Source organism: Mycobacterium sp. KBS0706 (assembly GCF_005938675.2).
In the GTDB taxonomy this organism is placed as follows: Bacteria; Pseudomonadota; Alphaproteobacteria; order DSM-16000; family Inquilinaceae; genus Inquilinus.
Genome location: NZ_VCCH02000001.1, coordinates 1 through 55476, shown reverse-complemented (window position 1 = coordinate 55476; position 55476 = coordinate 1). Strand labels below are relative to the sequence as shown.

Genomic DNA, 55476 nt, shown 5'->3' with positions numbered 1-55476 from the left:
GCCGCGGCCGCCATCGCGTTGCCCCAGCCGGAATAGAAGGCGAGATGGGTGATGATCTCGGAGATCTCGCGGGGTTGCACGCCGCTGTCGAGCGCCAAGCCGAGATAGAACGGCAGCTCGATGGTCTGGTTGCGCGCGATCAGCGCGGCCAGGGTGACGATGCTGCGGTCCCGCGCCGACAGGCCCGGACGCTTCCAGACGCCGTCCAGAAGCGTGTCCTGCGTGTATCTCTCCAGGGCGGGGGCGACCATGCGCAGAGTCTCCTTCGAAGGGTCGGCCTGCACCGCCGGAGCGGCCATCAGGCCCAAGGCGGCAAAGGCGGTGGCGAGGGACTTCATCCGGAGATCCTGTCGTTGGTGGCCTGCGGGGCCGCGCGGGCCAGGCGCAGGGCGACGGCCGCGGCGCAGAGCACCGCCAGCGCGCCGGCGAGGAACACCGAGCCCAGCCCGGCCCAGCCGGCGACCAGCCCCAGCGCCGGGCTGCCGAAGCCGAGCGCCACGTCGAGGCAGGACGTGTAGGCCCCCATCGCCAGGCCGCGGCTCTGCGGCGGGGCGCGGCGGACGGCCTCGACGCCGAGCCCGGGATAGACCAGCGCATAGCCGAAGCCGGCCAGCGCGGCCCCAGCCGTCGCCGCCGCAAGGCCCGGCGCCAGCCAGATCAGCGCCAGCCCGGCCGCTTCGACCAGCACGCAGGCCAGCGCCACCCTGGCTCCGCCAAGCCGGTCGGGCAGGTGGCCGAACAACAGGCGGGCCGCGACCAGGGCGGCCGCGAAGGCGCTGAACATCAGCCAGACCGGGCTCCAGCCGCGGTCCGCGGACAGCAGCGCGCCGAAGGCGATGATGGCGCCGAAGCCGATGCTGCTGAGCGCCGAGCCGAGCCCCGGCATCCAGACGGCGCGGGCCACGGTGAGCAGGGAAGGGCGGGCGCCGCCCGGCGGCGGCACGGACGGCAGCGGGGCGGCAAGCAGGATCGTCCCCAGCGGCACCAGTACCGTCGCGGCCGCGACGGCGGCGAAGCCGCCGGCGGCGTAGAGGGCGGTGCCGAGCGGCGCCCCGACCGCGAGGGCGACGAACATCGCCATGCCGATCCAGGCGATGACCCGTCCCGCCCGCTCCGGGCCGGCGAGCGCCAGCCCCCAGCTGACCGCGCCGGTGATGATGAAGCTCTCGGCGGCGCCGAGCAGCCCCCGGCCGAGCAGCAGGATGGCGGCGGAGACCCAGGGCGCGCCGATGAAGCGCAGCGACAGCAGGTACAGCAGCCCCGCCGCCGCCGCGGCCAGCAGGCCGGCGACGACCGCGCGCTTGGCTCCCCGGCCATCGGCATAGCGGCCCGACCACACCCGCGACAGCAGCGCCGCCGCGAACTGGCTGCCGGCGACGAGGCCGACCACGAAGGTCCCGAGGCCGAGCCCCTGATGCACATGCAGCGGCAGCACGGGCAGCGCCAGACCGATGACCAGGAAGGCGATCAGGACGACGGCCATGATCGGCAACAGCGTCGTGATCGGGCGGTCGTGGGCCGCGCTGGCGGCGGGGCGAAGCCTCGCGCTCGTCGCGTCTGTGGTGGGGCTGGTGAGCATGCGCTGGTTATAGGCGCCGCCGCGGCATGTGATTAGCCGGCGCAATGCGCATGAACTTATCGGTTGGGCTTATGAATGTTGGACCGGAGCCTCGACCCGAGCCCGCCGGCAGCCCGTCGCGGCGGCAGGCTTGCTCACTCCGGCAGGCCGGCTGTCCGGAAGCCGTCGACGATCATGTCCCGGGACCGCGGATCCCTGACCGGCAGGTAGTTCCGGATGGCCGAGGCGGTGCTCCCGGGCGCCAGGGCGACGAACTTGCGAAGCGCCGCCTGCGCCTCCGGCACGCGGTCGAGCTGGACATAGGCGGGCACCAGGGCCCAGTAAGCCGTATCCCAGTCGGGATTGAGCGCTGCCGACCGCTCGGCCAGCTCCAGGGCCCTGGCGGGGCGGCCGCCGAACAGGTGGGCCAGCCCGGCCACCGTCAGAATCATGTAGTAGCCGGGATCCAGCGGGCCGAGCGCCATGGCCCGCTCCACCAGCGTCAGGCCGGCCTCGGGGTCGCCGCCGCAGACCAGCGCAGTGCCGGCCAGGAAGTTGACGTGCCCAGAACCCGGGTTCCGCTCGACCGCGCGACGCACGCCGTCGAGACCCGGGCCATACTCCCGCCCTGCCATCACCAGGACGAAACTGGCGGTGACCAGCGCTAGCGGATCGTCGCTGCCGGCGGCGGCGGCACGGCGGGCCAGCGCGACGGCGGTTCCCAGATCGTCGGTGCCGACGGCCGGCCACGCCCGCGAGAGCCGCTGCTCCAGGCACCACGCGGCAAAGGCCAGCGCCGGGGCGTAGGTCGGCTCGAGCTCGATCGCCTTGGTGAGCAGTCCGTAGCCCAGCAGATTCCCGTCCGGACGCATGGCGTATACATGTGGCAGCGCCCGGAGATAGAGATCGTAGGCGTCGAGATTCTCGGCCGGCTTGCGGCGTGCGCGTTCAATCTCCGCCTTCAGCACTGTCGGCTCGATCGCCCCGACGACGCTGGCGGTGATCTTGTCCTGCAGGTCGAACACATCCTGCAGGTCGCCGTCGAACCGCTCCGCCCACAGATGGGCGCCGGTCGCCGCGTCGATCAGCTGGCCGGTGATGCGCAGCCGGTTGCCGGCCTTACGGACCCCGCCTTCGAGCACGTAGCGGACGCCCAGCTCCGCCGCCACCTGGCGCACATCGACCGCCCGGCCCTTGTAGGTGAAGGTCGAATTGCGCGCGATCACCGCCAGCTGGTTGAAGCGCGACAGGGCGGTGATGATGTCCTCGACCATGCCGTCGACGAAATATTCCTGCTCCGGATCGCCCGACATGTTGGTGAAGGGCAGCACCGCGATCGACGGCTTCCCCGATGGCGTCACCGCCGCCGCAGCGGGCGCGGCCGGCTTGGGCTGCGGCCCGGGATCGCTGCCCGGGGCGGCGCCGACCTGCAGCGAATAGATCCGCATCGGATCGGCGATGTTCTTGAGCTGGGTGCTGCCGAGATCGCTGACCGAAAGGTCCAGCCTGGCCTTGACCTGGCGATAGGCGTCCTCGGACAGGCAGATGGCGCCGGGTGCCGCGACGGTCTGGAGACGCGCGGCGATGTTCACCCCGTCGCCCATCAAGTCGCCGTCGCTCTCCTCGACGACGTCGCCGAGATGGATGCCGATCCGGAACACGATCCGCCGGTCCTCCGGCACCCCGGCATTGCGCTCGACCATGGCGCGCTGCACCTCGATGGCGCAGCGCACGGCGTCGACGACGCTGCGGAACTCGACCAGCGACCCGTCGCCCGTCCGCTTCACCACGCGCCCCTGGTGCACGGCGATCGTCGGGTCGATCAGGTCGCTGCGCAAGGCACGCAACCGCGCCAAGGTGCGGTCCTCATCCGCGCCGGCGAGCCGGCTGAAACCGACCACATCGGCCGCCAGGATCGCCACCAGCTTGCGATGGTCGCTCATGGTCCCAGAGTCTCTCTCCCTGAGGGGCAGCCGGCGGACGGGCGCCGCCAGCATATGTCTGTATGCAGTATACGCCTCAAATCCGCTCGATCCTCGAATATTGTGTCGTCCAGGGCCCCGCGCAGAGGGCGGCCGCCGGCCCTTCATGTGCCCGCGATCTGGCACCATGACGCGAAGGCATTGGGCCCCGGGCCGGCGCCGTGCCCAGGATGCAGCCTCGGTGTCCGGTGGGAGCGAGCGCGGTGTCGGCAAGGGTGTGGGTGTTGGCGATCATGGCGGCGATGGCTCTGGCCCTTCCGGCCGCGGCCCAGGGGCCGCAGCGGGTGGTGCCCGTGGCTGTCCGCGTGATCCCGCCGCTGGTCGAGCAGACCAACGGGGAGCTGAGCGGCTTCAGCATCGATCTCTGGAACGCGATCGCCAGCCGCCGTCACTGGACCACCGAGTTCACCGTGGTGCCCAGCGTCCAGGCACAGCTCGCCGCCGTGTCCGGCAGGGCGGCCGATGTCGGCGTCGGCGCGATCTCGATCACCGCCGAGCGCATCACCGACTATGACTTCTCGCAGCCGATCCTGAATGCCGGCCTCGGCATCCTGACGCGCAGCGAGCGGCCGGGGCGCGAGGCCACCGCCTTCAGCAGCCTGCTGCATCTGCTGCTGTCGCCCGCGGTGCTGGTCTGGCTCGGCATCGCCGGGCTGCTGACGGTCATCCCGGCGCATATCGTCTGGTTCGTCGAGCGCGGCCAGCCCGACGGCCTGATCGGCACCAGGCGGTACTTCCCCGGGATCCTGCAGGCCTTCTTCTGGGGCCTCGGCACCCTGGCCACCCAGGCGGATGCGATGCCGCGCCACTGGATCTCGCGCGGGGTGGCGGTGCTGTGGATGTTCACCGGAGTGGTCTTCGTCGCCTTCTACACTGCGACGCTGACGGCGAGCCTGACGGTCCAGCAGATCCGGCAGGAGATCAACGGCCCCGGCGACCTGCCGGGCAAGGCGGTCGGCACCGTGGGCGGCACCACATCGGCCCGCTATCTCGGCGCCGCCAACATCCAGTCCGTGGCCTTCGCCAATGCGGCGGACGCCTATGCCGCCCTGATGGACGACCAGGTCGACGCCGTGGTCTACGACGCGCCGGTGCTGCAATACATTGCCGCGCATGAGGGGCTCGGGCATGCCGGCCTCGTCGGCCAGGTCTTCCAGCCCGAGGATTACGGCTTCGTCTTCCGCAACGACAGCGACCTGCGCCGCGACGTCGACGCCGCCCTGCTGTCGATGCGCCAGGACGGCAGCTACGAAGAGCTGCGCGAGCGCTGGTTCGGCAAGTCGTAGCGGCAGGGCCGGCGCAGTCGAAGCCTCATGGCTCCTGTGGGAATGCGCCGGTCTTTGCCATGCGGACGAGCAGCCGGTCCCGCGCCGCGCTGACATGGTCGAAGACGGCCTGTCCCGCCGCCGTCGGGTCGCGGGCCTCGAAGGCCTGGATCATCTTCTCGTGCTCGGCGACGACCGCGTCATAGACGTCTGGGGTGTAGCCGCCGAGGCTGTCCGCGACCGTCCGCACGACCCGGGTGCGCCCTTCGAGGATCAACTCGGCCTCCGGGTTCCGCGCGATGCCGTAGATGCGCTTGTGGAAGATGATGTTCTCCCGCGACGCCACCATCGGCTTTCCCGACCGGATCCGGACGCTCAGATCCTCATGCAGCCGCCGCAGCGTGGCGATGTCGGCATCGGTCGCGAACTCGACGGCCCGGTGGGCGAGCATCGATTCGATCCCGACCCGGATGTCGTAGATGTTGCGGATATATCCTTCGGTGATGGCCTCGATCCGGAAGCCGCGATGGGCCAGCGAGATCAGGATCCCTTCGCCCTCGAGCTGGCGCAGCGCCTCGCGGATCGGCATGTGGCTGACGGCGTAGCGCGACGTCAGCGCCTCGATCGTCAGATGAGTCCCAGGGACGAACTGCCCAGACACCAGGTCGCCGATGATGGCGCGCTTGACCCTGAGATAGGTCGGCTCGTTGAGCGGCGCTTCGGGAGCCGGGCTCACCCACGGGTCGACTGCCTTCTCCTGCGCCATCGTCTCGTCACGCGTCCTGATGCCTTGCCTCACGAGAGTATCGCGGCTGCGGCGTTGACGCGCAAATATATTTGCGCAAATGTATGGCCGCTCAATGAGAGCACGTGCCGCAGAGGCACCCAAGAATCCAGGGAGGAGCGTCATGGCCGGTTTCGACGATCGTTCGCGCTTCGGTTCGCATGGCGCCTGGTCGCGCCGCCGGGTCCTGCAGGGCGGCGCGCTGGCCGGGCTGGGAGCCCTTCTGAGCCGGACGGGGTTCGCACAGGGCGCGACCGAGCCGGATGCCGGGCTGGTCGCCGCGGCCAAGGGCGAGGGCACGCTGACCTACTATCACACCACCGCGATCGACCCGACCGCGGTCTGGACCAAGGCCTTCACCGACAAGTTCGGGATTACGACGCAGAACGTCCGCGGCCCCAGCTACCCGCTGTTCGAGCGCTGGCTGACGGAGGAGCGCGTCGGACAGCACATCGCCGACCTCGTCCAGATCACCGACACGGTGCTGATCGAATCCGCCCATGACGAGGGGCTGATCGCGGACTACGTCCCGGCCTCGGCGGCCGGCATCCGGCCGGAGATGAAGAAGGACGGCGTCTGGTACACGATCTTCGTGAACGCCATGGGGATTGCCTGGAACTCCAGCAAGGTCACGCCGGAGGAGGACAAGCTGATCCGCGAGGGCGGCTGGAACGTCCTGACCGATCCGCGCTGGGCGGGCCGCTTCGCCACCGGCACCCCGGCCTCCGGCGGCAGCAGCTATTCCTATGTCTACATGTTCCTCGGCGGCAAGCGCGACCAGTTCGGACCGGACTTCCTGGCGAAGATGGCGGCGCTGAAGCCGCAGGTCTATGAGAGCAAGTCGCCGATGTACGACCGTCTGGCGGCGGGCGAGCATGCGATCGTCGACCAGGCGTCGCAGAGCGACATGGGCGGCCTCTACCTCAAGGGCGCGCCGATCCGCTGGGTGTTCCCCGATCCGACCCCGGCCAACCTGACGGTTCAGGCGATCTCCGCCCAGGCGCCGCACCCGAACGCGGCGCGGCTGTTCCAGCACTGGGCGGCGAGCGCCGAAGGGCAGGCGGCCTGGTTCAAGGTCGCCGGCGTCGCCTCGGCCCGGGACGACACGGTCGATCCCCGCAAGGCGGCCAAGGCCGACTGGTACAAGGAAGACTGGTACGCCGATCCCAAGGATCTCTACATCGACTACCTGCACGATGCCGGCTATGTCGACCCGGCGAAGCCGATCATCGCCGAGTGGAACGGGATCTTCGGCCGCTGAGGCGCGCGATGACCGTCTCCACGACCGTGTCCGCGTCGAGGGCGGAGGATCGCCCGGCCGGCTATGCCGCGATGCGCCGGCGTCGGCGCGGCCTGGCGCTGCCGCTGGTCCTCGGCCTCCTGCTCGGCGTGCTGGTCCTGGTGCCGATCGTGCTGATGTTCGTCGGCGCGGTGCGGACCGGCACCTTCGTCGACCCGCGGGCCCAGTTCTCGCTGCGCAGCCTCGCCGCGGTCTACACGACGCTGCCCTACCTCAAGACCCTGGCGGTCACCGTCGGGGCATCGCTTCTGGTGTCCCTGGTCGCCTGCGTCATCGGCATCGCCCTGGCCTGGCTGCTGGCCCGGACCGACCTGCCGGCCAGGGGGCTCATGGAGAACGCGGTGATCGCGCCGCTGTACCTGTCGCCCTTCGTCGGGGCGCTGGCCTGGCTGGTCCTGGCGTCGCCGAATGCCGGCCTGCTGAACGTGCTGGCCCACGACCTGCTGGGCACCACCGGTCCGGTGATCAACGTGATGACGGCGGGCGGGGTGATCCTGGTCATGGCCCTGTACAACGTGCCCTACGCCTACATGACCGTCTCCGCCGCTCTGAAGGGCATGGACCCGTCGATGGAGGAGGCGTCCCGCCTCAACGGGGCGGGCACGCTGGCGACCGCGCTGAAGGTGACCTTCCCGGTGGTGCGCCCGTCGATCGTCTCGGCCTTCTTCTTCGTCTTCGTCCTGACCTGCGGCACCTTCTCGATCCCGGCCGCCCTCGGCGGCACGCAGGCGCTGCCGTTCCTGGCGGTCGATATCTACCGGGCGGTCGCGACCTTCCCGCTGGACTACGCCCGGGCGGCGGCGATCGGCACGCTCTTGTTCTGGATCTCGCTGATCGGCGTCTTCTTCTACCGCTTCGCGTCGAAGGCCGCGACGCGCTTCGTCACCGTGACCGCCCGCGGCTACCGCACCCGCCTGGTCAAGCTGCGCGGCTGGCGCCTGCCGGCGATGCTCGCGATCCTGGCCTATGTGATGCTCGCGATCGTGCTGCCCTATCTGGCGCTGCTCTATGTCGCCTTCACCAGCTTCACCTCGTCCTCGATCCTCGACGCCACCTTCACCCTGGATAATTTCCGGTCGGTGCTTGGCTCCGTGGCGGTGCAGCAGTCGATCGGCAACACCTTGCTGGTCGGGATCCTGTCGCCAACGCTGTGCGTGCTGCTCGGCACCGTCATCGCCTATGCGGTGCGGCGCCTGCATGTCCGCGGCGGCGGCATCCTCGACGCCATCGCCATGTTCCCGATCGCCGTCCCCGGCATCGTCTTCGGCACCGGCATCTTCTGGACCTATCTGATGACACCGGCCTACGGGACGATCTGGATCCTGGTGATCGCCTTCGTCGCTTCCTACATCCCCTTCGCCTACCGCATGATCGACACCTCGATCCTGCAGATCGACAAGGCGCTGGAGGAGGCGTCGTCGGTCTGCGGCGCATCGCATTGGCGGACGGCCCGACAGGTGACGCTGAAGCTGATCCGGCCCGGCGTCCTGGCCGCCTGGATCCTGGTCTTCATCTTCTCGGTCCGCGAGATCAGCGCGGCGATCCTGCTGGCGTCGCCCAGCAACAAGGTCCTGTCGGTGATGTCCTGGGACTATCTCGAATTCGGCAATGTGCAGAACGCCGCCATCATCGGCCTGCTGCAGACGGTCCTGCTGATCGCCGGGATCGCCGTCGGCCGATACGTCCTCAAGGTCAGGTTGTCCCAGGCGGTCTGAACGAGGGAGCCTCATGGCCAAGCTCAGCGTGGAAGACCTCGTCGTCGCCTATGGCAGCGTCACGGCGGTGCGCGACCTGTCCTTCACCGTGGAGGATGGCGAGTTCGTCTCGCTGCTCGGCCCCAGCGGCTGCGGCAAGACCACGACGCTGCGCTGCATCGCCGGCCTCGAAGGCTCCTCGGCCGGAACGATCCGGATCGGCGGCGAGATCGTGGCGGCGGACGGCCGCGACGTGCCGCCGGAGAAGCGCGGCATCAACATGGTGTTCCAGTCCTACGCGGTCTGGCCGCACATGACCGTGTTCGAGAATGTCGCCTACGGCCTGCGCACGCGCCGCGAGCCCGCCGCGACGGTCGACGCGAAGGTTGGCGAAGCGCTGAAGACCGTCGGCCTCGACGGCTTCGCCGCGCGCTACGGCACCGAGCTCAGCGGCGGGCAGCAGCAGCGGGTCGCCCTGGCGCGCGCCGTCGTCACCTCGCCGCGGCTGCTGCTGTTCGACGAGCCGCTCAGCAATCTCGACGCCGGGCTGCGCGACCGCATGCGCTTCGAGCTGGTCGAGCTGCAGCGGCGGCTCGGCCAGACCTCGCTCTACGTCACGCACGACCAGTCGGAAGCGATGCTGATGAGCGACCGGATCATCCTGATGAAGGATGGCGAGATGGTCCAGTCCGGCAGCCCGCGGGATCTCTACGACCGCCCGGCCAGCCGCTTCGCCGCCGAGTTCATCGGCAACGCCAACATCCTGGACGCCAGCATCGTCCGGTCCGCCGGGGATGGGCGGGCACTCGTCGCCCTGGATGGCGGGCCGGTGATCGAGGGCCAGTTCCCGCGGCCCGACGCTGCCAGGCCGTCCGGGCCGGTCCTGGCCTGCATCCGGGCCGAGAGCATCCAGCGGCTGCGCGACGGTGAGGACGGCGGCTTCGACGCCGAGGTCGCGTCGGTCGGCTTCCTCGGGCCGGTCGTCACCTGCCTGCTGCGCATCGGCAGCCTCACCGTCCGTGCCGAGCTGCCTGCCCGGGCGGCGCCGTCCGCCGGCGAGACCATCCGCGTCCGGGTCGAGCCGGACGCCGCCATCCTGATCCCGAACGGCCAGGCGCCGATCAACCTTTCCTGCCCAACCTCTTCCTGAAGGACAGAGACATGCGCATCGACAGCGTCGAGACCATCCTGGTGGACCGCTACCTGTTCGTCGAGATCCGGACGGATAACGGCCTGGTGGGGCTCGGCGAAGGCGGGGCCTGGGGCTTCCACGAGGCGACGGCCGGGGCCGTCCTCCGCTTCAAGGACTACCTGCTCGGGCAGGACCCGCTGCGGATCGAGCATCACTGGCAGTACATGTACCGCTGGGCCCATTTCCGCGGCTCGGCGGTGATGGCCGCGATCAGCGCCATCGACATCGCGCTGTGGGACATTACCGGCAAGCATTTCGAGGCGCCGGTGCACGCCCTGCTCGGCGGCAAGGTGCGGGACAAGGCGCGCGCCTACTACCATGTGTTCGGCGAGACCAAGGAGGAGCTGTTCTCCGGCATCGAAGCCGCCAAGACCATGGGCTTCACCGCCGTCGGCCATCTGACGCCGTTCCTCGACAGCCGGCGGGAGGTGCCGTATTTCCAGACCCATGCCGAGAAGATCGCCGACGCGGTCGACACCGTGCAGGAGTATCGGCGGATCGCGGGGCGGGGGATGGATCTCTGCATCGAGATCCACCGGCGGATGACCCCCTATGAGGCGGTCCAGCTCGGGCGGGCGATCGAGCCCTTCCACCCGCTGTTCATCGAGGATCCGATCACGCCGGACAACCTCGACGAGATGGCCTATGTCGCCGACAAGATCTCGATCCCGATCGCCACGGGCGAGCGCATGACCTCGCTGTGGGAGTTCCAGATGCTGCTGGCCCGCAACGCGGTGCAGATGGTGCGGCCGGATGTCTGTATCGTCGGCGGCATCTCGGGCGCCCGCAAGATCGCGGCGCTGGCCGAGGCGTCGCATGCCGGGGTCGTGCCGCACAACCCGCTCAGCGCCGTGTCGACGGCGGCGTGCCTGCAGATCGCGGCGACGGCGCCGACCTTCGTGCTGCAGGAATTCCCGAACGACACCTGGGACGTCACCGACAAGCGGCCGGAGTCCGACAGCTTCCTGGTCGGCGCTGCACGGCATGACGGCGAGGGCTTCCTGACGATCAGCGACGAGCCGGGGATCGGCATCTCGCTGCGCCCCGATGCGGCCGAGAGGTTCCCGTACCGGCCCCGCAAGATGCACACCCGCCTGCACAAGGACGGCTCGGTCGTTGACCAGTAGGCCTGGACCTGCCCGGGCCGCGACTGTTCAGAAGCTGACGCGCAACCCGCCGGTGGCGGCCTGGCTGCGATAGCTGTCGGCGAAGCTGCCATCATAGCGCAGGAACAGGTTCACCGCCTGCGCCGCGAGGGTGATGCCGACGCCGATCCTGGCCAGGTCGCGCGGCGCATGGGCGCCGTCCACGGTGAACTCCGCGTCCGAGCCCTCGAACCGCCCGTCGAAGGACCGGTCCGTATCGCCGACGTCGTGGCTCCACGCCGCGCGCAGCGACAGGCCGAGCGGCGCGCCCAGGCCGATGTCGAAGCGATGGGCCAGCTCCGCGCCCAGCATGCCCTGGGCCGAGGTGACGGTCTGGCCGCCGATCTCGAGATTGATCGCGCTGGCCCCGCTCTCCTTGATCTCGTCCTGGCCGACGACGATGGTCTGGAACGCCGCGAAGGGCGTCAGGTCGGTGCTGTCGCCCAGCGCCAGGCGATAGCCGGTCTCGATGCCGGACAGGAACAGGTTCGAATCCGTGTCGGCGGCGGCGAAGCGGTCGATGCCGGGGAAGGAGATCGTCCGGCTCACCGTGCCCCAGCCATGGGCGTAGCCCAGCGCGCCGTCGACATACCAGGCGGCGGGCGAATAGCTGGCATAGAGGCCGAGGGAGACGGTGGTCAGGTCGCCGTCGCCCGACAGCTTCCGGGTGTCGAGGCTGCTGCTCGACAGGGCCAGAGCGCCGCCGATGGCGAGGTCGTTGTCCAGGCGATGGTCGAAGCCGATGGCGACGCCGAGGATGTCGAAATCGACATCATGCGTGTCGTCGTCGCCCGACAAGCGGCCGAAGCTGCCCAGGCCGGTGACCCAGGCGCTCGTCGTGCCGGGCTCGCCGAGCCCTGCGGCGGCGAACCCGCCGGCCGTCGTGCCGCCGCCGGTCCGGGACCCGCCGGTCCGGGACTGGCGCATCTGCTGTTGCAGAGCGTTCAGGAAGGTCTGCGCGCCGGCGATCTCGACCGAGGGCAGATCCGCATAGACCTCGCCGCTCAGCTGCTGCAGCGCCGACCGCAACGGGTCGTCGTCGCCAAAGTTCAGCAGGTCCAGGCTGTTGTAGACATGGTCCATGTCGCTGAACAGCTGCGGCGGCGTGGCGCGGTCGAGCGCCTCGCCGATCGCGCCGGCATTGCCGCCGCCGGCCCGCGGCGCATAGGCCAGGGCCTTGTCGCCGATCAGCTGCCGGTTGGTGTAGGCGTCGGACGGCAGGAATTGCGGGTTGGCGCAGTTCGGATCGTCGGTGCGCCCGATCAGCAGGGATTGCGCCGTGCCACCGCTGCCCCAGGGGCCGCCGACCGGGATCGATGGGGGATTGGCGGGAAAGTTGCCCAGGATCGGCGCGCCGCTCCCGGTCAGGATGCAGGTCCCCGCCGGCACGCGGACGATGGTCAGCGAATCCGGCAGATAGGGCAGGGCGAGCCGGTCCTTGATCTCCGCGGCCGTCATCCCGCGCACGGTGTCGGAGCCGGCGATGAAGCCGCCGACCGGCCGGGTTGTGCCTTCGGTGTAGACGCGGACATACTGGGTGTCGGCCGTGGTCCGCACCACCGCCGCCGCGGCCGAGTTGACGAAGGATTCGGTCGGCGCGGTGCTGAAGATATAGGCGTTGGCGTCGGCGCCGGTCCTGACGAAGGGCACCGAGGTCCCGTCCCGGCGGTAGACGAGGCCGGACACCACATCGCCTGGGGGCAGGGGCAGCATCTGGGCCAGCGCCGGGGCGGCGCATCCGACCGCCAGCATGCCGGAAAGAACCGCGAGCGCGCGCCATCCGGTACGCCGTTTCCCCGCACCGTCCTGCATTGTCCTGGCCTCCCGCAGCTCTCCGAGTCCGTTGCCCCAATCCCTGCCCGGATGCTCAGGCCGGGCGCGAACCGCCGCCTCGCCGAAAAGCGTGGGGTTGCTATGGGATGTCGAGCCAAACATCTGATGAGAAATACTCTGATAGTCGATTCGTCTCAGAGATATATCGGAGGAATTGTCAGGTGTCGAAGTTCTATTGAGGGAATTACAATAAAGCAGTTGTTTCTAATTTGTCTGAAAATGTCGATTCCGCCGGTTGCTGGAGGTCGAACCTGCGGGGCGCCGGCCAATGGAGCGCGGGCGGCCGACCAAGCCGCCCGCGCCCGTCTTGGATCAGGTCGCCCTCCGCGTCTCCGCCATGGCCGACCCCGGTCACGAGGCTGGCGGAAACGCCGATGGCGCTGGCGGTATAGGTGAGCGTGTCGATGCCGTTCCCTCCGACCATGAGGTCGCCGCCCGCGCCGCCGAGGATGATGTCGTCGCCGTCGGCACCGTACAGAGAATCACTGCCGTCGCCGCCGTCGAGAACATCATTGCCCGCGCCACCGCCGAGGGTGTCATTGCTGCCGAAGCCGAAGAGGAAGTCGTCACCCTCGTCGCCATTCAGGGTGTTATCCCCGCTCGACCCGGTCAGGAAGTCATTCCGTCCGCTGCCGCGGATATCCTCGATATCGGCGCCGATACTGTCGCCCTGGGCGTCGCCGCCCGAGCCCGTTCCGCCGATCGTCACGGTCACGCCGTTCAGGCTGGCGGCATAGTCGAGCAGGTCCCGGCCGGCGCCGCCCTGGAGATTGTCCGTGCCGGCGTCCCCATGCAGATGGTCCGCACCGTCGCCGCCGTCTAGCGTATCATTGCCGTCCCCGCCGCTGAGAAAATCGTCGCCGGCGCCACCGCTGACGAGATCGTTGCCGGCCTGGCCATCGAGAGCGTCGTCGTCATTGCCGCCATCGAGGAGGTCGTTGCCGCCGGCGCCACGGAGAGTATCGTTGCCGCCATTGCCATATGCTTGGTCGTCGTCCGATGTCCCGAAGAACGCATTGTTGTCTTCGCCGCCATTGTAGACTGCCATGACCGCCTCCTGATTGAACGGCCGACCCGTGCGGTGGCCTGGGGAGAAGCTAGGTCCGGCTTGTATCCGGCGGATGTCGCGGCGGCGGGAGATGTGTATCGCCTGTATCGCCGTGGCTGGTGCGGGCGCGCGATCACCCCAGGAGCTGGAGCAGGATCGAGCCCGAAAGGGTGGTCCCGGCGACGACGGCCGAGAACGACAGGCCGCCGTGCCACAGCAGCCCGGCGATCAGAAGCGCCGTCAGGATGAGAACCAAGATCATACCCAGCTCTCCCTTCCTCGCCGGAATTGCAGAACGGCTTCGGCCGCCGGACGCCCAACCCGGCCGCCTGCGGAGAGCATAGTCGCCGGCTGTATCGGCAGGATGTCGCGGCACCGGGAGATGTGTATCGTCTGTATCGCGGCCCGCGACCTCCGCCTCGTTCCGCCGCGGCCCGGCCGGCGGCCCTCGCAGACGGAAGCGCCGCGGCCAATGCTCCGGTCGCGGCGATGGACTGGTTTGTTGGCGTCGATCGTCGACGATCCTGTGGCCCTGGGCGTGGCTGAAGCCGGGGCAGGAATGGCATCATAAGTACATTATTTGTTTGATATTTTTAATTGGTATGGCTGAGTGGATGTGAATTGGGTTGTGATACGCTGTTGTGATCTGTATGACGCCGGCCAGGGGCCTTGTCCGGCAAATCGGCCGGGGTGCCCTCGCGCATTCCCGTTCTGCCGAAAGTGCCATGGGCGACCCTTCGATCACCGCCGACCTCGTCAGGCTCATCCGCACCTCGGCCCCGGGCCCGGAGGCGATCGCTGCCGCACGGGACGGCGTGCTCGACTTCCTGGCCTCGGCTTTCGGCGGCGTCGGGGACCGCGCCGTCGCGCCGCTCGAAGCCGCTTTGGGCGGAGAGGGCGGGGCGGCGACGGCCTCCGTTATCGGCCGGCGTCACCGCGCGGCGCCGCTGACCGTCGCCCTGCTCAACGGCACCATCGGCCACGCCCTCGACTATGACGACGTCCAGCGCAGCATCGGCGGCCATCCCAGCACGGTGATCCTGCCGGCGCTGTTTGCCCTGGCGGAGGAGCAGGGCCACACCGCCGAGGCGCTGCTCGACGCCTATGTCGTCGGGATCGAGGCGATGGCCCGGATCGGCCTGGCCCTCGGCCGGCAGCATTACGAGGCCGGGTTCCACCCGACCGCGACGCTCGGCACCATCGGCGCCGCGGCGGCCACCGCCTTCCTCGCCGGGCTGGACGAGGCCGGCACCGCCCGGGCGCTCGGCCTCGCCGCCACCCAGTCGGCCGGGCTGCGGCTGCAATTCGGCAGCGACGCCAAGCCGCTGCATGCCGGGCTCGCGGCGCGGGCCGGGCTGTTCGCCACCAAGCTGGCGCTGGCGGGCTTCGGCGCGGCGGAGGACGCCTTCGACGGGCCGAACGGCTTCATCGCCGTCTATGGCGGCGAGGAGCCGAAGCGCGCTGTCGAGGGCTGGGGTGAGCCGTGGCAGATCGTCTCCCCCGGCCTGATCTTCAAGCGCTACGCCTGCTGCTCGGCCTCGCATTTCGCCGCCGACGCCGCTCTTGCGTTGAAGACTGAGCACGCGATCGACCCGGCCGCGGTGGTCGAGGCGACCGTGACCTTCGCCCGCGGCGGCGACGCGGCGCTGAGGGTGCGCCAGCCGCGCACCGGCCTCGAAGGGCGGTTCAGCGTCGAATATGTCGTCGCGGCGGCGCTGACCGACGGCCGGCTCGGCCTGGACCTGTTCGCCGACGGGCCGGTGCGGCCGGAGCTCGCGGCCCTGTCCGCCAAGGTCGAGCGCCGGATCGATCCGGCCGCCCCGCCGGTCTCGAACGACCCTGCCACCCGCTTCTCGACCGTCGAGATCCGCCTGGCCGACGGCCGGACCCTGTCGCGCCGGGTCGACCGGCCCCTGCCGGTGGACGACCTCGCCGCCAAGTTCCGCGACGCGGCCGGTCCGGCCCCGGCGGTCTCCGCGGTGCCGGAGATCGTCCGCACCATGCGCAGCCGCGACGACCTCGCCGCCCTGTTCGCCGCCTTCCGCGCCGCCTGACCCAGAGATTCCGATGATCCGCACCCTCGCTCTCGCCGCGCTGCTCGGCCTGATCCCCGCTCTGGCGCAGGCCGATTCCACCCTCGACCGGATCAAGGACCGCGGCACCGTCGCGATCGGCATCCGCATCAACAGCACCGCCTTCGGCTCGCTCGACCCCAAGACCAACAGCTACCAGGGCTTCAACATCGACCTGGCAGAGGAGATCGGCCGCCGCCTCGGCGCCAAGGTCGAGCTGGTCAGCGTCGAGCCGGCCAACCGCATCCAGTTCCTGCAGCAGGGCAAGGTCGACCTGCTGGTGGCGTCGCTGAACGACACGCCGGAACGGCGCGAGCAGGTGGCGATGGTGCCGACCAGCTACTACGCCAGCGGCGGCATCGCCCTGACCAGGCAGGACAGCGGCGTCACAGCCTGGGACGACGTCCGCGGCAAGCCGGTCTGCGCCTCGCAGGGCAGCATCTATGCCCGCTACCTGGCCGAGCATTACGGCGCCGAGATCAAGGCGTTCAAGACCTCGTCCGAGGCGCTGGAGACGTTCAAGGCCGGTGGCTGCGTCGCCTCGGCGCATGACGACGTGCTGCTCTACGCCCTGATCAAGGACCCGGCCTGGCAGGGCTACCGGCTGATCACGCCGGCGGTCGAGGTCAGCGACTGGAAGATCGCGGCGCGCAAGGGCCAGGACGACACCGTCGCGGCGCTCGATGCCATCATCCGCGACCTGCACAAGAGTGGCCGGCTGATCGAGATCGAGAAGGCCTGGGACATCACACCGTCGCCCGCCCTCAAGACTCTGCACGACCAGCTCGCCCAGGCCCAGCCGTGATCCGCATTCGGAAGGACAAGACCATGCGCCTCGCCGCAACCCTGCTCGCCGCCGCGGGCCTCCTCGCCGCCGCCACCCCGGCGCAGGCCGATGCCACGCTCGACCGGGTCAAGGATCGCGGCGTGCTGACCGCCGGCATCCTGGTCAACGGCACCGCCTTCGGTTTCCTCGACCCCGCCAGCAACACGGTGAAGGGCTTCAATGTCGACCTCGCCCAGGCGGTGGCCGACAAGCTCGGGGTCAAGCTCGACATCGTCACCGTCGATCCGCCGAACCGGGTGCAGTTCCTGCAGCAGGGCAAGGTCGACGTCCTCGTCGCCTCCTTCACCGACACGCGGGAGCGGCGCGAACAGACCAGCGTCATCCCGACTGCCTATTACGAGGTCGGCGGCGCCGCCATGACCCGCAAGGACAGCGGCATCGCCACCTGGGAAGACCTGCGCGGCAAGACCGCCTGCGCCTCGCAGGGCAGCCACTACGCCCGGCTGCTGGCCACCGAATACGGCGCCGAGGTGCGGGCGCTGAAGACCTCGGCCGAGGCGCTGTCGACCCTGCGCGCTGGCGGCTGCGTCGTCTCGGTGCATGACAACACCCTGATCTATTCCCTGCTGAAGCAGCCGGAATGGCAGGACTACAAGGCCGACCTGCCGCTGATCGGCCTCGGCACCTGGGTCGCCGCGGTGCGCAAGGGCCAGGACGACACCGCCGCCCTGGTCGACGGCGTCATCCGCGACCTGCACAAGAGCGGCGGCCTGATCGAGATCGAGAAGCGGTGGGAGATCGCCCCGCCGTCGCCGTTCCTGGCGCAGATGCATGAGAAGCTGCTGAACGGCGGGTCATGACCGACACCCTGATCGACCGGCTCGCGGCGCTCGGGCTCGACTTCAGCTTCATCCAGACCGCCTATGACCGCGGCCTGTTCCTCGACGGCGCGGTGACGACGGTCGAGATCGCGGTACTGTCGATCCTCGGCAGCCTCGTCCTCGGCCTCGTCCTCACCGCGCTGCAGCTGACCCGGCGCCCCTGGCTGGCATCGCTGATCCGCGGCCAGATCGAGCTGACCCGCAACACCCCGCCGCTGGTGCAGCTGTACTTCGCCTTCTTCGCGCTGAACGCCCTGATCGGCGCGGTCAGCGGCGAGGCCGCGGCGGTGGTGACGCCCTTCGCCTGGGTCGTGGTCGTGCTGTCGGTCTACAAGGCCGCCTTCAACGCCGAGGCGCTGCGCGCCGGCATCGAGGCGGTGCCGAAGGTGACGCTGGAGGCGGCGGCCGCGCTGGGCCTGACGCCGCGCCTGGCCTTCCTGCTGGTGCGGCTGCCGATCGGGCTGCGCTTCGCCCTGCCGTCGCTGGTCAACAACGCCATCGACCTGGTGAAGACCTCGGCCATTGCCTCGGCCATCGCGGTCGGCGACATCACCTACGCCTCGATCATGATCTGGTCGGACCGGGACAACGTCACCGAGCTGATGATCCTGCTGCTGGTGTTCTTCAACATCCTGACCTTCGGCGTCGACCGCATCGGGCGATGGCTGGAGCTGCGGCTGCGGATGCCCGGCTATGGTCAGTGACGCCGTCGCGGCGCCGCGCCGCCGCATCGCCGCCCTGCCGCTGCTGCTCGCGGCCGCCCTCCTCGGCGCGGCTGCCTGGGCGTACTGGCCGCAGGTCGCGGACAACGCCGCCCTGCTGGCGCTGTGGATGCCGGTGCTGCTGCTGGGCTTCCTGCAGAACATCCTGATCGGCGCGGTGGCGATCGCGGCGGGCACGGCGGCCGGCCTGCTGGTCGGGGCGCTGCAGGTCTCGCCGGTCGGGCCGCTGCGCTGGCCGGCCCGGGCCTTCGTGCTGTTCTTCCGCAACTCACCCTGGCTGGTCTTCATCTACTTCATGACCTACATCCTGCCGTTCGAGATCGTGATCGGGCGCAGCTACCTGCCGTTCCCGGACTGGCTGAAGGCCACGGTCGGCCTGGCCCTGCCGGCCTCGGCCAATGTCGCGGAGATCTTCCGCGGCGCCATCATGTCGATCCCCAGCGCGCAGTGGGACGCGGCCAGCTGCCTGTCCTTCAGCCGTGGCCAGATCTTCCGCCTGATCATCCTGCCGCAATGCCTGCGGCGGATGCTGCCGCCCTGGATGAACCTCTACGCCATCATCACCAAGGGCACGGTGCTGGCCTCGCTGGTGGGGGTGACCGAGGTGCTGACCACGGCCCAGCGCGCCGCCAATTCGGTGCACCGCACCGACTTCACCCTGCTGGTCTACCTGACCGTGTTCCTGCTGTTCTTCCTGTACTGCTACCCGATCGCCCGGCTGACCCGCCGGCTGGAGCGGCGCCATGCCGGGCGCTGAGGTCCTGGCCGAGCTCGCCGGGGTCGAGGTCACGCTCGGCGGCACCCGGGTGCTGCGCGGCATCGACCTGGCGGTGCGGCGCGGCCAGGCGGTGTCGGTGATCGGCCCCTCCGGTTCGGGCAAGTCGACCATCCTGCGCTGCATCGCCGGGCTGCAGCCGGTCGAGCGCGGCACCGTCACCGTCTGCGGCCTGCCGGTCCATGCGCTGCGCAAGCACGAGGCCAAGCGGCCGCTGTGGCGCCGGGTCGGTGTCGTGTTCCAGCAGTTCAACCTGTTCCCGCACCTGACCGCGCTGCAGAACCTGACCATCGCCCCGACCCGCGCCCTCGGCCGCGACGCGGGCGAGGTGGAGCGCGAGGCGCGCGTTCTGCTCGATCGGGTCGGCCTCGCCGATAAGGCGAATGCCTATCCGTCGGAGCTGTCCGGCGGCCAGCAGCAGCGTGTGGCGATCGCCCGGTCGCTGGCGATGAAGCCGGAGCTGATCCTGTTCGACGAGGTCACCTCGGCTCTCGACCCCGAGACGGTGGGCGAGGTGCTGGCGATCATCCGCGACCTGGTGCGCGACGGCATGACCTGCCTCCTGGTGACGCATGAGCTGCGCTTCGCCGAGGAGATCAGCGACGAGATCCATTTCACCGAGGGCGGCGTGGTGGTCGAGCACGGCCCGCCGGCCGCGCTGTTCCATGCGCCGCGCCACGACCGCACCCGGGCCTTCGTGAACCGGGCCCGGCCGGGCGCCCTTCCTTCCGACCGGATCTGAGCGAGAGAGAATGAGCGAGACCAAGCGCGAGATGAAGCTGGGCCTGTTCCTGCAGCCGCTGGGCCATCACGTGGCCGGCTGGCGCCATCCGGAGGCGCAGGCGGTGGAGCAGGACCTGGCCCTGATCCAGCGCATCGCCCGGACGGCGGAGGACGCGAAGTTCGACATGGTCTTCCTGGCCGACGGCCTGACCACCGGCCGCGACGCGCATCCCTCCTGGGTGGTGCGGTTCGAGCCGCTGACGCTCCTGGCCGCGCTGGCGATGACCACGACCAGGATCGGCCTCGCCGCCACCGCCTCGACCACCTATGGCGACCCGTTCACCACGGCCCGCGCCTTCGCCTCGCTCGACCATCTCAGCCGGGGCCGCGCCGCCTGGAACGTCGTCACCACCTCCTATGACCGCTCGGCCACCAATTTCAGCCGAGAGCAGCATCTCGAGCACGACCTGCGATACGAGGTGGCGGAGGAGTTCGTCGCGGTCGCCAAAGGGCTGTGGGACAGCTGGGACGCGGACGCCTTTCCGAAGGACAAGCAGGCGGGCGTGTTCTTCGACACCGCGAAGTTCCACGAGCTGAACCACAAGGGCCGGTTCTTCTCGGTCAAGGGGCCGCTCAACGTCGCCCGGGCGCCGCAGGGCCATCCGGTGCTGATCCAGGCCGGCTCCTCCGGCGTCGGCATGGATTTCGCCGCGAAGATTGCCGAGGTGGTGTTCACCGCCCAGTTCGGCATCGAGGACGCGCAGGCTTTCTACCAGGGCGTGAAGCAGCGAGTGGCAGCGCAGGGCCGGCGGCCGGACCAGGTCCACGTCATGCCCGGGGTGATGCCGGTGATCGGCCGCACCACGCAGGAGGCGAAGGAGAAATACGCCGAGCTGCAGCGCTGGTCGGATGATTCCGGCGCGCTGTTCCTGCTGTCGGAGCGGCTGGGCCACGACATCTCCGGCTATCCGCTGGACGGGCCGCTGCCGGAGCTGCCGCCCTCGAACCAGAACCGCAGCCGGGCCGAGCTGCTGACCCGCTTGGCGCGTGAGCAGAACCTGACCATCCGCGAGCTGTACCATCTGGTCGCCAGCGCCCGCGGCCACCGCATCGTCTGGGGCACGGCGGCGGAGGTGGCGGACGCGCTTGCCGACTGGTTCACTGGCGGCGCGGCGGACGGCTTCAACATCATGCCGGCCTATTTCCCCGGCGCCTTCGAGGAGTTCACCGGCCAGGTGGTGCCGATCCTGCAGGAGCGCGGCCTCTTCCGCCGCGACTACCAGGGCACGACCCTGCGGGATCATCTCGGGCTGCCGGTGCCGAAGAGCCGGTGGGCTTAGGTCGTCGGGCAAGGCTACTCGGGAGCTCGGATCCTATTGCCTCTCCCGTTTACGGGAGAGGTCGGAGACGCGAAGCGGCTCCGGGTGAGGGCCCTTTGTCGAGGCCTGGGCCAGCCCTCACCCGGTCGTCCTGCGGACGCCCGACCTCTCCCGCCAGGCGGGAGAGGCAACGCAAAGCGAACCGAACCGAACCGGCCAACATCCTGCAGGCCCTACCTGCCAGCCTCAGGTCACCGGCGCCGGGTTGAACAGCGTCAGCGCATTGAACAGGCCCCAGCGGTCGGACCAGGGCTTGGTGCGGCCGCTGGCGACGTCGAGGATCAGGCGGAACAGGTCCCAGCCGACCTCCTCGATCGTCGCCTCGCCGCTGGCGATGCGGCCGGCATCGAGGTCGATCAGGTCGGGCCAGCGCTGGGCCAGGTCGGTCCGGGTCGACATCTTGATCACCGGCGCCGCTGCCAGCCCGTAGGGCGTGCCGCGGCCGGTGGTGAAGACCTGCAGCGTCATGCCCGAGGCCAGCTGCAGCGTGCCGCAGACGAAGTCGCTGGCCGGGGTGGCGGCGAAGACCAGGCCCTTCCTGCGCACCCGCTCGCCGGGGGACAGCACGTCGACGATCGGGCTCGATCCCGACTTCACCACCGAGCCCAAAGCCTTCTCGACCACATTGGCCAGGCCGCCCTTCTTGTTGCCGGGCGAGGGGTTGGCGCTGCGGTCGGCTTGGCCGCGGGCAAGATAGGCGTCGTACCAGGCCATCTCGCGGATCAGGGCGCGGCCGACCTCCTCGGTCGCCGCGCGCGGGGTCAGAAGGTGGATGGCATCGCGCACCTCGGTGACCTCGGAGAACATCACCGTGGCGCCGGCGCGGACCAGCAGGTCGGCGGCGAATCCCACCGCCGGGTTGGCGGTGACGCCGGAGAAGGCGTCGCTGCCGCCGCATTGCACCCCGACCACCAGGTCCGAGGCTGGGCAGGTCTCGCGCCGGCGCCGATTCAGCACCTCCAGCCGCGCCTCGGCCATCGCCAGGATCGAAGAGACCATGGCGCCGAAGCCGGCCTCGTCCTGCAGCCGCACGATGCCGGGAGGCATGCCATCGGGCAGCAGCCGCTCGGGCTGCAGCTTCTCGCAGCCGAGGCCGACGATCATCACCTCGCCGCCGAAATTCGGGTTCAGCGCCAGATTTTGAAGGGTGCGGATCGGCACCACCGCCTCCGGCGCGTTGATCGCCACGCCGCAACCGTAACTATGGTTCAGCGCCACCACGTCGTCGACATGGGGGAAGCGGGGCAGCAGCTGTTCCTTGACCCGCTTCACCGCGAAATCCAGGGTGCCGGCCACGCATTGCACGCTGGTGCTGATCGCCAGCACATTCTTGGTGCCGACCGACCCGTCCGGGTTGCGGAAGCCATCGAAGGTATAGCCGTCGAGCGGCGGCAGCGGCGCCGGCGCCCGGGTGGCGAGGTCCAGCCGGTCGAGGGCGGGCGCGGCGGGGACCAGCACCGCCGCCTCCTCGACCCAGTCGCCGGACTGGAGCGGCCGGGCGGCGTGGCCGATCACCTCGCCATAGCGCCGGATCTCGGCGCCCTCGGCGATGTCGGTCAGCGCCACCTTGTGGCCCTGCGGCACGAACTGCCGCAGGGTGGGGCCGTCGGGAAGGCGCGTGCCCTCCGGCAGGCCGAAGGAATTGACCACGATGGCGACGTTGTCGGCCTCATGCAGCCGGATGGTGCGGGGTGCGTCCGGCGGTCCTGGCTCCGACATCGTCGCCCTCCGGTTACGCCGCGGCGGCGAAGCTGCTCCGCGCCAGGCCCTGCACCAGGGCCGCCAGCTGCTCGGTCTCGGCCGCGGTCAGGTCGTGCAGCGGCGCGCGCACCGGGCCGGAATCGCGGCCGATCACCTTCATCCCGGCCTTGATGATCGACACCGCATAGCCCTTGCGACGGTTGCGGATCGCCAGCAGCGGCAGGATGAAGTCGCGCAGCCCCGCCTGCACCGTCTCGCGGTCGCGGCGGCGCACAGCGGCGTAGAACTTCGTCGCGAATTCCGGCACGAAGTTGAACACGGCGGAGGAATAGGTGGTCACGCCCATTTCCAGATAGGGCAGGGCGTAGGTCTCGGCCGTCGGCAGCCCGCCGATATAGGTCAGCCGGTCGCCCATGCGCAGATGGACCCGCGTCATCAGCTCGATGTCGCCGATGCCGTCCTTGTAGCCGACCAGGTTCGGGCAGCGCTCGCACAGCCCGGCCAGGGTGTCCTCGGTGACGATCGCGTTGTCACGGTTGTAGACGATGACGCCCAGCTTGGTCGACGCGCAGACCGCCTCGACATGCGCGGCCAGCCCCTCCTGCTCGGACTGCACCAGATAGGGCGGCAGCAACAGGATGCCGTCGGCGCCGGCGTACTCCGCGGCCGCCGCCATCTGCTTCGCGATCTCGGTGCCGTAGCCGGCGCCGGCGATCACCGGCACCCGGCCGCGGGTCTCCTCGACCGCCGTCTTGACCACGGTCTCGACCTCGGACGGGGCCAGCGAGAAGAACTCCCCGGTGCCGCCGGCGGCGAACAGCCCGGCGACGTCATAGCCGCACAGCCAGTCGAGGTTGGAGCGGTAGCGCTCTGCATCGAAGGCGTTGCTGCCGTCGAAGGGGGTGACGGGGAAGGACAGCAGGCCGGAGCCGAGCCGCTGCGCCATCTCGTTCGGGGTCATTCTGGCCATCACGCGTCCTCCCACATCGAAATCAAGGTCGCCCTTGTTCTAACGGCCGGATTAATTCCGTTCTAACCCGATTGCTGGATCGATCGATGCGTGTTGTGCATCGGCCAGGCCGCGGGCGATTTCGAGGACCAGCGGCAGCAGCGGATTGTCGTTGCCCTGCCTCCAGGCGATGTACAGCTCGGCCGATCGCGGCGCCGCGAGGTCGAGCGGCCGCAGCACCACGCCGCGGATCCGCAGCTGCAGCGCCGCCTCCGGCACGATCGAGAGGCCGAGGCCGGAGCGCACCAGGGCCAGGATCGAATGGATCTGGCTGAGATGCTGGACATAGTCCGGCAGCAGGCCGGAGCGGGTGAACAGCTCGATCACCAGATCGTGGAAATACCGCGCCTCGTGCGGCGCATACATGATGAAGGGCGCCGCCGCGAAGTCGCGCAGCGAGAGGGTCGGGGCGGCGGCGAGCGGATGGTCCTCCGGCACCGCCGCCATCAGGCGCTCCTCGGCGACGCGGAAGCTGGCAGTGCCGCCCTGCACCACCGGCGGCCGCAGCAGCCCGGCGTCGATCTGGCCGGAGGCGAGGGATTCGACCTGGTCGCCCGACACCATCTCGCGCAGCACCAGGGTGACGTCGGGCAGCTGCCGGCGGCAGGCGGAGACCAGGTCGGGCAGGAAGCTGTAGGCCGAGGTGGCGGTGAAGCCGATGCCGATGGCGCCGGCCTGGCCGGCGGCGACGCGGCGGGCCAGCAGGGCCGCGCCCTCCGCATGCTTCAGGATCCGCCGCGCCTCGGCCAGGAAGCTGTGCCCCGCCGGGGTCAGCCGCACCGACCGGCTGGTGCGCTCGAGCAGGGAGACGTCGAGGATGCGCTCGAGGATCTGTACCTGTCGGCTCAGCGGCGGCTGGGTCATGTTCAGCCGGGCGGCGGCGCGGCCGAAATGCAGCTCCTCGGCGACGGCGACGAAGCATCGCAGCTGGTTCAGGTCGAACATCGGTGGGCGTCCCGCGGCAATCAGGGGCGGAGTGTGCCCCGTTTGCCGCGGCGGGTGAAAGGGGAGGGGCCGGACCGGCCGCCTCATCGTCAATCCCACACCGCCAGCATCTCCCGCTGCACATAGTCGAGATGCGCCGCCATCGCCGACCGGGCGCGGTCCGGGTCGCCGGCGGCGATGGCCGTGGCGATGCCGTCATGGTCGGCCATGATCCGATCCAACAGGGCCGGCTGGCGCGACAGGTGCAGGTGGAAGGCGGCGCTCAGCCCTTCCTCGCGGCCGCGCCACAGGGTCAGGGCGATCTCGCGCAGCGCCTGGTTGCCGCAATGCTCGGCGATCAGCAGATGCAGCGCCCGGTCCGACTCCTGCGACCATTCCCGCCGCACCGTCTGGCCGCGCATGGCCGTGACGACGCCGGCCAGCTCCGCCCGGCCCTCGGCGGTGATGTGCCGGGCCGCCAGCGCCGCCAACTCCGGCTCCACCAGCGCCCGGGCCTGCATGATCTCCAGCGCCGAATGGTCGGCCTCGGGCAGGGCGCTGCCGGGCCTGGCCGCGGCGCGGACGAAGGCGCCGACCCCGACCTTGACCTCGACCAGTCCCGCCACCTCCAGCGCGATCAGCGCCTCGCGCACGGTCGGCCGGCTGACGCCCAGCTCCTGCGCCAAATCGCGCTCGGAGGGCAGCTGCTGCCCCGGCTTGAACTCGCCGGAGTCGATCGCCGCCGTGATCTGCTCGGCGATCTGGATGTAGAGCTTGCGATTGACGACCGCTTGAAGGGGCATCGCGCCCTGCCGCTGAAAGAGACCATCCGGGTCCCAACCGAGCCAGACAAGAAACTGTGTCTAAATCCCATCTGAACTGGCCTGACCACTTGACACCCTAGCCGCACTCACGCCCTAATGCCAAGACCCGCCGGCCAAATGGTGGGGCAGCCGCCAATAGAAGCGGTCTTGGAACGTCGCCCGGCGCCGCCGTCTCGGCACGCCGTCCTGGGACGGAGACATCCTTGAAAATCGACCGCATCAGCGTCCTCGACATCCGTTTCCCGACCGCCAGGAAGCTGGACGGGTCGGACGCGATGAATCCCGACCCCGACTATTCCGCCGCCTATGTGATCCTGTCGACCGATGACGGGCTGGAGGGTCACGGCCTGACCTTCACCATCGGCCGCGGCAACGACATCGTCTGCGCCGCGATCGAGGCGCTGAAGCCGGCGGTGCTGGGCCGCGACCTGGCCGAGTTCACCCGTGACATGGGCGCCACCTACCGCCACCTCACCGGCGACAGCCAGCTGCGCTGGCTGGGGCCGGAGAAGGGGGTGATGCAGCTCGCCACCGCGGCGATGCTGAACGCGATCTGGGACCTCTGGGCCAAGGCCGAGGGCAAGCCGCTGTGGCGCCTGCTGGCCGACATGACGCCCGAGGAGACCGTGCGCTGCATCGACTTCCGCTACATCACCGACGCCCTGACGCCGGCCGAGGCGGTGGAGCTGCTGCGCCAGCAGGAGGCCGGCAAGGCCGAGCGGATCGAGCAACTGCTGGCCGAGGGCTATCCCGCCTACACCACCAGCGCCGGCTGGCTCGGCTACAGCGACGACAAGATCCGCCGCCTGGTGCGCGAGGCGCTGGCTCAGGGCTTCAAGGCGTTCAAGATCAAGGTCGGCGCCGACCGCGAGGCCGATCTGGCCCGCGCCGCCCTGGTCCGCGCCGAGATCGGCGACGACCTGACCTTCATGGTCGACGCCAACCAGGTCTGGGATGTCGGCCAGGCGATCGAATGGTCGACGGCCCTCCTGCCGTTCAAGCCGCTGTGGGTGGAGGAGCCGACCAGCCCGGACGACATCCTCGGCCATGCCGCGATCGACCGGGTGCTGCGGCGCTACGGCACCCGCGTCGCGACCGGGGAGCATGTCCACAACCGAGTGATGTTCAAGCAGTACCTGCAGGCGACCGCGCTGGGTTTCTGTCAGATCGACGCGGCCAGGGTCGGCGGCGTCAATGAGAACCTGGCGATCATCCTGATGGCGGCCAAATTCGGCGTGCCGGTCTGCCCCCATGCCGGCGGCGTCGGCCTGTGCGAATACGTGCAGCACCTGTCGATGTGGGACTTCGTCTCAGTCAGCGGCAGCAAGGACCGCCGCTTCATCGAGTATGTCGACCATCTGCACGAGCATTTCGTCGACCCGGTGCGGATCGTCGACGGCTGTTACGCCGTGCCCACCGCGCCCGGCTACTCCATCGCCATGAAGCCCGCCTCGCTCCAGGCCCATCGCTTCCCCGACGGCAGCGCCTGGCGCGACGACCAGGAGACCCGCCCATGAGCGCCAGCTTCCTGCCGGAGGAGAAGAAGGCCTGGTTCGTCCAGGACCGCTTCGGCATGTTCATCCATTGGGGCCTTTACGCCCTGCCGGCCCGGCATGAATGGGTGAAGAGCCGGGAGGAGATCGGCGACGAGGCCTACCAGGGCTATTTCGAGCATTTCGACCCCGACCTGTACGACCCGCGCGACTGGGCCGCCCGCGCCCGCAAGGCCGGGATGAAATACGTGGTGCTGACCGCCAAGCACCATGAGGGCTTCTGCCTGTGGGACAGCAAGGTCACCGACTACAAGGCGACCAGCACCCCCGGCGGCCGCGACCTGATCAAGCCATTCGTCGAGGCCTTCCGGGCCGAGGGGCTGAAGGTCGGCTTCTACTATTCGCTGATCGACTGGCACCACCCGGACTTCACCATCGATGTGCACCATCCGCAGCGCAACCACCCGGAGGTGGCGGCGCTGAACCACGGCCGGGACATGCGCCGCTACGCCGCCTATATGCGCGACCAGGTGCGCGAACTCTTGACCGGCTACGGCAAGATCGACGTCTTCTGGTTCGACTTCTCCTACCCGGACCGGCCGTACAAGGACCTGCCGGGCAAGGGCCACAAGGATTGGGAGAGCGAGCAGCTGCTGGCGCTGGTGCGCGAGCTGCAGCCGGACGTGCTGGTCAACAACCGGCTCGACCTGCTGGGGGTGCTGGGCGTGCCGCCCGACATCACCACGCCGGAGCAGTTCCTGCCGCGCCAGGCGCCGCGGGTGCTGGACCAGGCGGTGACCTGGGAATCCTGCCACACCTTCAGCGGCTCCTGGGGCTATCACCGCGACGAGACCAGCTGGAAGAGCCCGGAGCAGCTGATCCAGCTGCTGGTCGACAATGTCGCCATGGGCGGCAACCTGTTGATGAATGTCGGCCCGACCGGCCGCGGCACCTTCGACGACCGCGCCAAGGCGGCGCTCGACGCCTATGGCCGATGGCTGGAGCTGCACGGCCGCAGCATCTATGGCTGCGGCCCGGCCGGGGCGGAGATCGCGGTGCCGCGCGACTGCCGGCTGACCCGCAACGGCAACCGGCTCTATGTCCATCTCTTCGCCTGGCCGTTCCGGCACCTGCATCTCGACGGGCTCGGCGGCAAGGTCGCCTATGCCCAGCTGCTGCACGACGCCAGCGAGGTGAAGCGACTGGAGCCGACGAACCCGGCGCTGGGCGGCAACACCCACGTGCCGCTGACCGCCGGTACCTTGACGCTGGAGCTGCCGGTGCGCCGGCCCGACGTGACGGTTCCGGTGGTCGAGCTGTTCCTGAAGGAGGATGCCAAGCTGTAGACAGCCCGGCGGCTTGACCGCCGGCGCCGCCCCCTCACCCGAAATCGCTGCCGCGATTTCGACCTCTCCCCAAGGAGAGGTGACGTACAGCCCACTTCCCTCTCCTCGGGGAGAGGGAGGGGCCCGACGCCGAAGGCGGCGGGAGGGTGAGGGGGAGTTCGACGCCAACCCATCAAGCGCCCGCCCGGCAGAAGGCGGCCGCAGCAGGAGGACGAACGCCATGAAGACGCTGACGACCATTCTCACGGTGGCCGCCGCCGCCCTGTCGCTGTCCGCCCTATCGGCCCGGGCCGAGCCGGTGACCCTGACCTGGCAGATGTGGAGCAGCACCGACGCCGAGACCGCGGCCTGGCAGCATGTCGCCGGGCTGGTCAACGCCCAGTATCCCGACATCAAGGTCGAGCTGCAGACCTCGCCCTGGCGCGACTACTGGACCAAGCTGCCGACCCTGGCGGCGTCGAACACGCTGCCGGACATCGTCAGCATCCAGTCGCTGCGCCTGTCCGGCTTCACCACGCTGTTCGAGCCGCTCGACGAGCATGTGAAGGACGGCTTCGACCTCGGCCAGTTCGACAAGTCGATCCTCGACGGCCTCAGCTATGACGGCCATCTCTACGCGCTGCCCTATGATTTCGGGCCGCTGGTCGTCTACTACAACCGCGACCTGTTCGCGAAGTACAAGGTCGAGCCGCCGAAGTCCGGCTGGACCCGGGCGGATTTCCTGGCCGCGGCCAAGGCGCTGACCCAGGACGGCAATTACGGCTTCGCCGTCACCTCCGGCGACTGGCTGGAATTCGCGCTGTCCGACGGCGCCAAGTACCTGACCGATGACGGCGCGCTGAACTTCGGCGACGCCGAGCTGCAGGCCGCCTTCCAATCCTATGTCGACCTGGTGACCAAGGAGAAGGTGGCGCCGGTGATCGCCGCCAGCGGCCAGCCCTCCGGCGACATCGCCCGCGGCCGTTTCCTGGCCGGCAATGTCGCGATGTACGTCACCGGCCCGTGGGAGATGATCAACATCCGCAAATCCTCCAGCTTCCCGGTCGGGTTGGCGCCGCTGCCCGCCGGCAAGGCCGGCAGCATCACCTTCACCGCCGGCTCGGGCTTCGGCATCAACAAGGCCGGCCCGCACAAGGACCTGGCCTGGAAGGCGATCCAGGTGCTGACCGGGCCGGAGGCGGAGCAGTACCTGGCGTCGCAGGGCCGCGCCTTCCCGGGCCGGATCGCGCAGCAGGGCTACTGGTACGACGTCGCGGCGCAGGGCGTCGCCGATGCCCGCGAGACCATCGACTTCGCGCTGAAGACCGCCCAGCCCTACCGCACCACCGCCAATTGGAACACGGTGTACGAGCTCTTGGAGCAGTATGCGCCGCTGGCCTATGGCGGGTCGCAGACCGGCGCCGAGGTGCTGGACACCGTGCAGGGCCTGGCCGCCGAATGACCGTGCAGGCCCAGGATCTCGGGGCGCAGGCGGCGGCCGTCCCGCAAGCCCTGGGGGCTCGGCGGCGGCGCCGGGCCTTCCGGGCGGAGGGGCGGGCGGCCTTCTGGTTCCTGCTGCCCAGCCTGCTCGGCTTCCTCGCCTTCCTGCTGTTCCCGCTGCTGGCGTCGCTGGCGCTCAGCTTCACCAACTGGCGGCTGCTGGCGGAGCCGAAATTCGTCGGCTTCGCCAACTACATCCGGCTGTTCACCGTCGACCCCAGCTTCGGCCGGGCGCTGCTCAACACCTTCTTCTACACCGCCGAATACCTGGTGCTGAACATCGTGCTGTCGGTCGGCATGGCGGTCTGGATCTCCAGCCTCCGCTGGGGCAAGCGCTTCTTCCGGCTGATCTTCTTCCTGCCGACCTTCACCCCGATGATCGGCGCCTCGCTGGTCTGGGTGCTGATCTTCACCCCGGGCGGGCTGATGGACTGGCTGGTGCAGTCGCTCGGCCTGCCGATCCCGAACCTGCTGGTCGACCCGGCCTGGGCGATGCAGGCGATCGTCATCGTCTCGCTGTGGTCGGGCTTCGGCTACAACCTGCTGCTGTTCGGCGCAGCGCTGGAATCGATCCCGCAGACCTATCTCGACGCCGCCCAGATCGACGGCGCCACCGCCTGGCAGCGCTTCTGGCGGATCAAGCTGCCGCTGATCTCGCCGACCCTGTTCTTCGGCACGGTGATGACCGCGATCACCGCGCTGCAGGTGTTCGACCAGGTCTATTCCATGACCCGCGGCGGGCCCGGCGCCGCCACCGCGACGCTCGGCTTCTTCATCTACCAGAACGGCTTCACCACCTACCGGATGGGCTACGCTTCCTCGATCGCCTGGGTGATGTTCGTCATCATCATGGCGCTGACCGCGTTCCAGTTCCGGCTGCAGCGGAAATGGGTGCACTATGACGACTAGGCGAAAGGACGCCGGCCCCGTCACCGCCGGCACCCTGGTCTCGCAGGGGGCGATGGCGCTGGTGGCGCTGGCCTTCGTGTTCCCGTTCTTCTGGATGCTGACCAACGCCATCCGGCCGAATGGCGAGGTGCTGGCCGTGCCGCCGCGCCTGCTGCCCAGCGACTGGCAATGGGGCAACTTCCTCGATGCCTGGGTTTACCTGCCCTTCGGCCGCTTCTTCCTGAACAGCGCGATGGTTTCCTGCGCCGTCACCGTGATCGTGCTGACCGTCTCCAGCCTCGCCGCCTATGCCTTCGCCCGGCTGCGCTTCGTCGGCCGCGACACGCTGTTCCTGACCTATCTGTCGACGCTGATGATCCCGCAGGTGGTGCTGGTGATCCCGCTGTTCCTGCTGATCAGCAAGCTCGACTGGGTCAACACCTTTCAAGCGCTGATCCTGCCGGTCGCCTTCAGCTCCTTCGGCACCTTCATGCTGCGCCAGTTCTTCAAGACCATCCCGCGCGAGCTGGAGGAGGCGGCGCTGTGCGACGGCGCCTCGCGGCTGCGCATCCTGGTCAGCATCATCCTGCCGATGTCGCTGCCGGTGCTCGGCCTCCTGGCGCTGTTCACCTTCACGGCGCAGTGGAACAGCTTCCTGTGGCCGCTGATCATCGTGAACGGCACCGAGCACGCCACCATCCCGCTCGGCCTCACCATGTTCCAGACCCAGCAAGGCACGCAGTGGAACTACCTGATGGCCGGCGCCGCGATCTCGATGATCCCCGGCCTGTGCCTGACCATCCTGCTGCAGCGCTACATCTTCAGCGGCATCGCCATGAATTCCGGGTTCGGCGGGCGGTGACGTCAAAAGGGGATTTAGAGAGATAAGTGTATTGCTAAATCCCATTTAGAGTCGCATCATTCGATGAGCCGACAAGAAGGGGCGGGAAGGGAAACGACCATGGACATGCATGTTCCGGCACAGGCCGAGGCGCCGCGCCTGCTCACCGATGCGCAGATCCGGCAGTTCCTGGCGAACGGGTATCTGGTGCTGCAGACGGCGCTGCCGAAGTCGTTCCACGACCAGATCTTCCAGCGCTTCGATGACCTGATCGGCGCCGACCGGCACGAGAATCCGGGCAACAACCTGCTGCCGCTGGTGCCGGAGATCAACGCCGTGTTCGAGGATGCGGTGGTGAAGGGCGCCCTGACCAGCGTGCTGGGGCCGGACTACATCATGCATCCGCACCGGGCCCTGCATAAGAACCCGCCCGGCTCGCCGATCCAGAACTGGCACAAGGACAGCTACTGGGGCTACATGCGCCGGGTGCGGAACCACCGGCCGCGCTGGGTCATGATCATGTATTACCCGCAGGACACGCCGGCCGAGCTGGGGCCGACCGGGGTGGTGCCGGGCAGCCATCTGCTCGCCGCCGGGATCCAGGACCCGGACGCGCTGGAGAAGAACGGCTCCGGCCCGGCCGGATCGGTGCTGATGATCCACTACGACATCTGGCACCGGAAGATGAAGAACCTGACCGCCGACAAGCGGTTCATGATGAAGTTCGAGTTCATCCGCATGGCGCCGGTCGAAGCCCCCGCCTGGCCGCATGGCGACCCCGCCTGGCGGGCGCCGGAGCAGGCGCCGTCCTTCGCGATGGAGGCGGCCTGGAAGGCGCATTGGCGCTGGCTGACCGGCGGCACCGCGGCCGGCGGCACGGCCGATCCGGACGCCCTGCGCGCAGCCTTGGCCGGCACGCCGGCGCAGGCTGCGGCCGCGATGTCGACCATCGCCGATCTCGGCCCCTCGGCCGCGGCGCTGGTGCCGGCGCTGCTGCCCCATCTCGACGGTGACGACGAGGCGCTGCAGCTCGACGCCGCCTACGCGCTGGGCGCGATCGGTGAGGCGGCGCTGCCGTCCCTGCTGCAGCGGGTCGAGGCCGACACCCGCCGCGATCCGGAGGACGGCTCGAACAAGAGCGACGCCGGCCGGCTGACGCCCAAGGATTGCGTCGCGCTGTCCGCCATCTACGGTCTGGTCGAGGTCGGGGGGCCGGCCGTGCCGGAGCTGCTCCGCCTGCTGCGGGGCGGCGCCGGCCGGTCGCGCAAATTCGCCGCCTTCGCCCTCGGCGAGATCGCCGGCACCGGGCCGGAGGTGCGCGATGCGCTGGTCGCTGCCACCCGCGATCCCGACCCGCATCTGCGCATCGCCGCGGTCGAGGCGCTGGGGCTGAAGCCCGCCGATGACGTCATCGTCGCCGCCCTGGCCCGGGCCCTGGACGACGCCGATGCGGAGGTGCGCTTCGACGCCGTGTTGGGTCTGACGCGGATGGGACCGGCGGCGGCCGCGGCGGTGCCGGCGCTGGGCCGGGTGCTGACCGACGACCCGAACCGCTATGTCCGCGGCTATGCGGTCGAGGCGCTGTCCCGCATCGGGGATGACGCCGCACACCGGGTGCTGCTACCGTATCTGCGGCTCTCGCGCTGGTGTCCGATGACGACGTCGGCGAGCATTTTCTGACCTGTTTCAACGGCGCGGCTTTGGCGGATCGGCGGCTCTCCCCCACCAGCGGACCTTCAGCCCAGGATCCGGAAGCGCTGGCCGCGCTGCTGGAAAGCACCCTGTCCGGCGCGTCCGGCCGCTCGCTCGCGGGCGGCGCGGTGCGCCAGACGGTGCAGGCGCTGGGCCGCGCCATCGTCGCCGGCCGCTATGACGGCGACGGGCCGCTGCCGACCGAGACCGAACTGGCCGCCGAATATGCGGTCGGCCGCAACGCCATGCGCGAGGCGATCAAGGTCCTGGCCGGCAAGGGGCTGATCCGCACCGCCCGGCGCTACGGCTCGCGCGTCCGGCCGCGCGAGGAATGGTCGATCCTCGACCCCGACGTGCTGGCATGGCATCTGCGCGAGCCGGACGGCATCGGCCGCTTCCTGGTCGAGATCTCCGAGCTGCGCGAGATCGTCGAGCCGCAGGCGGCAGAGCTGGCGGCCCTGCGCGCCACGGATGAGGAGGCGGAAGCGATCGTCGCCCTGGCCGCGCGGCTGGCGGTCGAGACCATGCCGCAGGTGCTGGACACCGACGTGGCCTTCCACCTTGCGGTGCTGAACGCCTCGCACAACCGGCTGCTGTCCGGCTTCGCCCGGCCGCTCGACGTGCTGCTGCGGGTGCAGTTCCTGGTCTCGGCCCACGGCATCGCCGCGGAATACGCCTACAGCCCCTCGGCCGATTATCATATGGGCATCGCCGAGGGCATCCGCGGCCGCGACCCGCAGAAGGCGCGGGAGGCGGTGATGGCGATGCTGACCCGCAACCGCGGCATCGCCGAGAAGGTGGCGGGACCGAGCTGAGGCGGGGAGGGCGGCATGGCGCGCGATCCGGGGCTGGAGGAGCTGGTGCGGGAGGCGCTGGGCACCGAGCCCGGCCTGGACGAGAAGCGGATGTTCGGCGGCCTGGCCTGGCTGCTGCATGGCAACCTGCTGTGCGGCGCCCGGGTCGACAGCATGCTGGTCCGCCTCGGCAAGGGCAATGACGGCTGGGCGCTGGAGCAGCCGGGCGTCGCCCCGATGGTCATGCAGGGCCGGCACATGCCCGGCTGGGTGCGGGCCGGCGCCGCGGCCTATGGCGATGACGCGCTGCGCCGGCGCCTGCTCGACGCCGCGCTCGCCTTCGTCCGCACCCTGCCGCCGAAATAGCTACGCCACCAGCGTGGCCAGCACGAAGTCCGCGCGCTCGGCCACGCTTGTCTTCGGCAGGACCACGACCTCGTAGCCCAGTGCCGGATAGGCCTCGAGCAACCTCTCATATTCGGCCATGGCGGCGTCGAGGCCGTGACGCCGCTCCGGGTCGGTGCCGTAGATCTCCGGCCAGGGCGGGGTCAGGAACACCCGCCGGTGATAGGGATGCGGCCGGGCCAGCCTCTCCAGCGCCGGCTCGCCGGTCATGTGCTGCAGCGCGGCCGCGGCGTCGACCAGGCCGCGATCGAAGAACACCCAGCTGGGCAGGGCCTCGGCCGCAGTCTGGTCGGCCAGCGCCATCGCGATGGCCCGGCGGGCGAAGGCCGCCCCGTCGACCCAGGGCAGGGCTTGGCCGCCGCTCTCCAGCTCCTTCTTGACGATGCGCCTCCCCGGCTCCTCGACCACCGCATGCCCGCGCTGGGCGAGCTCCGCCAGCAGCGTCGACTTGCCGCCGCCCGAACAGCCGGAGATGACGACGAAACGATTCATCCCAATTCCATTCCGCATCTCATTTGGGGAAGTTGCAGGAGGGACCCCATGAAAGCTCGTCTACAATCTCCGTCGCGATGTCGAGCGGGGGCGTCGCTCTCGACCAGAACGGTTGCACTCACCCGTCCCGGGTCATCGCCATGATGTCGTCCGTGCTCATCGCCACGTCGCCGCGCCCGCGCAGATGGGAGATCAGGAGGGCACCGCGGCTGCTGCCTTTTCGGTGCCCAGCACGGACGATCCGCACGCCCTCGCCGTCAAACTCGAACTCCACCTCGGTATGGGGCAGCAGGCCCGCCTGTTCCCGGATCTCAGTTGGGATGGTGACCTGACCTTTCGATGTAATGCGCATGGCCGACAGTGTACTCCTGTTTGCCGCCCCTCTTCGTCAGCTGAACGCCGCGATCACGGTCTCGATCGGAAGAAACAGCGTGCGGCTGTCGGCCGGGTATTCGATGAACTCCGCGCAGGCCAGATAGAAGCGCTTCGCCTGATCGTCCTTGGCGTGCACGAGCGCGGCGCTGATGCCGATGCTCCGCGAGGCGACCGCGATGCGGCGAAGGGCATCCGACAGAATATCCGCTCCGAGGCCACGGCCGGCGCAATCGCGGCTGACGGCCAGACGCCCGATGATGGAAACGGGAATCGTGTCGGGTGCATTGCGCCGCACCTTGCCGGGAGCAGCGGCGCGCTCGACCGCCCCGGCGGAGATGCAGAAATAGGCGACGACCCGGTTTCCGTCGCAGACGACATAGGTGCGGGAGAACCGGCTCTCGTTCTTCAGGGCACGATGCTGCAGCCAGTCATTCAGGGCCGGCTCACCGCAGTCGAAACCGGACAGATCATGATCCGCCGTCAGCGGAACCGGCGGCGACAGCTTCGTTGGTTGGCGTTCAGAACCGCCTGTCACGCTTCCCATGCCGGAACGCGACGCAGCAGGGAGCGCAGCTTGCTGCCCGGCGCCGGGGGATTGTCGAGGGCATGGACGAAGGCGTCGTATCGCTGCGGATCCAGCGCGAACAGGCGCTGATCCAGGAGGACATCGATCGCGACCTTGCGGGCGCTCTCGATCATGAACTCGGTCCGCGTCTTGCCCAGGACCGCGGCCGCATCATCGATCAGCTGGCGAGTCTGTCTTTCGATGCGCAGGTTGATGCTGGCTTTGGCATCGGCGGCTGACGAAGGCTCTTCGATCGCCATGGTGTCCAGACTTTCTGAAGAAGGCCGATGGCTCTTGGTCATGCCGCCAATATGAGGTTTGTATCCACGTTGTCAATACATCGGGCGCTTCACAAGGCGGCCCTATATCCGACCGACGCGGGCGTCCTCATCCGGTGCGAAAGTGGCTGCGACCCGCCCTCGGCCATACTGCCGTGGCGGGCAGCCCATCACCCGTTTGAACGCCGTGCTGAAGGCGCTTTCGGAGTCGTAGCCAAGCGACAGGGCGATGGCGGAGACGGGGTCGCCGGAATTCGTCAGGCGGTCGCCAGCCAGCAGCATGCGCCAGCGTGTCAGGTATTCCATCGGGGCTTCCCCGGTCGTCTCCTTGAACCGCAGTGCGAAGCTCGACCGCGACATGCCGGCCCGCGCCGCCAGGTCCTGCAGCGTCCAGCGCTGCGCCGGGTCCTCGTGCATGGCGTTGATCGCCGCGCCCATTCGCCGGTCGGCCAGGGCAAACAGCCAGCCGACACCGGCCTGCGGCCCCTCCGCCAGATGCAGCCGCAGGGCCTGGATCAGCATCATATAGGCCAGGTGCTGCGCCACCAGGAAGCCGCCCGGCTGGCGTTCGCGCAACTCCTGCCCCAGCCGCTCCATGCACCAGCGCAGCGACGCCCGGTCCGCATCCGACCGGATATGGACGATCGGCGGCAGTGACCGCAGCAGCACGCGGGCATGGCCGCCGTCGAGGATGAAGTGCCCGCCGAGAACGGAGAACTCGTTGCCGCCATTCAGCAGGGCGATGCCGCCGCTGCGCGGGCTGGGGAAGATCGTCATTGCATCAACCGGCGGCAGCGCCAAGTCACTGGCCACCCGGAAGGGTTGGCCCCAGGGCAGCAGGAAGCAGTCCCCCTTTTGCAGCCGCACCGGCGCGGCGTCGACGCCCTCCACCGCCAGCCAGCACTGGCCGGCTCCGATGGCGTAGCATTTGATGCCGTCGTGCCGAGGAAAGCGGATCGACCAGTCCCCGCCGGCCTCGAAGCCGCCGAAACGGTAGCTCCGCGGTTTCAGCAGGGACAGCACGTCTGACAGCGGATCCATGGGCAACCCTGGACGATCGCGAAGAAACTATGGATTTCTCAGCATAGATCGTCCTCCGCGGCTGTCTATCCTCATGGCTGGGCCGCAGAGCGGTCCCTGACATCACATCAAGGACAGATCGATGCGTGTCTTCGTCACCGGCGCCACCGGCTTCGTCGGTTCGGCCGTCGTGCAAGACCTGATCGGCGCGGGCCATCAGGTGCTCGGCCTGACCCGCTCCGATGCGGGCGCCGATTCCCTTCTGGCCGCGGGCGCCCGGCCGCACCGCGGCGACCTCCAGGATCCCGACAGCCTGCGCCGCGGCGCTGCCGAAGCGGATGCGGTGATCCACACCGGTTTCATCCACGACTTCTCGAAGTTCCAGCAGAGCTGCGAGACCGACGGCCGCGCCATCGAGGCGATCGGCGCCGAGCTCGCCGGCTCCGACCGTCCCCTGCTGGTCACCTCCGGCGCCCTGATCGTGGCACGGGGCCCGGTCGGGACCGAGGAGGACGGGCCCCTTCCCAACTCCGCCACCTATCACCGCCTGTCCGAGGCGGCGGCGGCGGCGCAGGCGGCGCAGGGCGTGCGCGCGGCGACGGTGCGGCTGCCGCCCTCGGTCCATGGCGATGGCGACCATGGCTTCGTGCCGATCCTGATCCGGCTGGCGCGGGAAAAGGGCGTGTCGGCCATGGTCGGCGAGGGCCTCAACCGCTGGCCTGCCGCGCACCGGCTCGACGCCGCCCGGGTCTACCGGCTGGCGCTGGAGCGCGGCGTCACCGCCGGGGCCCGGTACCACGCGATGGCGGAGGAGGGCGTGGCGTTCCGCGAGATCGCCGAGGTGATCGGCCGCCGCCTGGGCGTGCCGGTGGCCGGCCTGTCACAGGAGGCGGCAGCGGCGCATTTCGGCTGGTTCGCGATGTTCGCCGGGATGGACGTGCCGACCTCGAGCGAGCGGACCCGGGCTTTGCTGGGCTGGCAGCCGACACAGCCCGGGCTGATTGCCGATATCGACCGGCCGGCCTATTTCGCCGGCTGACGGACGGGGCGCCTTATGGCGCCCGGCCCTTGCTCCGCAGCCAGTCCTCGTATTCCGGCCGCGCGGCGTCGCTCAGCGGGTAGTAGCGCCGCAGGTCGCCGCCTTCGGACAGCCGCTCGCGCGAGAACTCCTCCCATTCATGGTGCTTCGCCGACTGCTCGATCACCGCCGGCGCCAGCGCCACCGGCACGACCACGGCGCCGTCATCGTCGGCGACGATGATGTCGCCCGGCATCACCAGCACGCCGCCGCAGGCGATCGGGATGTTGACGCCGAAGGGCATCAGGTCGGTCTGGGTGTGGAAGTTCGGGGTCACGCCGCGCAGCCAGAAGCCGAGGTCCAGCCGCCCGGTGTTCGGATAGTCGCGGATGCAGCCGTCGATCACCACGCCGAGGCCGCCGCGGCCCTTGAAATAGGTCAGCATCATGTCGCCGAACACGCCGCTCTTCAGGTCGCCGCGGGCGTCGACGACGACGATGTCGCCCTTCTGGGCGTGATACAGCACGTGCCGGTGCAGCTGCTTCTCCGGCTCGGCGTATTCGTCCTCGCCATACAGATCCTCGCGCTTCGGCATGAACTGCAGCGTCAGGGCCGGGCCGGCGATCGCCTTGCCCTTGGTCCAGGCCACCGGGCCGCAGATATGGGTGTTGCGGATGCCCATATGGGCGAGTGTGCTGCTGGCCGTGGCGGCGCCGACCGCCTGCAGCGCCGCCGACCATTCCGCCGGCGGCCGCTTGATGTCGCTGGTCTCGATCATTTTCGGTTCGTCCTTCGAGGGTCGTCGGCTGAGATCAGGGTTCGTCGCCGAAATACTTGGTTCCCGGCTGCAGATGCGCCCGCGCCACATCCTCGTTCAGGGTCAGGCCATGGCCCGGCCGGTCGTTCAGGTGGATGTAGCCGTCGACGATCGGCGGGCCGCCATCGACCATGGCGCTCCACCACTCGACGTCGTGGGCGTGGAATTCCATCACCAGGAAGTTGTTCATGGCGGCGCAGACATGGGCGCCGGCCACCGTGCCGATCGGGCTGGCCACATTGTGCGGCGCGATCGGGATGTAATAGAGGTCGGCATGGTCGGCGACCTTCTTGGCCTCGGCCAGGCCGCCCATCTTCGGGATGTCCGGGGCGATGATGCGGGCCGCCTGCTTCTCGATCAACTCGCGGTAGCCGTGCTTGCGGTACAGGTTCTCGCCGGTGCAGATCGGCGTCCGGGTCGAATGGGTGACATGGCGCTGCGCTTCGATGTTCTCGGGCGGCACCGGGTCCTCCAGCCACAGCAGGTCGAAGGGCTCCAGCGCCTGGGCCAGCTTGATGGCGTCGTTCACCCCGAACTTCCAATGCGCGTCCATCGCCACCATGATCTCGGGCCCCACCGCCTCGCGCACGGCGCGGACGACATCGACCATCCAGGCCATCTCGCGCGACCCGATGGTGCGGTTGAACGGCTCGAACCACTGCCGGCGCGGGTTCGGGTCGTCGGAGATGTCGATGGTGTGGGGGTTGCGGGTGTCGAGGTCGAACTTGATGGCGCTGAAGCCGTCCGCCACCACCTCGCGCGCCTTGGCGGCGTAGGAGGACGGCTCCGGCGTGTCGCCGGCATGGCAATCGGCATAGATCCGGATCCTGTCGCGGAAGCGGCCGCCGAAGAAGGTCGAGATCGGCGTCTGCAGCGCGCGGCCCATCAGGTCCCACAGCGCGATCTCGATGCCGCTGATCGCGGTCACGGTGGCGCCGGCCTGCGATCCCTCGCCGGACAGGCAGCGGATCAGGATCTCGACGATCTTGCCGATGTTGACCGGGTCCTCACCGATGATGACGGGCTTGGCCTTGTGCACCAGCTCGGCCACGCCGGCGCCCCAATAGGCCTCGCCCAGGCCGGTGATGCCGGCATCGGTCTCCACCTTCACCAGCACCCACGGGAAGTTCCCCGCGATGACGGCGGTGCGCAGATTGGTGATCTTCACGTGCTTCCCTCCGAGAGCCGGCCCGCTTGCCGGGGCCGGTGATTGGTCAGGCTGCCGGCAGCGCGTGTCCGGTCTTGCCGTCGAACAGGTGCAGCTTGTGCTGGTCGAATTCGAGCCAGACCGGCTGGTCGATCCCCAGCTTCACATCCGGCGTCACGCTGACCACCAGCGTGGCCGAGCCGAGATGGACATGGGCGTAGGTGATGTCGCCGGTCGGCTCGACCGTGTAGACCCGGCCGGCGACCGCGCCCGGCGTCGCCTCGCGGTGCAGCCGGATGGTGCTGTGCCGGGCGCCCAGCACGATCTCGCCGTCGGTCGCCGCCCGGGCCTTGCGGGCATTGGCGTCGGACAGGGCATAGCGCCAGCCATCCGGGCTCTCGATCGCGGCGCCGTCGCCGGCCACCCGGGCCCGCACCAGGTTCATCGCCGGGCTGCCGACGAAGCCGGCGACGAAGGTGTTGACCGGGTGCTCGAACACCTGTTCCGGCGTGTCGTATTGCTGCAGCACCCCGCCGCTCATCACCGCCATCTTGTCGGCCATGGTGACGGCTTCCATCTGGTCGTGGGTGACGTAGATCACCGTCGCCTTCAGGTCCTGGTGGAAGCGCTTCAGCTCCGACCGCATCTGGGTGCGCAGCTTGGCGTCCAGGTTCGACAGCGGCTCGTCCATCAGGAACACGCGCGGGTCGCGCACCAGGGCCCGGCCCAGCGCGACGCGCTGCTGCTGCCCGCCCGACAGCTCGCGCGGCCGCCGCTCCAGCAGGTGCTCGATGTCCAGGAGCTTGGCCGCGGCCCGGACCTTGGTCTCGATCTCGGCGGCCGGCAGCTTCCGCATCTTCAGCGGGAAGGCCAGGTTCTTGAAGATCGTCTTGTTCGGGTACAGGGCGTAGTTCTGGAACACCATGGCGATGTCCCGGTCCTTGGGGTCCAGGTCGTTGACCAGCCGGTCGCCGATCTGGATGTCGCCGTCGCTCAGCTCGATCAGCCCGGCCACCAGGTTCAGCGTCGTCGTCTTGCCGCAGCCGGACGGGCCGACCAGGGCCACGAACTCGCCATCCTCGACCGTTAGCGACACATGGTCGACGGCGTAGACGTCGCCGTACCGCTTGACCACGTCCCGCAGCACCACCTGGGCCATAAGCTCCCCTTCTCGTCAGGACTTGACCGCGCCCTCGGTCAGCGCGCGGACGAAGTATTTCTGCAGGACCAGGAACAGCACGACGACCGGCACGCTCATGATGAACGACGCCGCCATCAGCCCGGGCCAGTTGGTCGCGTATTCGGTGAAGAAGCGTTCCAGCCCGACCGGCAGCGTCAGCTTGCTCTTGTCGTTGATGAAGGTCAGGGCATAGACGTATTCGTTCCACGCCAGCACGAAGGAATAGATCGCGGTGGCGATGATCCCGGGCGTCGACAGCGGCATGACCACGAACAGGAAGGCCTGGAACCGCGTCGCGCCGTCGATCCGCGCCGCCTGCTCCAGCTGCGGCGGGATGTTGTCGTAGAAGCCCTTCAGCAGCCAGATCGACAGCGGCAGGCCGAAGGTCAGGTAGGTCAGGATCAGCGACCAGGCCGTGTTCACCAGCCCCATCCACTTCATCATGATGAACAGCGGCATCAGGAAAACGACGGCCGGGAACATGTTCCGGACCAGCACGGCGTAGAACAGCAGCTTGCGGCCGGGGAAGCGGAAGCGCGAGAAGGCATAGGCCGCCGGCACCGCGATGACGACGCCGAGGATCGTGGTCGCGGTCGACACCATGATGCTGTTCAGCAGGTAGTGCAGGAACTCCTGTCCGACCTCGTTGGCGGGCGACAGCAGCCGCGTGTACTGTTCCAGCGTCGGCTCGGACGGGATCCATTCCGGCGGGTACTGCAGCGCGGCGAACTGCGTCTTCACCGAGGTCAGCAGCATCCAGGCCATCGGCAGCACGGTGAAGATGCCGAGCAGCACCAGATAGACGATGCGGGCCACGCCCCAGCCGGCGACCTTGCCGCGGCGGCGCTTCGCGGCGGGCCGCTGTTCCAGCGTCACGGCGCTCATGACCGTTCGCCCTGGGTCAGCGCCCGGACATAGAAGTAGCCCAGGCCCATCATCACCACGAACAGGATCACCGAATAGGCCGAGGCGATGCCGAAGCGGATGCGGCCGAAGGCCAGCTGGTAGATCTGGGTGATCCAGATGTCGGACGACCCGGCCGGGCCGCCGCCGGTCATGATCCAGGGGATGGTGAAGCCGTTCAGGTTGGTGACCAGCAGCAGCAGCACGGTCACCAGCGTCACCCCCTTCAGATGCGGCATGGTGATGTGCCAGAAGCGCTGCCAGGGGCCGGCGCCGTCGACCTTGGCGGCGCGGTGCAGCTCGTCCGGCACGGTCTGCAGCCCGGCCAGCAGCATGATCATGGCGAAGGGGAACTCCTTCCAGACATTGACCACGATCAGCGACGGCAGCGAGGTGTGGACGTTGTCCAGGAAGTTGATCGGCGTCTCGGTGATGCCGAAGGCCACCGACAGCGCGCCGAACACGCCGAAATCGCTGTGGTACAGCCAGCGCCAGACATAGGAGGCGGCGACGGCGCTGATCACATAGGGGATCAGGAACAGGCCGCGCAGCAGGCCGCGGCCGGTGAAGTAATTGTTCAGCGATAGCGCGGCGCCCAGCCCCAGGATGAAGGCGAAGAAGGTCGAGAACACCGTCCAGATCAGGGTGTTGATCGTGACTTCGCGGAAGCTGTCGCTGCCCAGGATGCGGCTGTAGTTGTCGAGGCCGACATAGGTCTTGTCGGCCATCGCCAGGCTGGGCGGGGTGTTGAAGAAGGATAGGTAGACGGTGTCGTAGATCGGATAGCCGATCACCAGCAGCATCACCGCGAAGGCCGGCAGGATGTAGAGATAGTCGGTCCAGTGGCGGGCGATGCGTCGCATCAGGCCCGGACGGCGGCGGGGCGCCGCCCGCGCCCGGGGCGCATCGTCCTGCGCGGCAGCCATGGTCACGCCCGATTTCTCCTTCGCGGGGGAAAGGGGCCGGCCGGCGCCTCAGGCACCGGCCGGGTGCGGGACGGGGCCTAGAGGCCCGACAGCAGGTCCTTGATCTTGCTGGCGGCGTCGTCGGCCGCCTCGGCCACGGTCATCTTCCCGGTCAGCGCGTTCTGCATCATGTTCGGGACGATGATGTTCATGATCTCCGCCGATTCCGGGATCACCGGGAACGGGATCCCGCTCGGCAGCATCGAGGTGGTGACGTTCAGGAACTTGATCTCGTCCAGCCGCTGCTTCATCCATTTGGTGCGGAAGCCGCGGGTGTTGCCGGGGTTGGAGCCGACCCAGGACACCTTGGTCGACCATTCCGGCCCGGTGGCGAAGGTGACGAGGGCGCGGGCGGCATCCAGGTCCAGCCCGCCATCGACCACATCCGGGTTGAAGATGTGGGCGTTGGAGCCGCCGAACACCACGGCGCGCCGCGCCGGCCCCTTCGGGATCAGCCCGTAGCGCATATTCGCCACCACCGCGTCGGCGATCTGCTTGTCGCCGCCGGTCGCCTTCTTGGCGCGGTCCAGCATGGTCGCGTATTCGATCGGGTGGCTGATCATCATCGCCAGCTGGCCGGCGATGAACGGGTCCTGGTTCTCGGTCTGGGTGTTGGTCAGGGCCGAGGTCGGCACCGACTTGTCCCGGACATACATGTCGTAGGAGGCCTGCAGCGCGGCCTTGGAGCCGTCATTGTTGATGTAGACGTCCTGGTAGTGCGGGTTCGCCTCGGCCTCGTCCAGCGCGCCGCCGCCATAGGCCCAGCATTGCGGCATGAAGCGGAACGGCGTGTTGCCGGCATTCGGCCGGGCCACCAGGCCGTAGCCGTTCTTGCCGGTCTTGTCCTTGATCTGCTTGGAATAGGCGACCAGGTCGTCCCAGGTCGCCGGCGGGCTCTCGGGGTCGAGGCCGGCCTCCTTGAAGATCCCGGCGTTCCAGATCAGCGCCATGGTCTCGTTGTTGGTCGGCACCCCGTAGGTCTTGCCCTTCCAGGTCACCGACTTCATCGCGCCGGGCCAGTAATCGGCGGTGCGGTAGCCGACCTGCTCGGGCGACAGCTCGCTCAGCTGGCCCTTGGCGGCGAACTCCACGCCCCACAGGATCGGCAGCTTCGCCGCCATCGGCGCGGCGTTGCCGAGCGCCGCGGCGCGCAGTTTGTTCAGCATCTGGTTGTAGTCGAGGTTCTGCTTCTCGACCGTGATGTTCGGGTAGGTCTTGGCGAAGGTGTCCCAGAACTGGGTGTCGATCTCGTGGTCGATCCGGGGCGACGCCTCGTTCGGCCCGACATACCAGTAGGTCAGCCGGCCCTTGTAGTCGAGCGGCACCACCTTGGCGCATTCCGCCGCGGTGTCGACCTCGAGCGTGCCGGCGATGCTGTTGATGTAGTCCGGCGTCCAGTTGGCGATGTCGATGCCCGTGTCCTGCGCCAGGGCGCGGAGCGGGCCGAGACCGGCGGCCAGCGCCCCGGCCCCGGCGGCATAGCCGAGGAAGCGGCGGCGGTCGACGGCGTGGGTAAAGAGGTCACCTGCATGAGGCTTGGTCATGAGCGGTCCTCCCAATGGGCCTCGCTTGTCGTCTGCGAGTTCCGGGTCAGCCTAGGCTGTGGCGGCAAAACGCGTCAAGGATCTCTGCGCAACAAGTTGCGGCTTTTGTTATGTTGTTAGTCGCGCGGATTCCTTGACCGGTCGTTCAGTCAAAGAATGCCGTGTCTTCCTCGGCCAGGTACTGCCGGGCGCGTTCGGGGTTGATCTCGACGCCCATGCCGGGCCGGTCCCAGACCTCGATCAGACCGTCGCGGACGATCGGGTTGGGCAGGCCGTCGACGATGTCGTACCACCAGGCCGGGTTGCCGCTCGGATACTCGAAGGCGATGTAGTTGTTCGGCAGCGTGGCCGAGACCTGGACCAGCGCGGCCAGGCCCAGCAGCCCGTTGCCGGTGCCGTGCGGCGCCATCAGGATGCCGTGCAGGTTGGCGTATTCGGCGATCCATTTCAGCTCGGCGATGCCGCCGACATCGCAAGGGTCGGGGCCGACCACGTTGACCGCATGGCCCTCGATCAGCGCCTTGAAGTTCTGGCGCAGATAGATCTGCTCGCCGGTGTGGATCGGGGTCGAGGTGGCGCGGGTCACCTCGCGATACACGTCGGCGTTGACATAGGGCACGTAGTCGCCGGTGATCAGATCCTCGAGCCACAGCAGGTTGTAGGGCTCGACCGCCCGGGCAAAGCGGATCGCGTCGGGCACGGTCCAGCCCGGCCCGCAATCCAGCGCCAGCGCGACCTTGTCGCCCAGCACCTCCTTCATCGCCGCGACGCAATCGACCATGTGCTTCAGGCCGCGCTCGGTGATCAGCCCGGAATCCATCGCGCCGTGGAACACGCTTTGGCCCGGGGCGCCATAGTAGAAGCCGGGCACCTCGCGCTTCATCGGGCTGTGGAAGCCGATGCCCTGCTTGATCATGGTGAAGCCCTCGGGCAGGGCCATCTGCCGCTTGGCGTCGGCGGCGTAGTGCTCCGGCGAATAGCCGCCCATCGGCACGCGCAGCGAGCCGTTATAGACCCGCACATGGTCGCGCACCTTGCCGCCCAGCAGCTTGTGCACCGGCAGCCCCGCCGCCTTGCCGGCGACGTCCCACAGCGCCATCTCGATGGCGCTGACCGCGGCCCCCCAGGGCTTGAAGGCGCCGCGCTGGCGGATCCGCGTCATGGTCCGCTCGACCAGCGTCGGGTCCTCGCCGATCAGGGCGTCGCGGAAATGCAGGATGTGCGGCTTCAGATACGGCTTGTAGGCTTCGACCTCGCCATAGCCGCTGATGCCCTGGTCGGTGACGATGCGCACGATCGGGTTCTTGCCGATCACGGCGCATTTCAGATCCACGATCTTCATGGCGCCCCGCTGGGTCGGGGACGGGCGCTGCCGCCCACCCGGTTGTTTCCTCCGCTGCCCTTTTTATGTCCGATCTAGGCAGGCGTTGGGGGAGCCTAACACAGGCAAGGGCCATTGCAACTTGTTAGGTGGAGAAAAATCGGAGGCTGGTTTCGGGCTGCCTCTGCCGTGGCCTACTTCGCCGCCTTCGCCCGCTTCAGCACCGGCGCCAGCCAGGCCGTGGAGGCCGCCGGGCCGGTCGAGCCGCGGGTGACGATCTCGGCCACCAGCGACAGGCGTACCGGCGGCCGGGACGCGGCCTCGGCATCGCCCAGCCGGTCGGCGATGCAGCGCACCATGGCGGCGCCGATCTCGACCTGCGGTGTCCTGACCGTGGTCAGCCGCGGCGACACCTGCGACGCCGCGGCGAAGTCGTTGAACCCGACCACCGAGATGTCCTCGGGCACCCGGATGCCCAGGCGCAGCAGGTCCGAGATCACGTTCACGGCGATGCCGTCATGGGCGCAGAACAGCGCCGTCGGCACCCCACCGCGCCGCAGATGGGTGAGGAAGACGTCGCGGAACCCCTCCGCCTCGTCGAAGACGATGTCCTCGGCCATGGCATCCGGGGCCTCCATCATGCCGTCGCGGAAGCCGCGGAAACGCTCGGCCCGGCCCAGTGGCAGGGTGCTGCCATGGACGAAGGCGGTGGCCCGGTGGCCGAGGCCGAGCAGCAGCCGGGCCACGCCGACCCCGGCCTCCCAATCGGCGCCGACCACCTGGTCGATCCGCTCCATCGCGCCGACATAGGTGGCGCAGACCACCGGCAGGCCGGTTCGGGCGGCCAAGGCGGAGATCTCCTGCGGCCGCGGCACGGCCAGGATCAGCCCGGCCACGGCGCTGTCGAGAGGATTGCCCTCGACCAAATGCCGGGCCTGGCGCGGCACGATCGAGAAGCCCAGGCGCTCGCCCTCGCGCTCGGCGCCGTGCAGCATGTTCAGCCACAGCTCGCTCGACACCGGGTCGATCTCCTGCCGGATGAACAGGATCTGCCCGTTGGCGGCCGGCAGCTCCTGGCTGCGGCGGTATCCCAGCGCGTGGGCGGCGCGCAGCACCCGGTTGCGGGTGGCCTCGCCGACGCCGGACTTGCCGGACAGGGCGCGGGACACCGAGAACTTCGAGATTCCGAGCCGGTCGGCGATGTCCTGGATGGTGACTCGGCCTGCGCTCATGCCGTGTTGCGCTCCTGTTTGGGCCGCATCTTCTGCCGCAGCGCCGGTTCTGCCGTCAACATCGTGCCATGCCACCGGATCGGCTTGCGCAACTTGTTTGGTAATGATAGCAGTTTACCTAACGAACAGCAAACTGCAGGGGCGGACGCCATGACCACAGGACGCCTGGACGACGCTGCCATGGGCAGGGTCGAGGATGCCGCGTCGACCCATTCCCGGCCGAGCGAGCTCCGGATCACCGATCTGCGGGTCGCGGTGGTGGTCGGCAGCGGCTATCACCCGATCATCCGCATCGACACCAACCAGGGCATCTCCGGCCTCGGCGAGGTGCGGGACGGCGGCCATGCCGAATACGCCCTGCAGTTCAAGCACATGCTGCTGGGTCAGAACCCCTGCAATGTCGACATGATCTTCTCGGCCCTGCGCCGCTACGGCAATTGGGGGCGGGAAGGGGGCGGCGTCTCCGGCATCGAGATCGCGCTGTGGGACCTGGTCGGCAAGGCCTATGGCGTGCCCTGCCACCAGTTCCTCGGCGGCAAGCACCGCGACCGGGTGCGGATCTACGGCGACACTCCGGCCCCGGCCCAGCCGACACCCGAGGGCTATGTCGAGGCGGTGCTGCGGCGCAAGGCGCTGGGCCTGACCTTCATCAAGTTCGACCTGCCGCCGCGCTTCTTCAACGCGGTCGACGGCGCCCTGGTCGGCCAGGCCACCAAGCATGAATACGACCTGGCCAAGGCCTGGCGCGCGCCGGGTGCCGGGCGGGGCATCAAGCTCAGCCAGAAGGGCATCGCCGCGGCGGTCGACGTGGTCCGCGCGGTGCGCGAGGCGGTGGGCCCCGAGATCTCGCTGTGCATCGACCATTTCGGCGAGGGCTTCGTCACCGCGGACGAGGCGATCCGCCTCGGCCACGCGCTGGAGCCGTTCGACCTCGCCTGGGTCGAGGACCCGCTGCCCTGGCACGATTTCGCCGGCCACAAGAAGGTGGCCGACGCGCTGCTGACCCCGGTCGCGGCCGGCGAGGAGCTGTATCTCTGGGACGGGTTCCGCGAGCCGATCGAGACCCGCGCCTTCGACATCCTGCACCCCGACCTGCTGACCTCGGGCGGCATGCTGGAGACCAAGCGCATCGCCGATTACGGCGAGCGCTTCGGCCTGTCGACCGCGCTGCACGCCTGCTGCACGCCCATAGGCCTGATGGCGAACGTCCATTGCGGCGCCGCGATCTCCGGCCTGGTGGCGGTCGAGCATCACGGCCTCGACCTGCCGCATTGGGGCGAGCTGGTGACCGGGATCGATCCCGACTATCTCGAGGGCGGCTACGTCACCGTGCCTGACACGCCGGGACTGGGCATTGAGCTGAACGAGGAGGCGGTGGCGGCGCAGCTGCGCCATCCCGGCGCCCTGTTCCAGCCGACTGAGGAGTGGAACCGGATCCGCATCGGCTTCGAGCGCCGGTCGCGCGGCTGACGCGGTCGGCGCCTGCTACAGCTGGAACTGCAGCCGGCGCGACAGCACGATGCCCGCCGCCCCGCGCAGCGTGGCGCGGCCCCTCTGGTCGGTCAGCAGGACACGAGGCTCGCTGCCGGGGCGCGGCGGCACCAGCAGGCCGACATGGGCCTCGATCGCGGCCCGCAGCCGTTCCCCGGCCTCGACCACCTCGCCATGCAGCACGAAATGGTTGGGCGCCAGCGTCTGCTGCAGGTTGGCGATGCCGACCGCGATGTTGCGAGCATAGAGGTCCAAGAGCCGCTCCGCCGCTGCGGAGCCCGTGTCGGCGAGGCTGGCCAGAAGGGCAGGGGTCATCGCCTCGGCTTCGGGCAGGCCGGCGGCCCGCGCCTGGCGCCGCAGCCAGCCGATCGTCGCGACCGTCTCCCAGCAGCCGCGGCGGCCGCAGGCGCAGATCTCGCCGTCGATCTGGACGAAGGTGTGGCCGAGCTCGCCGCCGGCGCCGGCCGGCCCGCTCTGCAGGTGCCCGTCCAGCTGCAGGGCGCCGCCGATCACGTCCGACAGGTACAAGACCGCGAAGGTGCGCAGGCTGCGGCCGATGCCGAACCAGCGATCGGCCAGCAGCAGCGCCCGCGGATGGTGGTCGAGATAGACCGGCAAGCCGGTCTGCTCCTCCAGGATCGCGCCGAGGCCGAGGCCGGACAGGACCGGCGCCAGGTTGACCTTGACGATGACGCCGCGGTCGGTGTCGATCATGCCGGTGGCGCCGACGCCGATGCCCAGCGGCGGCTGCCGGGCGGCCGACAGGGTGCGCGACAGGCTGGCGACGATGGCCGCCACCGCGCCGGGATCGCCGGCCTCCGTGGGAAAGTCCTCGCGCTCGACGGCCGTGATCTCGCCGGTCCAGGACACCAGCGCGGTGCGCACCGAGCCGTGCCGCAGATCGATCGCCCCGATCGGCGGCGCGTCGCGCGAGAACTGCAGCGGCCGGGCCGGCTTGCCGCCGGCGCCGCCCGGCGAGGCGGGCTCGCCCTCCACCAGGATGCCGTCGTCGATCAGCGGCTGGACGATGCCGGTGATGGTGGCGCGGTTGACGCCGATATGGCGGGCCAGGTCGGCGCGGCTGGTCGGTCCGAGATCGAACAGCGACTGCAGCAGGCGGCCGCGGTTCACATCGCCCATCTTGGCCGGGGACAGCAGGGAATGGGGCCGCGGCTTCGCCGGCTCGACAGGCGGGGGTGCTGCGATGGCGCCGTCCCCATCCCGGCCGCGCGCGGCTCCCATCACCCGGCCCGGCATCTTTCCAGTCGACATGTCCTGCTCTTCCCAGGAGCCGGACACGGCCCGGCTCCTGACACACATCCAATCGGCCGGCGGTGCGTGCCGCGGAACACTCCCCGTGCCGCCATCCCGGCCCATGCTCTGACATGTTAACCGCGTTGACGGCAAGTTTGTTAGGAATTATAACAAACATGCAGAATGGGGCCGGCTCGAAGCCTCGCTGTTACCGGCCGCGACAAGAATAAGAACAGAAAAGCCAAGTCTTATTCAGCAAGCCAATCGTCCACAGGGCGAAAACAGGGAGTCGCAACATGCTTCTAAAGAAGTCCGGAATGGGCTTGGCTCTCCTCGTCGGCGCCGCGGCGCTGATGGGCAGCGCCACGATCGCGGAAGCGGCAACGCTGCGGGTCGTCCTCGGCTACTACAGCGCCGCGACGCAGGAGCTCTTCGAGGGCATGGCCAAGGACTACATGGCCACCCATCCCGGTGACGAGGTGAAGATCGAGGTCGTGCAGTGGGACAACCTGCAGCAGCGGCTCACCACCGACATCGCCGGCGGCACCGCGCCCGATATCGCCATGATCGGCACGCGCTGGCTGCTCGACTACGTCAAGAACGACATCGCCGAGCCGCTCGATTCCTACATCACGCCGGAGTTCAAGGGCCGGTTCATCGACGCGTTCATGTCGCCCTCGACCCTCGACGGCAAGATCTACGGCCTGCCGGTCGCGGCGTCGGCCCGCGCCATGTACTACAACAAGGACCTGCTCGCGAAGGCGGGCGTGTCCGAGCCGCCGGCGACCTGGGACGCCATCGTCGACGCCGCCCGCAAGGTCAAGGCGCTCGGCGGCGACACCTACGGCTTCGCCATGCAGGGCAAGGAGATCGAGACCGACGCCTACTGGTACTATTCGCTGTGGACCCATGGCGGCGACATCATCGTCGACGGCAAGTCGGGCGTCGCCAGCCCGCAGGCGATCGCGGCGCTGACACTGTACAAGAGCATGATCGACGAGGGGCTGACCGAGCCCGATCCGACCGGCCTCAACCGCCAGGATATCGAGCGGCTGTTCAAGCAGGGCCGCATCGCCATGATCCTGACCGGCCCCTGGCTGCGCGGCCAGATCAAGACCGATGCGCCGGACCTCAACTACGGCATCGCGCCGATCCCGGCCGGCTCGGCCAAGGCCACCTATGGCGTGACCGACACGCTGATGGTGTTCAAGTCGAGCAGCCAGAAGGATCTCGCCTGGAAGTTCCTCAGCGAGACCGCCTTCAGCGACAAGTGGCGCATCGAGTTCAGCACCAAGGAGGGCTTCCTGCCGGTGATGAAGGCCGAGGCCCAGGCGCCGGTCTTCACCGGGGATCCGCAGCTCAAGGCCTTCACCGAGATGCTGCCCTACGCCCATTTCGCACCGCCGGTGGCGAATTGGGAGCAGATGGTGGATGCGGTGATCAGCGCGCTGCAGAAGACCTATATCGGCCAGGCCAAACCCGAGGACGCGCTCAAGGAAGCGGCCGCGACGATCGACAGCCTGATCCAGCAATAGGGCCGGACCCGTGACGGCCGCCGATGCCGGCAGGGCGATGAGCCGGGCCGGAGCACCGTCCAGGGGCAGGGTAGGGCGCGCCGGCGCGCCCTATCTCCTGGTCCTGCCGTCGATCCTGTTCGCCTTCTGGATCATCGGCTATCCGATCTTCGACATGGCGCAGATGTCGCTGCAGACGGTCAACCGTTTCGGCGCCACGTCGGGCTTCAACGACTTCGGCAACTACAGCCGGCTGTTCTCGCACCAGCTCTTCCTCGGCTGTCTGTACCGGACGCTGGTCTGGACGGTGTTCGTGGTCGGCGGCACGGTATTGCTGTCGATCCCGATCGCGCTCGCGCTCAACCAGCGCTTCTACGGCCGGCACCTCGCCCGCATCATCATCATGCTGCCCTGGGCGGTCTCGCTGACCATGAGCGGCATCGTCTGGCGCTGGTCGCTCAACGGCCAGTTCGGCATGGTCAACGCGACGCTGAACCAGTTCGGCCTGCTGACCGAGCCGGTCGAGTGGCTGGCCACGGCGAACACCGCCTTTCCGATCGAGATCGCGATCGGCATCCTGGTCTCGATCCCGTTCACGGTGACCGTGTTCCTCGGCGGCCTGTCCTCGCTGCCGGCCGACATCTTCGAGGCGGCCAGGATCGACGGCGCCAGCCCCCGGCAGCGCTTCCGTTACCTGACGCTGCCGCTGATGCGGCCGTTTCTCAACATCGTGCTGGTCCTGAACTTCATCTACGTCTTCAACTCCTTCCCGCTGATCTGGGTGATGACGCAGGGCGATCCGGCCAACAGCACCGACATCCTCGTCACCTGGCTCTACAAGCTCGCCTTCCGCTACGGCGAGCTCGGCGTCGCCTCGGCGCTGTCGATCGTGATGTTCCTGATCCTGCTCGCGCTCACCATCACCTATGCGGCGCTGGCGATGCGCAACGAGGAGAGGCTGGGCTGAGATGGAGAAGCTGCTCCGCAAATCCACGCTGATCTGGGTCGGGCTCGGGCCGCTGTGCCTGGTCATCCTGTTCCCGTTCGTGGTGATGATCTCGACCGCGGTGAAGCCGCGGGCCGAGGTGCTGGCCTTCCCGCCGCATTGGCTGCCATCGGAGATCCGGCTGCAGAACTTCGCCGACATGTGGCAGGCGGCGCGCTTCGGGCCGGCGCTCGCGAACAGCCTCCTGGTCAGCATCGCCGCGACAATCCTGTGCCTGCTCGTCGCCATCCCCGCAGCCTACGCCATGGCGCGCATGCAATTCCGGGGGCAGCGGCTGTTCCGGCAGTTCCTGCTGGTCACCCAGATGCTGTCGCCGATCGTGCTGGTGCTCGGCATCTTCCGCCTGATGTCGAAGATGGGGCTGGTCGACCAGCTGCCGGCGCTGGTGCTGGCCTATATCGCCTTCAACCTCGCCTTCGCGGTCTGGATGCTGCAGGCCTATTTCCAGACCATCCCGCGCGAGCTGGAGGAGGCGGCGACGCTCGACGGCGCGTCGTCGCTGCAGCGGCTCCGGCTGGTGTTCCTGCCGCTCGCCGTCCCGGCGATCGGCATCACCTCGGTGTTCATCTTCATCTACTGCTGGAACGAGTTCGTGCTGGCGATGACGCTGCTGCGCTCGAACGAGAAGTATACGCTCACCATGCAGATCTTCTCGCTCGTCGGCGGCCGCTACCAGGTCGAATGGGACCATGTGATGGGCGCGACGCTGGTCGCCAGCGTGCCCGTCGCGATCGTCTTCGCCATGCTGCAGCGCTACCTCGTCAGCGGCCTCACGGTCGGCGCCGTGAAGTAATCAACGACCTTCGCATCGGAGACCCAGATGGGACTGCAGGATTGGTTCGGCCTCGACGGCAAGCGGGCGCTGGTCACCGGCGCAAGCCGGGGCCTTGGCCGCGAGATGGCGCTGGCGCTGGCCGAGGCCGGTGCCGACATCATCATCACCGGCCGCACGCAGGAGACGCTCGACCAGACCGCCGCCGACATCCGCGCCATCGGCCGCCAGGCCTGGACGGTCAAGGCCGACATGGCCGTGCCGGAGGAGTGCGAGACGGCCTGTGAAAGGATCCTCGCCGAGCTCGGCCCGATCGACATCCTGATCAACAATGTCGGCAACCGGGACCTCAACGTGCCGATCGAGGAGGAGAGCCTGCAGGACTGGCGGTCGCTGATGGACCTCAACCTGACCAGCTGCTTCCTCGCGACCAAGCTGGTCGGCGCCGCCATGCTGAAGCGCGGCCAGGGCGGGCGGATCATCAACATCGCCTCGATCAGCGCCCTGATCGCCAATCGCGGCATGGGCGGCCGCCATTACGAGACCGGCAAGGCCGCGGTGCTGCATTTCACGCGCTGCGCCGCGGCCGACTGGGCACCGCACGGCATCACGGTCAACGCCATCTGCCCCGGCCTGTTCATGACCGACGCGAACCGGCACTGGAACGAGATCCGGCCCGAGGTCATCGAGACCTTCGTCCGGCAGGTGCCGATGGGCCGGCCGGGAAATCCGCCCGAGATCGGGCCGCTCGCGGTCTACCTGGCCAGCCCCGCCGCGACCTATGTCACCGGCGCCGCCTATGTGATCGACGGCGGCTACACGCTCTGGTGAGCCGCCGGGAGGGCAGCGCCGTGTCGATCCATCCCTTCGGCCGGCTGCCGGACGGAAGGGCGGTGCGCGAGATCCGCCTCGCCAACACCGCCGGCGCCGCCGCCTCGGTCATTACCTTCGGCGCGGCGGTCCGCGACCTCGTCGTCCCGGCCGGCGGCGGGGTGCGGCGCGTCGTGCTCGGCTTCGCGGCGCTCGACGGCTACCTCGACAACCGGCGCTATCTCGGCGTCACCGCCGGCCGCCATGCCAGCCGCATCGGCGAGGGCCGGCTCGTGCTCGACGGCACCGTCCACCAGCTCGGCCGGAACGACGGCCGGCACCATCTGCATGGCGGCGCGACGGGCTTCTCGCGCCGCCTGTGGGACATCGTCGAGGCGAACGGGAGCGCTGTGACGCTCGGGCTGGTCTCGCCGGACGGGGAGGAGGGCTATCCCGGCCGGCTCGACGTCCGCTGCACCTACCGGCTCGAGGAGCCGGCGACGCTCGCCGTCGAGATGACCGCGACGACGGATGCGCCGACCATCGTCAGCCTGGCCCACCACTCCTACTTCACGCTCGCGCCCGGCGCGCCGATCCGCAGCCATCGCCTGTGCATCCCGGCGAGCCGCACTGTGCCCTTCGGCCCGGACCTGGTGCCGACCGGCGGCCTCGCGCCGGTCGGCGGCACGCCCTACGACTTCCGGACGCTTCGGCCGATCGCCGGCCCGGATCCGTCCTTCCTGTACGATTGCTGCCTGGTCCTCGACCGGGAAGGGGAGGGGCTCCGGCCGGCCGCGCGCCTCGAGCCGCCCGATGGCAGCCTCCGGCTCGAGGTCGCGACCACGGAGCCGTGCCTCGTCCTCTATGACGGCGCCGGTTTGGGTGGGGATTGGCCGACGGTCGGCGGGTCCCGTCTTTTCGCCCATGCCGGGCTGTGCCTGGAGCCGATGCGCTATCCCGACAGCCCGAACCAGCCGGCCTTTCCCCAGGCCGTGCTGCGGCCGGGCGAGCTGTATCGCCAGCTGACCGCCTACGCGTTCATCGAGCCGTAGCGGTTACACCCAAGGTCTCGACTCTCCAGCCCTTTCCCGTCATGGCGAGGAGCGAAGCGACGTGGCCATCCAAGGGCCGGTGCCGCTGGATGGCCACGCCCCTGCGGGGCTCGCCATGACGGGTCAACAATTCGGGCGGCCGGTATTATACCAAGGGCCCTGGAGATAGACTCTGTGGGATTCC

At 69.1% G+C, this 55476-nt stretch carries 52 protein-coding genes (1 of these 52 only partly in view); 27 read left to right on the top strand and 25 right to left on the bottom strand.

Features of this window, described 5'->3' with window-relative positions; genetic code table 11:
- The 3 genes from FFK22_RS00255 to FFK22_RS00245 form a co-directional block, all read right to left on the bottom strand.
- Window positions 1-338: the 5' portion of a carboxymuconolactone decarboxylase family protein gene (locus tag FFK22_RS00255; protein ID WP_138889998.1), read on the bottom strand. It extends 418 nt beyond the left edge of the window; only the first 338 of its 756 coding nucleotides appear in the window; its start codon is at window positions 336-338; its stop codon lies beyond the left edge, outside the window.
- Complete coding sequence (locus FFK22_RS00250; protein WP_306770054.1) at window positions 335-1483, bottom strand: arabinose transporter; 1149 nt, start codon at window positions 1481-1483, stop codon at window positions 335-337. Before FFK22_RS00250 ends, FFK22_RS00255 begins: the two co-directional genes overlap by 4 nt.
- A gap of 230 nt (window positions 1484-1713) precedes the next feature.
- On the bottom strand, window positions 1714-3501 hold the full coding sequence (locus tag FFK22_RS00245) for an adenylate/guanylate cyclase domain-containing protein (protein ID WP_138889996.1): 1788 nt from the start codon (window positions 3499-3501) through the stop codon (window positions 1714-1716).
- A gap of 242 nt (window positions 3502-3743) precedes the next feature.
- Between FFK22_RS00245 and FFK22_RS00240 the strand changes: the two genes are divergently transcribed.
- Window positions 3744-4826, top strand: coding sequence for a transporter substrate-binding domain-containing protein (locus tag FFK22_RS00240; RefSeq protein WP_138889995.1), 1083 nt, complete (start codon window positions 3744-3746; stop codon window positions 4824-4826).
- 25 nt (window positions 4827-4851) lie between these two features.
- Here FFK22_RS00240 and FFK22_RS00235 read toward each other — a convergent pair whose 3' ends face one another.
- Complete coding sequence (locus FFK22_RS00235) at window positions 4852-5604, bottom strand: GntR family transcriptional regulator (RefSeq protein WP_186002229.1); 753 nt, start codon at window positions 5602-5604, stop codon at window positions 4852-4854.
- Between the two features lie 109 nt (window positions 5605-5713).
- Here FFK22_RS00235 and FFK22_RS00230 point away from each other — a divergent pair, with 109 nt between their 5' ends.
- From FFK22_RS00230 to FFK22_RS00215, 4 genes are read left to right on the top strand one after another with little or no spacing between them, the layout of a single operon-like run.
- Window positions 5714-6850: an ABC transporter substrate-binding protein gene (locus FFK22_RS00230; protein WP_186002228.1), complete on the top strand. Its 1137-nt coding sequence runs from the start codon at window positions 5714-5716 to the stop codon at window positions 6848-6850.
- 8 nt (window positions 6851-6858) lie between these two features.
- Window positions 6859-8604: an iron ABC transporter permease gene (locus FFK22_RS00225; protein ID WP_138889992.1), complete on the top strand. Its 1746-nt coding sequence runs from the start codon at window positions 6859-6861 to the stop codon at window positions 8602-8604.
- Window positions 8605-8617: 13 nt separating this feature from the next.
- Window positions 8618-9733, top strand: coding sequence for an ABC transporter ATP-binding protein (locus FFK22_RS00220; RefSeq protein ID WP_138889991.1), 1116 nt, complete (start codon window positions 8618-8620; stop codon window positions 9731-9733).
- A gap of 11 nt (window positions 9734-9744) precedes the next feature.
- Window positions 9745-10902: an enolase C-terminal domain-like protein gene (locus FFK22_RS00215; RefSeq protein WP_138889990.1), complete on the top strand. Its 1158-nt coding sequence runs from the start codon at window positions 9745-9747 to the stop codon at window positions 10900-10902.
- A gap of 27 nt (window positions 10903-10929) precedes the next feature.
- Here FFK22_RS00215 and FFK22_RS00210 read toward each other — a convergent pair whose 3' ends face one another.
- The 3 genes from FFK22_RS00210 to FFK22_RS44275 all read right to left on the bottom strand — a co-directional run bounded on the left by FFK22_RS00210 (window position 10930) and on the right by FFK22_RS44275 (window position 14063).
- On the bottom strand, window positions 10930-12672 hold the full coding sequence (locus FFK22_RS00210) for an autotransporter domain-containing protein (protein WP_186002227.1): 1743 nt from the start codon (window positions 12670-12672) through the stop codon (window positions 10930-10932).
- Window positions 12673-12937: 265 nt separating this feature from the next.
- On the bottom strand, window positions 12938-13801 hold the full coding sequence (locus FFK22_RS00205; RefSeq protein ID WP_138889988.1) for a calcium-binding protein: 864 nt from the start codon (window positions 13799-13801) through the stop codon (window positions 12938-12940).
- A gap of 133 nt (window positions 13802-13934) precedes the next feature.
- Entirely contained in the window at window positions 13935-14063 is a 129-nt protein-coding gene (locus FFK22_RS44275; RefSeq protein WP_306770053.1) for a hypothetical protein, read from the bottom strand.
- Window positions 14064-14526: 463 nt separating this feature from the next.
- Here FFK22_RS44275 and FFK22_RS00200 point away from each other — a divergent pair, with 463 nt between their 5' ends.
- The 7 genes from FFK22_RS00200 to FFK22_RS00170 are packed head-to-tail and all read left to right on the top strand — an operon-like array spanning window position 14527 to window position 21101.
- Entirely contained in the window at window positions 14527-15855 is a 1329-nt protein-coding gene (locus tag FFK22_RS00200) for an MmgE/PrpD family protein (protein WP_138889987.1), read from the top strand.
- A 13-nt stretch (window positions 15856-15868) separates the two neighbouring features.
- Window positions 15869-16678: a transporter substrate-binding domain-containing protein gene (locus tag FFK22_RS00195; protein ID WP_221938277.1), complete on the top strand. Its 810-nt coding sequence runs from the start codon at window positions 15869-15871 to the stop codon at window positions 16676-16678.
- 23 nt (window positions 16679-16701) lie between these two features.
- Entirely contained in the window at window positions 16702-17520 is an 819-nt protein-coding gene (locus tag FFK22_RS00190) for a transporter substrate-binding domain-containing protein (protein ID WP_138889986.1), read from the top strand.
- Entirely contained in the window at window positions 17517-18245 is a 729-nt protein-coding gene (locus FFK22_RS00185; RefSeq protein WP_138889985.1) for an amino acid ABC transporter permease, read from the top strand. Before FFK22_RS00190 ends, FFK22_RS00185 begins: the two co-directional genes overlap by 4 nt.
- Window positions 18235-19020 carry an amino acid ABC transporter permease gene (locus FFK22_RS00180; RefSeq protein WP_138889984.1) on the top strand — a complete coding sequence of 262 codons (786 nt, stop codon included), beginning with the start codon at window positions 18235-18237 and terminating at the stop codon, window positions 19018-19020. The genes FFK22_RS00185 and FFK22_RS00180 overlap by 11 nt, the downstream gene beginning before the upstream one ends.
- On the top strand, window positions 19007-19780 hold the full coding sequence (locus FFK22_RS00175; protein ID WP_138889983.1) for an amino acid ABC transporter ATP-binding protein: 774 nt from the start codon (window positions 19007-19009) through the stop codon (window positions 19778-19780). Before FFK22_RS00180 ends, FFK22_RS00175 begins: the two co-directional genes overlap by 14 nt.
- A gap of 10 nt (window positions 19781-19790) precedes the next feature.
- Window positions 19791-21101, top strand: a complete 1311-nt coding sequence (locus tag FFK22_RS00170; RefSeq protein ID WP_138889982.1) for an LLM class flavin-dependent oxidoreductase — start codon at window positions 19791-19793, stop codon at window positions 21099-21101.
- 225 nt (window positions 21102-21326) lie between these two features.
- Here FFK22_RS00170 and garD read toward each other — a convergent pair whose 3' ends face one another.
- The 4 genes from garD to FFK22_RS00150 form a co-directional block, all read right to left on the bottom strand.
- Window positions 21327-22859, bottom strand: coding sequence for a galactarate dehydratase (gene garD, locus FFK22_RS00165; RefSeq protein WP_138889981.1), 1533 nt, complete (start codon window positions 22857-22859; stop codon window positions 21327-21329).
- Between the two features lie 13 nt (window positions 22860-22872).
- Window positions 22873-23811, bottom strand: a complete 939-nt coding sequence (gene kdgD, locus FFK22_RS00160; RefSeq protein ID WP_138889980.1) for a 5-dehydro-4-deoxyglucarate dehydratase — start codon at window positions 23809-23811, stop codon at window positions 22873-22875.
- 51 nt (window positions 23812-23862) lie between these two features.
- Window positions 23863-24795: a LysR substrate-binding domain-containing protein gene (locus FFK22_RS00155; protein WP_138889979.1), complete on the bottom strand. Its 933-nt coding sequence runs from the start codon at window positions 24793-24795 to the stop codon at window positions 23863-23865.
- Between the two features lie 89 nt (window positions 24796-24884).
- Window positions 24885-25577: a FadR/GntR family transcriptional regulator gene (locus FFK22_RS00150; protein ID WP_138889978.1), complete on the bottom strand. Its 693-nt coding sequence runs from the start codon at window positions 25575-25577 to the stop codon at window positions 24885-24887.
- Window positions 25578-25801: 224 nt separating this feature from the next.
- On the opposite strand from FFK22_RS00150, the gene FFK22_RS00145 reads away from it, so the two are divergent.
- The 8 genes from FFK22_RS00145 to FFK22_RS00110 all read left to right on the top strand — a co-directional run bounded on the left by FFK22_RS00145 (window position 25802) and on the right by FFK22_RS00110 (window position 34497).
- Complete coding sequence (locus FFK22_RS00145) at window positions 25802-27115, top strand: L-fuconate dehydratase (RefSeq protein WP_306770052.1); 1314 nt, start codon at window positions 25802-25804, stop codon at window positions 27113-27115.
- On the top strand, window positions 27112-28437 hold the full coding sequence (locus FFK22_RS00140) for an alpha-L-fucosidase (RefSeq protein ID WP_138889977.1): 1326 nt from the start codon (window positions 27112-27114) through the stop codon (window positions 28435-28437). The genes FFK22_RS00145 and FFK22_RS00140 overlap by 4 nt, the downstream gene beginning before the upstream one ends.
- 220 nt (window positions 28438-28657) lie before the next feature.
- On the top strand, window positions 28658-29878 hold the full coding sequence (locus FFK22_RS00135; RefSeq protein WP_186002226.1) for a sugar ABC transporter substrate-binding protein: 1221 nt from the start codon (window positions 28658-28660) through the stop codon (window positions 29876-29878).
- Window positions 29875-30825, top strand: a complete 951-nt coding sequence (locus tag FFK22_RS00130) for a carbohydrate ABC transporter permease (protein ID WP_138889975.1) — start codon at window positions 29875-29877, stop codon at window positions 30823-30825. Before FFK22_RS00135 ends, FFK22_RS00130 begins: the two co-directional genes overlap by 4 nt.
- Window positions 30815-31666, top strand: a complete 852-nt coding sequence (locus FFK22_RS00125) for a carbohydrate ABC transporter permease (RefSeq protein WP_221938276.1) — start codon at window positions 30815-30817, stop codon at window positions 31664-31666. The genes FFK22_RS00130 and FFK22_RS00125 overlap by 11 nt, the downstream gene beginning before the upstream one ends.
- Before the next feature lie 99 nt (window positions 31667-31765).
- Window positions 31766-33325 (top strand): HEAT repeat domain-containing protein, encoded by a 1560-nt coding sequence (locus tag FFK22_RS00120; protein ID WP_186002225.1) that lies wholly within the window; start codon window positions 31766-31768, stop codon window positions 33323-33325.
- Complete coding sequence (locus FFK22_RS00115; RefSeq protein ID WP_138889973.1) at window positions 33292-34152, top strand: FadR/GntR family transcriptional regulator; 861 nt, start codon at window positions 33292-33294, stop codon at window positions 34150-34152. Before FFK22_RS00120 ends, FFK22_RS00115 begins: the two co-directional genes overlap by 34 nt.
- Window positions 34153-34167: 15 nt before the next feature.
- Window positions 34168-34497 carry a TfoX/Sxy family protein gene (locus FFK22_RS00110; protein ID WP_138889972.1) on the top strand — a complete coding sequence of 110 codons (330 nt, stop codon included), beginning with the start codon at window positions 34168-34170 and terminating at the stop codon, window positions 34495-34497.
- Here FFK22_RS00110 and FFK22_RS00105 read toward each other — a convergent pair whose 3' ends face one another.
- The 5 genes from FFK22_RS00105 to FFK22_RS00085 all read right to left on the bottom strand — a co-directional run bounded on the left by FFK22_RS00105 (window position 34498) and on the right by FFK22_RS00085 (window position 37287).
- Window positions 34498-35028 carry an AAA family ATPase gene (locus FFK22_RS00105; protein WP_138889971.1) on the bottom strand — a complete coding sequence of 177 codons (531 nt, stop codon included), beginning with the start codon at window positions 35026-35028 and terminating at the stop codon, window positions 34498-34500.
- A 118-nt stretch (window positions 35029-35146) separates the two neighbouring features.
- Entirely contained in the window at window positions 35147-35380 is a 234-nt protein-coding gene (locus tag FFK22_RS00100; protein ID WP_138889970.1) for an AbrB/MazE/SpoVT family DNA-binding domain-containing protein, read from the bottom strand.
- A 36-nt stretch (window positions 35381-35416) separates the two neighbouring features.
- Window positions 35417-35947, bottom strand: coding sequence for a GNAT family N-acetyltransferase (locus tag FFK22_RS00095; protein WP_138889969.1), 531 nt, complete (start codon window positions 35945-35947; stop codon window positions 35417-35419).
- On the bottom strand, window positions 35935-36228 hold the full coding sequence (locus FFK22_RS00090) for a DUF1778 domain-containing protein (protein ID WP_221938275.1): 294 nt from the start codon (window positions 36226-36228) through the stop codon (window positions 35935-35937). Before FFK22_RS00090 ends, FFK22_RS00095 begins: the two co-directional genes overlap by 13 nt.
- 102 nt (window positions 36229-36330) lie before the next feature.
- A complete protein-coding gene (locus FFK22_RS00085) occupies window positions 36331-37287 on the bottom strand; it encodes an AraC family transcriptional regulator (RefSeq protein ID WP_138889967.1) in 957 nt (318 codons plus the stop codon).
- A 121-nt stretch (window positions 37288-37408) separates the two neighbouring features.
- On the opposite strand from FFK22_RS00085, the gene FFK22_RS00080 reads away from it, so the two are divergent.
- Window positions 37409-38305, top strand: a complete 897-nt coding sequence (locus FFK22_RS00080) for an SDR family oxidoreductase (RefSeq protein WP_138889966.1) — start codon at window positions 37409-37411, stop codon at window positions 38303-38305.
- A 13-nt stretch (window positions 38306-38318) separates the two neighbouring features.
- Here FFK22_RS00080 and FFK22_RS00075 read toward each other — a convergent pair whose 3' ends face one another.
- The 8 genes from FFK22_RS00075 to FFK22_RS00040 form a co-directional block, all read right to left on the bottom strand.
- Window positions 38319-39062 (bottom strand): ribonuclease activity regulator RraA, encoded by a 744-nt coding sequence (locus tag FFK22_RS00075; protein WP_138889965.1) that lies wholly within the window; start codon window positions 39060-39062, stop codon window positions 38319-38321.
- 34 nt (window positions 39063-39096) lie between these two features.
- A complete protein-coding gene (locus FFK22_RS00070) occupies window positions 39097-40269 on the bottom strand; it encodes a mandelate racemase/muconate lactonizing enzyme family protein (RefSeq protein WP_138889964.1) in 1173 nt (390 codons plus the stop codon).
- Between the two features lie 46 nt (window positions 40270-40315).
- Window positions 40316-41407, bottom strand: coding sequence for an ABC transporter ATP-binding protein (locus FFK22_RS00065; protein ID WP_138889963.1), 1092 nt, complete (start codon window positions 41405-41407; stop codon window positions 40316-40318).
- Between the two features lie 15 nt (window positions 41408-41422).
- Entirely contained in the window at window positions 41423-42313 is an 891-nt protein-coding gene (locus tag FFK22_RS00060) for a carbohydrate ABC transporter permease (RefSeq protein WP_138889962.1), read from the bottom strand.
- Window positions 42310-43257: a carbohydrate ABC transporter permease gene (locus FFK22_RS00055; RefSeq protein WP_138890010.1), complete on the bottom strand. Its 948-nt coding sequence runs from the start codon at window positions 43255-43257 to the stop codon at window positions 42310-42312. Before FFK22_RS00055 ends, FFK22_RS00060 begins: the two co-directional genes overlap by 4 nt.
- A 77-nt stretch (window positions 43258-43334) precedes the next feature.
- On the bottom strand, window positions 43335-44840 hold the full coding sequence (locus tag FFK22_RS00050; protein WP_138889961.1) for a sugar ABC transporter substrate-binding protein: 1506 nt from the start codon (window positions 44838-44840) through the stop codon (window positions 43335-43337).
- 145 nt (window positions 44841-44985) lie between these two features.
- Entirely contained in the window at window positions 44986-46182 is a 1197-nt protein-coding gene (locus FFK22_RS00045) for a mandelate racemase/muconate lactonizing enzyme family protein (RefSeq protein ID WP_138889960.1), read from the bottom strand.
- Between the two features lie 173 nt (window positions 46183-46355).
- A complete protein-coding gene (locus FFK22_RS00040; RefSeq protein ID WP_138889959.1) occupies window positions 46356-47393 on the bottom strand; it encodes a LacI family DNA-binding transcriptional regulator in 1038 nt (345 codons plus the stop codon).
- Window positions 47394-47543: 150 nt separating this feature from the next.
- On the opposite strand from FFK22_RS00040, the gene FFK22_RS00035 reads away from it, so the two are divergent.
- Window positions 47544-48863 (top strand): mandelate racemase/muconate lactonizing enzyme family protein, encoded by a 1320-nt coding sequence (locus FFK22_RS00035; protein ID WP_221938273.1) that lies wholly within the window; start codon window positions 47544-47546, stop codon window positions 48861-48863.
- A 15-nt stretch (window positions 48864-48878) separates the two neighbouring features.
- On the opposite strand, the gene FFK22_RS00030 is transcribed toward FFK22_RS00035, so the two are convergent.
- Window positions 48879-50156 carry an ROK family transcriptional regulator gene (locus tag FFK22_RS00030; RefSeq protein WP_221938272.1) on the bottom strand — a complete coding sequence of 426 codons (1278 nt, stop codon included), beginning with the start codon at window positions 50154-50156 and terminating at the stop codon, window positions 48879-48881.
- 299 nt (window positions 50157-50455) lie between these two features.
- Between FFK22_RS00030 and FFK22_RS00025 the strand changes: the two genes are divergently transcribed.
- From FFK22_RS00025 to FFK22_RS00005, 5 genes are read left to right on the top strand one after another with little or no spacing between them, the layout of a single operon-like run.
- Complete coding sequence (locus FFK22_RS00025; protein ID WP_221938271.1) at window positions 50456-51673, top strand: sugar ABC transporter substrate-binding protein; 1218 nt, start codon at window positions 50456-50458, stop codon at window positions 51671-51673.
- 10 nt (window positions 51674-51683) lie between these two features.
- The gene (locus tag FFK22_RS00020) at window positions 51684-52619 is read left to right on the top strand and encodes a carbohydrate ABC transporter permease (protein WP_221938270.1); all 936 of its coding nucleotides are present in this window, start codon (window positions 51684-51686) and stop codon (window positions 52617-52619) included.
- Window position 52620: 1 nt separating this feature from the next.
- On the top strand, window positions 52621-53451 hold the full coding sequence (locus tag FFK22_RS00015) for a carbohydrate ABC transporter permease (protein ID WP_138889958.1): 831 nt from the start codon (window positions 52621-52623) through the stop codon (window positions 53449-53451).
- Window positions 53452-53478: 27 nt separating this feature from the next.
- On the top strand, window positions 53479-54261 hold the full coding sequence (locus tag FFK22_RS00010; protein ID WP_143956787.1) for an SDR family NAD(P)-dependent oxidoreductase: 783 nt from the start codon (window positions 53479-53481) through the stop codon (window positions 54259-54261).
- A gap of 20 nt (window positions 54262-54281) precedes the next feature.
- Complete coding sequence (locus tag FFK22_RS00005; protein WP_221938269.1) at window positions 54282-55292, top strand: aldose epimerase family protein; 1011 nt, start codon at window positions 54282-54284, stop codon at window positions 55290-55292.
- Window positions 55293-55476 lie beyond the last annotated feature (184 nt).

What these genes read in the sequence shown, in the direction of transcription:
- FFK22_RS00250 (WP_306770054.1), bottom strand. Translation starts at nt 1,483, where the DNA reads ATGGCCGTCGTCCTGATCGCCTTCCTGGTCATCGGTCTGGCGCTGCCC.
- FFK22_RS00245 (WP_138889996.1), bottom strand. Translation starts at nt 3,501, where the DNA reads ATGAGCGACCATCGCAAGCTGGTGGCGATCCTGGCGGCCGATGTGGTC.
- FFK22_RS00230 (WP_186002228.1), top strand. Translation starts at nt 5,714, where the DNA reads ATGGCCGGTTTCGACGATCGTTCGCGCTTCGGTTCGCATGGCGCCTGG.
- FFK22_RS00225 (WP_138889992.1), top strand. Translation starts at nt 6,859, where the DNA reads ATGACCGTCTCCACGACCGTGTCCGCGTCGAGGGCGGAGGATCGCCCG.
- FFK22_RS00220 (WP_138889991.1), top strand. Translation starts at nt 8,618, where the DNA reads ATGGCCAAGCTCAGCGTGGAAGACCTCGTCGTCGCCTATGGCAGCGTC.
- FFK22_RS00215 (WP_138889990.1), top strand. Translation starts at nt 9,745, where the DNA reads ATGCGCATCGACAGCGTCGAGACCATCCTGGTGGACCGCTACCTGTTC.
- FFK22_RS00210 (WP_186002227.1), bottom strand. Translation starts at nt 12,672, where the DNA reads ATGCTGGCGGTCGGATGCGCCGCCCCGGCGCTGGCCCAGATGCTGCCC.
- FFK22_RS00205 (WP_138889988.1), bottom strand. Translation starts at nt 13,801, where the DNA reads ATGGCAGTCTACAATGGCGGCGAAGACAACAATGCGTTCTTCGGGACA.
- FFK22_RS44275 (WP_306770053.1), bottom strand. Translation starts at nt 14,063, where the DNA reads ATGATCTTGGTTCTCATCCTGACGGCGCTTCTGATCGCCGGGCTGCTG.
- FFK22_RS00200 (WP_138889987.1), top strand. Translation starts at nt 14,527, where the DNA reads ATGGGCGACCCTTCGATCACCGCCGACCTCGTCAGGCTCATCCGCACC.
- FFK22_RS00195 (WP_221938277.1), top strand. Translation starts at nt 15,869, where the DNA reads ATGATCCGCACCCTCGCTCTCGCCGCGCTGCTCGGCCTGATCCCCGCT.
- FFK22_RS00190 (WP_138889986.1), top strand. Translation starts at nt 16,702, where the DNA reads ATGCGCCTCGCCGCAACCCTGCTCGCCGCCGCGGGCCTCCTCGCCGCC.
- FFK22_RS00185 (WP_138889985.1), top strand. Translation starts at nt 17,517, where the DNA reads ATGACCGACACCCTGATCGACCGGCTCGCGGCGCTCGGGCTCGACTTC.
- FFK22_RS00180 (WP_138889984.1), top strand. Translation starts at nt 18,235, where the DNA reads ATGGTCAGTGACGCCGTCGCGGCGCCGCGCCGCCGCATCGCCGCCCTG.
- FFK22_RS00175 (WP_138889983.1), top strand. Translation starts at nt 19,007, where the DNA reads ATGCCGGGCGCTGAGGTCCTGGCCGAGCTCGCCGGGGTCGAGGTCACG.
- FFK22_RS00170 (WP_138889982.1), top strand. Translation starts at nt 19,791, where the DNA reads ATGAGCGAGACCAAGCGCGAGATGAAGCTGGGCCTGTTCCTGCAGCCG.
- garD (WP_138889981.1), bottom strand. Translation starts at nt 22,859, where the DNA reads ATGTCGGAGCCAGGACCGCCGGACGCACCCCGCACCATCCGGCTGCAT.
- kdgD (WP_138889980.1), bottom strand. Translation starts at nt 23,811, where the DNA reads ATGGCCAGAATGACCCCGAACGAGATGGCGCAGCGGCTCGGCTCCGGC.
- FFK22_RS00155 (WP_138889979.1), bottom strand. Translation starts at nt 24,795, where the DNA reads ATGTTCGACCTGAACCAGCTGCGATGCTTCGTCGCCGTCGCCGAGGAG.
- FFK22_RS00150 (WP_138889978.1), bottom strand. Translation starts at nt 25,577, where the DNA reads ATGCCCCTTCAAGCGGTCGTCAATCGCAAGCTCTACATCCAGATCGCC.
- FFK22_RS00140 (WP_138889977.1), top strand. Translation starts at nt 27,112, where the DNA reads ATGAGCGCCAGCTTCCTGCCGGAGGAGAAGAAGGCCTGGTTCGTCCAG.
- FFK22_RS00135 (WP_186002226.1), top strand. Translation starts at nt 28,658, where the DNA reads ATGAAGACGCTGACGACCATTCTCACGGTGGCCGCCGCCGCCCTGTCG.
- FFK22_RS00130 (WP_138889975.1), top strand. Translation starts at nt 29,875, where the DNA reads ATGACCGTGCAGGCCCAGGATCTCGGGGCGCAGGCGGCGGCCGTCCCG.
- FFK22_RS00125 (WP_221938276.1), top strand. Translation starts at nt 30,815, where the DNA reads ATGACGACTAGGCGAAAGGACGCCGGCCCCGTCACCGCCGGCACCCTG.
- FFK22_RS00120 (WP_186002225.1), top strand. Translation starts at nt 31,766, where the DNA reads ATGGACATGCATGTTCCGGCACAGGCCGAGGCGCCGCGCCTGCTCACC.
- FFK22_RS00110 (WP_138889972.1), top strand. Translation starts at nt 34,168, where the DNA reads ATGGCGCGCGATCCGGGGCTGGAGGAGCTGGTGCGGGAGGCGCTGGGC.
- FFK22_RS00105 (WP_138889971.1), bottom strand. Translation starts at nt 35,028, where the DNA reads ATGAATCGTTTCGTCGTCATCTCCGGCTGTTCGGGCGGCGGCAAGTCG.
- FFK22_RS00100 (WP_138889970.1), bottom strand. Translation starts at nt 35,380, where the DNA reads ATGCGCATTACATCGAAAGGTCAGGTCACCATCCCAACTGAGATCCGG.
- FFK22_RS00095 (WP_138889969.1), bottom strand. Translation starts at nt 35,947, where the DNA reads ATGGGAAGCGTGACAGGCGGTTCTGAACGCCAACCAACGAAGCTGTCG.
- FFK22_RS00090 (WP_221938275.1), bottom strand. Translation starts at nt 36,228, where the DNA reads ATGGCGATCGAAGAGCCTTCGTCAGCCGCCGATGCCAAAGCCAGCATC.
- FFK22_RS00085 (WP_138889967.1), bottom strand. Translation starts at nt 37,287, where the DNA reads ATGGATCCGCTGTCAGACGTGCTGTCCCTGCTGAAACCGCGGAGCTAC.
- FFK22_RS00080 (WP_138889966.1), top strand. Translation starts at nt 37,409, where the DNA reads ATGCGTGTCTTCGTCACCGGCGCCACCGGCTTCGTCGGTTCGGCCGTC.
- FFK22_RS00075 (WP_138889965.1), bottom strand. Translation starts at nt 39,062, where the DNA reads ATGATCGAGACCAGCGACATCAAGCGGCCGCCGGCGGAATGGTCGGCG.
- FFK22_RS00065 (WP_138889963.1), bottom strand. Translation starts at nt 41,407, where the DNA reads ATGGCCCAGGTGGTGCTGCGGGACGTGGTCAAGCGGTACGGCGACGTC.
- FFK22_RS00060 (WP_138889962.1), bottom strand. Translation starts at nt 42,313, where the DNA reads ATGAGCGCCGTGACGCTGGAACAGCGGCCCGCCGCGAAGCGCCGCCGC.
- FFK22_RS00055 (WP_138890010.1), bottom strand. Translation starts at nt 43,257, where the DNA reads ATGGCTGCCGCGCAGGACGATGCGCCCCGGGCGCGGGCGGCGCCCCGC.
- FFK22_RS00050 (WP_138889961.1), bottom strand. Translation starts at nt 44,840, where the DNA reads ATGACCAAGCCTCATGCAGGTGACCTCTTTACCCACGCCGTCGACCGC.
- FFK22_RS00045 (WP_138889960.1), bottom strand. Translation starts at nt 46,182, where the DNA reads ATGAAGATCGTGGATCTGAAATGCGCCGTGATCGGCAAGAACCCGATC.
- FFK22_RS00040 (WP_138889959.1), bottom strand. Translation starts at nt 47,393, where the DNA reads ATGAGCGCAGGCCGAGTCACCATCCAGGACATCGCCGACCGGCTCGGA.
- FFK22_RS00035 (WP_221938273.1), top strand. Translation starts at nt 47,544, where the DNA reads ATGACCACAGGACGCCTGGACGACGCTGCCATGGGCAGGGTCGAGGAT.
- FFK22_RS00030 (WP_221938272.1), bottom strand. Translation starts at nt 50,156, where the DNA reads ATGTCGACTGGAAAGATGCCGGGCCGGGTGATGGGAGCCGCGCGCGGC.
- FFK22_RS00025 (WP_221938271.1), top strand. Translation starts at nt 50,456, where the DNA reads ATGGGCTTGGCTCTCCTCGTCGGCGCCGCGGCGCTGATGGGCAGCGCC.
- FFK22_RS00015 (WP_138889958.1), top strand. Translation starts at nt 52,621, where the DNA reads ATGGAGAAGCTGCTCCGCAAATCCACGCTGATCTGGGTCGGGCTCGGG.
- FFK22_RS00010 (WP_143956787.1), top strand. Translation starts at nt 53,479, where the DNA reads ATGGGACTGCAGGATTGGTTCGGCCTCGACGGCAAGCGGGCGCTGGTC.